Origin of the sequence: Phytohalomonas tamaricis (assembly GCF_003012345.1) — a bacterium.
Lineage (GTDB): Bacteria > Pseudomonadota > Gammaproteobacteria > Pseudomonadales > Halomonadaceae > Phytohalomonas > Phytohalomonas tamaricis.
Genome location: NZ_PVRV01000020.1, coordinates 631,259 through 688,929, shown reverse-complemented (window position 1 = coordinate 688,929; position 57,671 = coordinate 631,259). Strand labels below are relative to the sequence as shown.

At 54.9% G+C, this 57,671-nt stretch carries 44 protein-coding genes and 8 tRNA genes (2 of these 52 running past the window's edge); 38 read left to right on the top strand and 14 right to left on the bottom strand.

Features of this window, described 5'->3' with window-relative positions; translation table 11 throughout:
- The 6 genes from aceE to C3Z11_RS08570 form a co-directional block, all read left to right on the top strand.
- Positions 1–2,675 carry the 3' portion of a pyruvate dehydrogenase (acetyl-transferring), homodimeric type gene (gene aceE, locus C3Z11_RS08595; protein WP_106477506.1) on the top strand. 1 nt of this gene lie to the left of the window's left edge, so 2,675 of the gene's 2,676 nt are visible here — the last part of the coding sequence; only part of the start codon is in view: it crosses the left edge, with 2 bases visible at positions 1–2; it ends in the stop codon at positions 2,673–2,675.
- Positions 2,676–2,770: 95 nt separating this feature from the next.
- Positions 2,771–4,867 carry a pyruvate dehydrogenase complex dihydrolipoyllysine-residue acetyltransferase gene (gene aceF, locus C3Z11_RS08590; protein WP_106477505.1) on the top strand — a complete coding sequence of 699 codons (2,097 nt, stop codon included), beginning with the start codon at positions 2,771–2,773 and terminating at the stop codon, positions 4,865–4,867.
- Positions 4,868–5,165: 298 nt separating this feature from the next.
- Positions 5,166–5,822, top strand: coding sequence for an adenylate kinase (gene adk, locus C3Z11_RS08585; RefSeq protein WP_106477504.1), 657 nt, complete (start codon positions 5,166–5,168; stop codon positions 5,820–5,822).
- Between the two features lie 177 nt (positions 5,823–5,999).
- A complete protein-coding gene (gene tsaB, locus C3Z11_RS08580; protein ID WP_106477503.1) occupies positions 6,000–6,686 on the top strand; it encodes a tRNA (adenosine(37)-N6)-threonylcarbamoyltransferase complex dimerization subunit type 1 TsaB in 687 nt (228 codons plus the stop codon).
- Positions 6,687–6,703: 17 nt separating this feature from the next.
- Complete coding sequence (locus C3Z11_RS08575) at positions 6,704–7,501, top strand: undecaprenyl-diphosphate phosphatase (protein WP_106477502.1); 798 nt, start codon at positions 6,704–6,706, stop codon at positions 7,499–7,501.
- A 40-nt stretch (positions 7,502–7,541) separates the two neighbouring features.
- Entirely contained in the window at positions 7,542–8,321 is a 780-nt protein-coding gene (locus tag C3Z11_RS08570; protein WP_106477501.1) for a class I SAM-dependent methyltransferase, read from the top strand.
- A gap of 29 nt (positions 8,322–8,350) precedes the next feature.
- Here C3Z11_RS08570 and plsB read toward each other — a convergent pair whose 3' ends face one another.
- Together plsB and C3Z11_RS08560 are read right to left on the bottom strand one after the other, a co-directional pair.
- Entirely contained in the window at positions 8,351–10,846 is a 2,496-nt protein-coding gene (gene plsB, locus C3Z11_RS08565; protein ID WP_106477775.1) for a glycerol-3-phosphate 1-O-acyltransferase PlsB, read from the bottom strand.
- Positions 10,847–10,976: 130 nt separating this feature from the next.
- Entirely contained in the window at positions 10,977–11,948 is a 972-nt protein-coding gene (locus C3Z11_RS08560; protein WP_106477500.1) for a helix-turn-helix domain-containing protein, read from the bottom strand.
- A 279-nt stretch (positions 11,949–12,227) separates the two neighbouring features.
- Between C3Z11_RS08560 and C3Z11_RS08555 the strand changes: the two genes are divergently transcribed.
- From C3Z11_RS08555 to C3Z11_RS08545, 3 genes are all read left to right on the top strand, one after another.
- Positions 12,228–12,761, top strand: coding sequence for a 2,4'-dihydroxyacetophenone dioxygenase family protein (locus C3Z11_RS08555; RefSeq protein ID WP_106477499.1), 534 nt, complete (start codon positions 12,228–12,230; stop codon positions 12,759–12,761).
- A gap of 63 nt (positions 12,762–12,824) precedes the next feature.
- A complete protein-coding gene (locus tag C3Z11_RS08550) occupies positions 12,825–14,102 on the top strand; it encodes an MFS transporter (protein ID WP_106477498.1) in 1,278 nt (425 codons plus the stop codon).
- Between the two features lie 339 nt (positions 14,103–14,441).
- Positions 14,442–15,602, top strand: coding sequence for a phospholipase D-like domain-containing protein (locus C3Z11_RS08545; protein WP_106477497.1), 1,161 nt, complete (start codon positions 14,442–14,444; stop codon positions 15,600–15,602).
- Positions 15,603–15,668: 66 nt separating this feature from the next.
- Here the strand turns inward: C3Z11_RS08545 and C3Z11_RS08540 are convergent, their stop codons facing one another.
- Positions 15,669–16,328: a YecA/YgfB family protein gene (locus tag C3Z11_RS08540; protein ID WP_106477496.1), complete on the bottom strand. Its 660-nt coding sequence runs from the start codon at positions 16,326–16,328 to the stop codon at positions 15,669–15,671.
- A 64-nt stretch (positions 16,329–16,392) separates the two neighbouring features.
- Between C3Z11_RS08540 and C3Z11_RS08535 the strand changes: the two genes are divergently transcribed.
- The 3 genes from C3Z11_RS08535 to C3Z11_RS08525 all read left to right on the top strand — a co-directional run bounded on the left by C3Z11_RS08535 (position 16,393) and on the right by C3Z11_RS08525 (position 20,022).
- Complete coding sequence (locus C3Z11_RS08535; RefSeq protein ID WP_106477495.1) at positions 16,393–16,944, top strand: SprT family zinc-dependent metalloprotease; 552 nt, start codon at positions 16,393–16,395, stop codon at positions 16,942–16,944.
- Between the two features lie 137 nt (positions 16,945–17,081).
- Entirely contained in the window at positions 17,082–19,025 is a 1,944-nt protein-coding gene (gene acs / locus C3Z11_RS08530) for an acetate--CoA ligase (protein WP_106477494.1), read from the top strand.
- Positions 19,026–19,356: 331 nt separating this feature from the next.
- Positions 19,357–20,022, top strand: coding sequence for a response regulator (locus tag C3Z11_RS08525; protein ID WP_106477493.1), 666 nt, complete (start codon positions 19,357–19,359; stop codon positions 20,020–20,022).
- A gap of 176 nt (positions 20,023–20,198) precedes the next feature.
- Here C3Z11_RS08525 and C3Z11_RS08520 read toward each other — a convergent pair whose 3' ends face one another.
- Positions 20,199–24,143 (bottom strand): hybrid sensor histidine kinase/response regulator, encoded by a 3,945-nt coding sequence (locus C3Z11_RS08520; protein WP_106477492.1) that lies wholly within the window; start codon positions 24,141–24,143, stop codon positions 20,199–20,201.
- A 625-nt stretch (positions 24,144–24,768) separates the two neighbouring features.
- Here C3Z11_RS08520 and C3Z11_RS08515 point away from each other — a divergent pair.
- The 8 genes from C3Z11_RS08515 (at position 24,769) to C3Z11_RS08480 (ending at position 27,346) form a co-directional block, all read left to right on the top strand.
- Positions 24,769–24,984, top strand: a complete 216-nt coding sequence (locus tag C3Z11_RS08515) for a hypothetical protein (protein WP_106477491.1) — start codon at positions 24,769–24,771, stop codon at positions 24,982–24,984.
- Between the two features lie 108 nt (positions 24,985–25,092).
- Positions 25,093–25,974, top strand: coding sequence for a tRNA 2-thiocytidine(32) synthetase TtcA (gene ttcA, locus C3Z11_RS08510; protein WP_106477490.1), 882 nt, complete (start codon positions 25,093–25,095; stop codon positions 25,972–25,974).
- Between the two features lie 2 nt (positions 25,975–25,976).
- Positions 25,977–26,714 carry an alpha/beta family hydrolase gene (locus C3Z11_RS08505; protein WP_262927305.1) on the top strand — a complete coding sequence of 246 codons (738 nt, stop codon included), beginning with the start codon at positions 25,977–25,979 and terminating at the stop codon, positions 26,712–26,714.
- 59 nt (positions 26,715–26,773) lie between these two features.
- Positions 26,774–26,849 (top strand) — tRNA-Val (locus C3Z11_RS08500).
- Between the two features lie 70 nt (positions 26,850–26,919).
- Positions 26,920–26,996, top strand: a tRNA-Asp gene (locus C3Z11_RS08495).
- 60 nt (positions 26,997–27,056) lie between these two features.
- Positions 27,057–27,133: transfer RNA gene (locus C3Z11_RS08490), tRNA-Asp, on the top strand.
- 35 nt (positions 27,134–27,168) lie between these two features.
- Positions 27,169–27,244: transfer RNA gene (locus C3Z11_RS08485), tRNA-Val, on the top strand.
- Positions 27,245–27,269: 25 nt separating this feature from the next.
- Positions 27,270–27,346 (top strand) — tRNA-Asp (locus C3Z11_RS08480).
- A gap of 134 nt (positions 27,347–27,480) precedes the next feature.
- Here C3Z11_RS08480 and C3Z11_RS08475 read toward each other — a convergent pair.
- The gene (locus tag C3Z11_RS08475) at positions 27,481–28,419 is read right to left on the bottom strand and encodes an alpha/beta fold hydrolase (RefSeq protein ID WP_158700964.1); all 939 of its coding nucleotides are present in this window, start codon (positions 28,417–28,419) and stop codon (positions 27,481–27,483) included.
- A gap of 148 nt (positions 28,420–28,567) precedes the next feature.
- On the opposite strand from C3Z11_RS08475, the gene C3Z11_RS08470 reads away from it, so the two are divergent.
- The 6 genes from C3Z11_RS08470 (at position 28,568) to C3Z11_RS08445 (ending at position 36,077) form a co-directional block, all read left to right on the top strand.
- On the top strand, positions 28,568–29,662 hold the full coding sequence (locus tag C3Z11_RS08470) for a threonine aldolase family protein (RefSeq protein WP_106477772.1): 1,095 nt from the start codon (positions 28,568–28,570) through the stop codon (positions 29,660–29,662).
- A gap of 243 nt (positions 29,663–29,905) precedes the next feature.
- On the top strand, positions 29,906–31,828 hold the full coding sequence (locus C3Z11_RS08465) for a PrkA family serine protein kinase (RefSeq protein ID WP_106477489.1): 1,923 nt from the start codon (positions 29,906–29,908) through the stop codon (positions 31,826–31,828).
- 96 nt (positions 31,829–31,924) lie between these two features.
- On the top strand, positions 31,925–33,208 hold the full coding sequence (locus C3Z11_RS08460) for a YeaH/YhbH family protein (RefSeq protein ID WP_106477488.1): 1,284 nt from the start codon (positions 31,925–31,927) through the stop codon (positions 33,206–33,208).
- A gap of 9 nt (positions 33,209–33,217) precedes the next feature.
- Positions 33,218–34,771, top strand: coding sequence for a SpoVR family protein (locus C3Z11_RS08455; RefSeq protein WP_106477487.1), 1,554 nt, complete (start codon positions 33,218–33,220; stop codon positions 34,769–34,771).
- Positions 34,772–34,941: 170 nt separating this feature from the next.
- Positions 34,942–35,217 (top strand): Lrp/AsnC family transcriptional regulator, encoded by a 276-nt coding sequence (locus C3Z11_RS08450; RefSeq protein ID WP_106477486.1) that lies wholly within the window; start codon positions 34,942–34,944, stop codon positions 35,215–35,217.
- A gap of 11 nt (positions 35,218–35,228) precedes the next feature.
- A complete protein-coding gene (locus tag C3Z11_RS08445) occupies positions 35,229–36,077 on the top strand; it encodes a DNA/RNA non-specific endonuclease (protein WP_106477485.1) in 849 nt (282 codons plus the stop codon).
- A gap of 372 nt (positions 36,078–36,449) precedes the next feature.
- On the opposite strand, the gene C3Z11_RS08440 is transcribed toward C3Z11_RS08445, so the two are convergent.
- The 3 genes from C3Z11_RS08440 to C3Z11_RS08430 all read right to left on the bottom strand — a co-directional run bounded on the left by C3Z11_RS08440 (position 36,450) and on the right by C3Z11_RS08430 (position 36,861).
- Positions 36,450–36,536: transfer RNA gene (locus tag C3Z11_RS08440), tRNA-Leu, on the bottom strand.
- A 55-nt stretch (positions 36,537–36,591) separates the two neighbouring features.
- Positions 36,592–36,678, bottom strand: a tRNA-Leu gene (locus C3Z11_RS08435).
- Between the two features lie 96 nt (positions 36,679–36,774).
- Positions 36,775–36,861, bottom strand: a tRNA-Leu gene (locus tag C3Z11_RS08430).
- Between the two features lie 168 nt (positions 36,862–37,029).
- Here C3Z11_RS08430 and rnr point away from each other — a divergent pair.
- The 12 genes from rnr to hemH all read left to right on the top strand — a co-directional run bounded on the left by rnr (position 37,030) and on the right by hemH (position 51,823).
- Complete coding sequence (gene rnr, locus C3Z11_RS08425; protein ID WP_106477484.1) at positions 37,030–39,669, top strand: ribonuclease R; 2,640 nt, start codon at positions 37,030–37,032, stop codon at positions 39,667–39,669.
- A 34-nt stretch (positions 39,670–39,703) separates the two neighbouring features.
- A complete protein-coding gene (rlmB, locus tag C3Z11_RS08420; RefSeq protein WP_106477483.1) occupies positions 39,704–40,486 on the top strand; it encodes a 23S rRNA (guanosine(2251)-2'-O)-methyltransferase RlmB in 783 nt (260 codons plus the stop codon).
- A 198-nt stretch (positions 40,487–40,684) separates the two neighbouring features.
- Complete coding sequence (gene rpsF / locus C3Z11_RS08415) at positions 40,685–41,134, top strand: 30S ribosomal protein S6 (protein WP_106477482.1); 450 nt, start codon at positions 40,685–40,687, stop codon at positions 41,132–41,134.
- A gap of 30 nt (positions 41,135–41,164) precedes the next feature.
- Entirely contained in the window at positions 41,165–41,392 is a 228-nt protein-coding gene (gene rpsR, locus C3Z11_RS08410) for a 30S ribosomal protein S18 (RefSeq protein ID WP_106477481.1), read from the top strand.
- Positions 41,393–41,404: 12 nt separating this feature from the next.
- Positions 41,405–42,256, top strand: coding sequence for a hypothetical protein (locus C3Z11_RS08405; protein WP_106477480.1), 852 nt, complete (start codon positions 41,405–41,407; stop codon positions 42,254–42,256).
- Positions 42,257–42,268: 12 nt separating this feature from the next.
- The gene (rplI, locus tag C3Z11_RS08400) at positions 42,269–42,715 is read left to right on the top strand and encodes a 50S ribosomal protein L9 (RefSeq protein WP_106477479.1); all 447 of its coding nucleotides are present in this window, start codon (positions 42,269–42,271) and stop codon (positions 42,713–42,715) included.
- 282 nt (positions 42,716–42,997) lie between these two features.
- Positions 42,998–44,383 (top strand): replicative DNA helicase, encoded by a 1,386-nt coding sequence (dnaB, locus tag C3Z11_RS08395; protein ID WP_106477478.1) that lies wholly within the window; start codon positions 42,998–43,000, stop codon positions 44,381–44,383.
- 111 nt (positions 44,384–44,494) lie between these two features.
- Positions 44,495–44,794: a hypothetical protein gene (locus tag C3Z11_RS08390; RefSeq protein WP_106477477.1), complete on the top strand. Its 300-nt coding sequence runs from the start codon at positions 44,495–44,497 to the stop codon at positions 44,792–44,794.
- 305 nt (positions 44,795–45,099) lie between these two features.
- Positions 45,100–49,089 carry a non-ribosomal peptide synthetase gene (locus tag C3Z11_RS08385; protein ID WP_106477476.1) on the top strand — a complete coding sequence of 1,330 codons (3,990 nt, stop codon included), beginning with the start codon at positions 45,100–45,102 and terminating at the stop codon, positions 49,087–49,089.
- Positions 49,086–50,063: a hypothetical protein gene (locus tag C3Z11_RS08380; RefSeq protein ID WP_106477475.1), complete on the top strand. Its 978-nt coding sequence runs from the start codon at positions 49,086–49,088 to the stop codon at positions 50,061–50,063. The genes C3Z11_RS08385 and C3Z11_RS08380 overlap by 4 nt, the downstream gene beginning before the upstream one ends.
- A 218-nt stretch (positions 50,064–50,281) precedes the next feature.
- Positions 50,282–50,584 carry a DUF6482 family protein gene (locus C3Z11_RS08375; RefSeq protein WP_106477474.1) on the top strand — a complete coding sequence of 101 codons (303 nt, stop codon included), beginning with the start codon at positions 50,282–50,284 and terminating at the stop codon, positions 50,582–50,584.
- Positions 50,585–50,836: 252 nt separating this feature from the next.
- On the top strand, positions 50,837–51,823 hold the full coding sequence (gene hemH / locus C3Z11_RS08370) for a ferrochelatase (RefSeq protein ID WP_106477473.1): 987 nt from the start codon (positions 50,837–50,839) through the stop codon (positions 51,821–51,823).
- 82 nt (positions 51,824–51,905) lie between these two features.
- Here hemH and C3Z11_RS08365 read toward each other — a convergent pair whose 3' ends face one another.
- The 6 genes in view from C3Z11_RS08365 to C3Z11_RS08340 are tightly spaced (at most 48 nt apart) and all read right to left on the bottom strand, a layout consistent with a single transcriptional unit that may run on beyond the window.
- Entirely contained in the window at positions 51,906–52,283 is a 378-nt protein-coding gene (locus C3Z11_RS08365; protein WP_106477472.1) for a Na+/H+ antiporter subunit G, read from the bottom strand.
- Positions 52,284–52,331: 48 nt separating this feature from the next.
- On the bottom strand, positions 52,332–52,601 hold the full coding sequence (locus C3Z11_RS08360) for a K+/H+ antiporter subunit F (RefSeq protein ID WP_106477471.1): 270 nt from the start codon (positions 52,599–52,601) through the stop codon (positions 52,332–52,334).
- Entirely contained in the window at positions 52,595–53,089 is a 495-nt protein-coding gene (locus C3Z11_RS08355) for a Na+/H+ antiporter subunit E (protein WP_106477470.1), read from the bottom strand. Before C3Z11_RS08355 ends, C3Z11_RS08360 begins: the two co-directional genes overlap by 7 nt.
- The gene (locus C3Z11_RS08350; protein ID WP_106477469.1) at positions 53,086–54,603 is read right to left on the bottom strand and encodes a monovalent cation/H+ antiporter subunit D; all 1,518 of its coding nucleotides are present in this window, start codon (positions 54,601–54,603) and stop codon (positions 53,086–53,088) included. Before C3Z11_RS08350 ends, C3Z11_RS08355 begins: the two co-directional genes overlap by 4 nt.
- Positions 54,600–54,947, bottom strand: coding sequence for a Na+/H+ antiporter subunit C (locus tag C3Z11_RS08345; protein WP_106477468.1), 348 nt, complete (start codon positions 54,945–54,947; stop codon positions 54,600–54,602). Before C3Z11_RS08345 ends, C3Z11_RS08350 begins: the two co-directional genes overlap by 4 nt.
- Positions 54,947–57,671 carry the 3' portion of a monovalent cation/H+ antiporter subunit A gene (locus C3Z11_RS08340; protein WP_106477467.1) on the bottom strand. Its footprint extends 71 nt past the window's final position, so only the last 2,725 of its 2,796 coding nucleotides appear in the window; its start codon lies beyond the right edge, outside the window; its stop codon occupies positions 54,947–54,949. The genes C3Z11_RS08345 and C3Z11_RS08340 overlap by 1 nt, the downstream gene beginning before the upstream one ends.

The following is a 57,671-nucleotide window of genomic DNA, read 5'->3' as shown; positions in this document are numbered from 1 at the left end:
TGAGTCTGGAGGCAAGAGAAGATCTCGATCCGATCGAAACCCTGGAATGGTTAGATTCCCTGGAATCGGTCAAGGAACGAGAGGGCGAGGAGCGTGCCCAGTATATACTGAGCCGTCTTGCAGATCGTTTGCGCCGCGATGGCAGCATCCCGCCGTTCTCCGTCAATACGCCGCACCGTAATACAATCCCCGTGCATCGTGAAGCGCGCATGCCGGGCGATATGTTCATGGAACGCCGTATTCGCTCGCTGGTTCGCTGGAACATGGCCGCGCAGGTCGTGCGTGCGAACAAGAGCAACAAGGGCATTGGCGGTCACATTGCCAGCTACATGTCGAGTGCGACCCTTTATGAAGTAGGCTTTAACCACTTCTTCCGCGGTGCCAACGGCGATTTCAAGGGTGATCTGCTCTATATCCAGGGTCATGTGACGCCGGGTATCTATGCGCGTTCCTTCCTCGAAGGTCGTCTGACTGAGGAGCAGATGGACAACTTCCGTCAGGAAGTAGACGGTAACGGACTGTCCTCCTATCCGCACCCCTATCTGATGCCCGATTACTGGCAGTTCCCGACCGTCTCGATGGGGCTGGGGCCGATCCAGGCGATCTATCAGGCGCATGTCATGAAATATCTCGACTCACGGGGTATGGAAGATATGCAGGACCGCAAGGTCTGGGCTTTCCTCGGTGACGGTGAGTGTGACGAGCCTGAGTCCCTGGGTGCGCTTCACCTGGCGAGTCGTGAGAAGCTAGGTAATCTGATCTTCGTCATCAACTGCAACCTGCAGCGTCTCGATGGCCCGGTGCGCGGTAACAGCAGCGTCATCAGTGAATTGGAAGGCGTGTTCCGCGGCGCCGGCTGGAACGTTATCAAGGTCGTCTGGGGTGGACTGTGGGATTCGCTGTTCGAACAGGACAGCAAAGGCGTCATGCAAAAGCGCATGGACGAGACGGTCGACGGCGAGTATCAGAACTACAAGGCCCAAGGTGGCGCTTATACGCGCGAGCACTTCTTCGGCAAGTATCCTGAGACGGCGAAGATGGTCGAGGCGCTCTCCGATGAAGACATCTTCCGTTTGAACCGTGGCGGCCATGATCCCCAGAAGGTCTATGCGGCCTACCACGAGGCGGTCAATAACGCAGGTGATCGCCCTACCGTGATCCTCGCGCATACCGTCAAGGGCTACGGCATGGGTGGCGGTTCCGGCGAAGCCGACATGGAAGCGCACAACATCAAGTCGATGGAAACGGATGCGATCAAGATCTTCCGTGACCGTTTCGGCATTCCGGTTGGCGACGAGCAGCTCGAAAAAGGCATGCCGTATTACCATCCGGGTCAGGACAGCCCCGAGATCAAGTATCTTCAGTCGCGTCGCGAGGCTCTGGGTGGCTATCTACCCGCGCGCAAGAGCGACTTCGATGCGCTCGAAGTGCCTGGGCTTGATGATAAGTCGTTCTCCAGCCAGCTCAAGGGCTCAGGTGATCGTGAGATTTCGAGCACGATGTCGTTTGTGCGCATTCTCAACGGCTTGGCCAAGCATAAAGGCATTGGTTCGCAGGTCGTGCCGATCGTGCCCGACGAGGCGCGTACCTTCGGTATGGAGGGCATGTTCCGCCAGCTTGGGATCTATACTTCCGAAGGCCAGAAGTACGAGCCGATGGATGCCGGCCAGATCATGTTCTACCGCGAAGATCGCAAGGGACAGATCCTCGAGGAAGGCATCACTGAGGCCGGCGCGATGTCGGCCTGGATCGCTGCAGCGACGTCTTATGCCAACCATCATCTGCCGCTGATTCCGTTCTATGTCTACTACTCGATGTTCGGTTTCCAGCGCATCGGCGACCTGGCCTGGGCTGCCGGTGACCTGCAGGCACGTGGCTTCCTGATTGGTGGTACCGCTGGGCGTACCACGCTCAACGGTGAAGGCCTTCAGCACGAAGACGGTCACAGCCATATCCTCGCCTCAACCATTCCTAGCTGCCGCAGCTATGATCCGACCTACGCTCACGAGCTGGCGGTTATCATTCAGGATGGCATGAAGCGGATGTATCAGGATAAGGAAAACTGCTTCTATTACCTGACGGTGATGAACGAGAACTATGCCCATCCTGAAATGCCGGAAGGCTGCGAGGAAGGCATTATCAAGGGGATGTATCTGCTCAAGGAAGGCGAGGGCAAGAAGGCTCGCGTCCAGCTATTGGGTTCAGGCACCATCCTGCGTGAGGTTGAAGCCGCCGCCGAGCTGCTCAAGGATGACTTCGACGTCGCCGCCGACGTATGGAGCGTGACCAGCTTCAACGAACTGCGTCGCGAGGCGCTCGAGTATGACCGTCAGAGCTTCCTCAATCCTGACGAGTCGCGTGCCAAGCCGTGGGTAACGCAGTGTCTGGAAGGTCGCGAAGGGCCAGTCATCGCCTCAACCGATTACATGAAGCTGTTCTCTGATCAGGTGCGTGCCTGGGTGCCGAGTGACTATCATGTGCTGGGTACTGATGGCTATGGCCGCTCCGACACGCGTCAGCAGCTGCGTCGCTTCTTCGAAGTCGATCGCTACTACGTCGCCACGCTGGCGCTGAAGGCCCTGGCCGATCGCGGTGAGATCGACGTCAAGGTCGTCAAGCAGGCAATGGAGAAGTACGGCATCGATCCGAACAAGCCCAACCCGCTGACGTCCTGATCCGCCGCGCCGGGCAGGCGAATGCCTGCCCTGTTGCATGAACGGCTAGGCCAACAGATTGCTGGGCCTCAGATTGCTAGCAAAGGAGCGCGACCTTGAGTAGCGAAATCATCAAAGTCCCCGATATCGGGGGGAGCACCGACGTCGAGATCATCGAAATCGCGGTGTCCGAGGGCGATGTGATTGCCCCAGAAGATACCCTGATCACGCTTGAGTCCGACAAGGCCAGTATGGATGTGCCTTCGCCCAAGGCCGGTACCGTCAAACGCGTACTGGTCAAGGAAGGCGACAAGGTCTCCGAGGGCGACGATATCGTCGAACTCGAGATGGAAGGTGACGACAGCGGTGATGCGGCACAGGACGATACGCCTGCGCAGCGCGAAGAGCCCGCTGGTGAAGAAAAACTTGAGCAGCCGGCTCAGGAAGAGGAGAAGTCTGCAGCGCCCAAGTCGGGCGGCGGCAAGCGGACTGTCGAGATCAAGGTACCGGACCTTTCCGGTAGCGACGACGTGCCGATTATCGAGCTCGCGGTCAGTGAGGGCGACGAAGTCGATGTCGAGGATCCGCTGATCACGCTCGAATCCGATAAGGCATCGATGGACGTACCCAGCCCCCACAAGGGCAAGATCGTCTCGCTGACCGTCAAGGAAGGCGATCATGTCTCTACGGGTGACGTGATTGGCACGATGGAAATCGCTGATGAGAGTGACGCAGCGGATCAGGACGATGCTCAGGTGCCGAGCAACGCTGAGCAGAGTAGTGGTAGTGCCGACTACACCGAGCAGGCTGCTCCTGACGAAGCCGATAGCGGCGATGTCGAGAGCGAAGGCGAATCGCAGCGCAAGGAATTGCGTGTACCGGATCTCGGCGGTAGCGAGAACGTGCCGATTATCGAGATTGCCGTCAGTGAAGGCGATGAGGTCAACGAAGAAGATTCGTTGATCACGCTCGAATCCGATAAGGCATCGATGGACGTGCCGAGCCCGTTCAAGGGCACGCTGGTCGAGCTGTCTGTCAAGGAAGGCGATACCGTCTCCGAAGGCGACCTGATCGGTTACATCGAAGTGACAGGCAGCAAGCGAAAGCCCGCACCGGCGAAAAAAGATGCGCCCAAGGCTCAAGGCGGCCAGCAGGCGCCGGCCGGCCAGAAGGACGCTGGCAGCTATGGTGGCGAACCTGCTCCGAAAGGCAAGCAGGGTGCTGATCGCAGCACTCAGGGTGAACCGGGGCCAGAGGCACAGCACGCCAATGGTAAGCCGCGCAATGGCAAGCTGGTTCATGCTGGCCCGGCGGTGCGCATGCTGGCGCGCGAGCTTGGGGTGGAACTGTCTGAAGTGACGCCCAGCGGTCCGAAGGATCGCATTCTCAAGGAAGACGTCCACGCTTACGTCAAGAGCGTGATGAAACGTCAGAAGGATGCGCCGCAGGCTGCTGCCACCGCTACGCAGGGTGGGGCAGGTATTCCGCCGATTCCGGCAGTCGACTTCAGCCAGTTTGGCGAGGTCGAAGAGAAGCCGATGGGCCGCCTGACGAAGGCCGGTGCGCTTAACCTGCATCGCTCGTGGCTGAATGTGCCTCACGTCACTCAGTTCGACGAGGCGGACATCACTGAGCTGGAGAACTTCCGCAAGGCGATGAAGGAAGAGGTTCAGGCCCAGGGTGCGCGACTGACGCCGCTGCCGTTCTTGATCAAGGCTGCGGCCTATGCGCTCAAGAAGTATCCGCAGTTCAACGTCTCGCTGCATCCTGATGGCGACAAGGTGGTGTGGAAGAAGTACGTCCACATCGGCGTGGCGGTCGATACGCCCAATGGTCTGCTGGTGCCGGTCATTCGTGATGTCGATAAGAAGAGCATCACCGACATCGCCAAGGAGACCGTCGAACTCGCCAAGAAGGCGCAGGATGGCAAAATCCGCGGTGATGACATGAAGGGTGGCTGCTTCACCATCTCGAGCCTCGGCTCGATCGGTGGTACGGCTTTCACGCCGATCGTCAACGCGCCGGAAGTGGCCATCCTCGGCGTCTCCAAGGCGCAGATGAAGCCGGTGTGGAACGGTAAGGACTTCACCCCTAGGCTAATGATGCCGCTGTCGTTGTCTTACGATCACCGTGCAGTCAACGGTGCTGATGCGGCGCGTTTCACTGCCTTCCTGGCCCAGGTGCTGAGTGATATTCGTCGGCTCGTGCTGTAATTGAGCCCGGCGTAATGTAAGCGACCCCTCAAGAGGGGTCGCTTTTTTTTATGGAAGCGCCGCAGCACGGTACGACGATACACAGCAGTACCAACGTCGTGAATACGGTGCATGACGGTTATGCGACAGTATGATGCTTGTCCCCGGGCCAGGGGCTAGGTATCGTTTATCGAAAGATTGGCAGGTTCGACGGCTAACATGGCTGCTCGTGACCCATCATTGCGCGTGACAAGTAGGGCTCGTTCGGGGCCGGGCTTCAGTCGAGGCGTTCATAATAGCGATGCAAGGAGCGATATTAATGCGTTTGATCTTGTTGGGGGCCCCAGGCGCGGGTAAAGGAACACAGGCGCAATTCATTTGCGAGCATTTCAGCATTCCACAGATATCCACCGGTGACATGCTGCGCGCGGCGGTCAAGGAGGGCAGTGAGCTGGGACTCAAGGTCAAAGAGATCATGACAAGCGGTCAGCTGGTCTCCGATGACATTATCATCGCACTGATCAAGGAGCGTATTACTCAGCCTGATTGCGCCAATGGCTTTCTGTTCGACGGTTTCCCGCGCACCATTCCTCAAGCCGATGCGTTGAAGGATGCCAATATCAAGCTGGATCATGTCGTCGAGATTGCCGTGGCCGACCAGGAGATCATCAAGCGTCTTTCCGGACGCCGGGTACATCCCGATTCCGGGCGTATCTATCACGTCGAGTACAATCCGCCCCGGCAGGAAGGTAAGGATGATGTCACGGGTGAGCCGCTGATTCAGCGTGATGATGATAAGGAGTCAACGGTGCGTAACCGGCTCTCAGTCTACCATGAGCAAACAGCACCGCTGGTAGAGTACTATCAGCAGTGGGCGAAGGATGAGCCGGCGCAAGCACCCCAGTATCATCGTATCGAAGGGGTCGGCAGCGTTACTGATATTCAGGCCAAGCTAATGTCAGCGCTCGGGCAGTAATGGCCGGATATTAAGCGGATGCCGTGTGCTGACACTTCCCCGCCTAGACATGAACGGCGCTTATTGCGCCGTTTTATGTCGAAGTGCTGATCCGAAACCAGTGATGCATGTAATCCTTTTGCCTATCTATATACCTTCGTATAATACCTCCGCTTTTTTCCTACTATTGTGAAGCCCATGACTACGCTGTTGGCCCTTGATGCCTCATCCACTGCCTGCTCTGTTGCACTATGGCAGGATGGCAAGGTAACGGGCGCATTCGAGTATGCGCCTCGTGAACATACTCGCCGTTTGATGCCAATGATTGATGACGTATTGGCTGAGGCAGACGTGTCCTTGGCTGAGCTGGATGCGCTCGCTTACGGACGCGGCCCCGGCTCGTTCACGGGTATTCGTATCGCTGCGGGTACCGCGCAGGGATTGGCTTACGGCCTTGAGCGCCCATTGATTCCTGTTTCGACGTTACAGGCGATGGCGCTTGGCACTCACCGTCAGCATGGTGCGCAGCTTGTCATTCCCGCTTTCGATGCGCGCATGAGCGAGCTTTACATCTGTGCCTATCGCTGCGAGAACGATCAGGTTACGGCCTTGATGGATGAGCAGGTCATTGCGCCTGAGGCGTTCATATTGCCGTCTGCCTGTGAAGGTGAGCGTTTCATGGGGGTTGGCTCCGGCTGGATGCTGGCATCGTCACTGTCTCAGACTATTCGGGACGCTGTCAGCCGTTCTCTTCCCGAGCAGGAACCCGATGCGGCCGACATAGTGCGCCTGGCGGCCGCCATGTTTGCGGCAGGCGGCGGCCTCGCGCCGCATGAGGCCATTCCCGTCTATCTGCGTGACAAGGTAACGTCCCGCCCGAAGTGATGTTCAAGGAAACACCCATGGATTGGATACATATTGTTGTACTTTCCCTGTTACAGGGAATTACCGAGTTCCTGCCTGTTTCATCGTCGGCTCACTTGATTCTGCCTTCGCAACTGCTCGGCTGGCCGGACCAGGGGCTGGCCTTCGATGTGGCGGTCCATGTGGGCACGTTGCTTGCCGTTCTGATTGCCTTTCGACATGAGGTGGTGGCGACTGCAGGTGGCTGGTTCCGCCATGTCTTCAAGCGAGAGGCGAGTGCTGAGAGCCGTCTGGGCTGGGCCGTGATCATCGGTACATTGCCGGCGGCGCTGATCGGTTACGTGCTGGAAGACGCGATTGAGCTTTACACACGCTCGGCGCTGGTCATTGCGACATCGACGATTGTCTTCGGGCTGGTGCTGTGGTGGGCGGATGCTAAGGGCTCGCGAGTCTACGAGATGGGCCGCCTTGATTGGAAATCGGCGCTCTTCATTGGCTGTGCCCAGGCGCTGGCGCTAATTCCTGGTACATCACGTTCCGGTATTACCATTACCGCTGCGTTATTGCTGGGCTTTACACGGCAGTCTGCGGCCCGTTTTTCTTTCTTGCTCTCCATTCCATTGATTCTTGCGGCCGGCACGCTGAAAACCGTCGAGCTGGTGCAGACGGGGACCGATACCCAGTGGATTGATATCGCCTGGGGCATAGGGCTCTCTTTTGTCTCTGCGGTGTTGTGTATCAAGCTGTTTCTGGCCGCGCTTGACCGCATCGGTATGCTGCCCTTCGTGATTTACCGGTTGGTGCTGGGCGTTGTGCTGTTTGCACTGTTCCTATGAGCGTTTTCCATACGGGGGTTGGCTGGCTGGGGCGCGTTGAATGACGCATATCGTTATAGCAGGGACATCATCGCAGCTGATGAATCTCGCCGAGCAGTTGGGGCTCGAGACGGTTGCAAGTGAGGCGGCTATCGTTGAAAAGACGACCACGTTATGGCTGCGCGAAGGCGAACACGGACTGGAGCTTGGTGGCGACGCCAGGCTGTTCGGCAATCCGATTCGTGCCGATTTTGTGGCGGGACGTGCGGCGCATCGTCGGCAGTTCGGCGGTGGTCGTGGCCAATTGATTGCCAAGGCATGCGGCGTAAAAAATGGTTTGACGCCAAGTGTCGTAGACGCGACTGCCGGTCTGGGGCGTGACAGTTTTGTGCTGGCAGCATTAGGTTGCCCGGTGTTAATGGTCGAGCGTGTGGGTGCGATTGCTGCGCTACTTGACGATGCATTGCTGCGTGCCCGCGGCGATAGTGAGATTGCCGCTATTGCAGCACGCATGACGCTTGCATGGGGCGATAGCGCAACGCAGTTGGCGGCGTTGGTCGAGCAGTCAGGGCAGGCGCCCGAGGTGATCCATCTCGATCCTATGTTCCCTCATCGCGACAAGCATGCGCTGGTCAAAAAGGAGATGCGTCTGTTTCGAGAGCTGGCGGGTGACGACGATGATGCGCCGCGGCTGCTTGAAGCGGCTCTTGATGTCGCTTCTCACCGTGTTGTGGTCAAACGCCCTCGGCGTGCCCCACCTATCGAAGGCACCAAGCCAAACCATGTCATCGAGGGCAAGACCAGCCGCTACGACCTCTACGTACATCGCGCACTGCGTTAAAACCTTTCCTGTGATGCATTTTTGCGCGGCTACTGCGAGGCAGAATTGACCTCGGGTTGGGCCTTTACCGGTTCCCTGCCAGTGAGCTGAGAGAGGCGATGGCGCAGCGCTGGGTCAAACAGGATACGGCTTTTGCGCAGTGCATCGCTCAGGTGTGTATCGAAATGAAGCCGGTTGTCCTGAACCCATATCCACTTTTGTTCCTCAAGCATGTCGAGCAGGGCGCTAAATAAACGGCGGTCGAAATATTCCGGGGCGTTCAAGCCGCGCAGGAGGGTAAGCCGCTCGGCCAACAGACGGCTCTGCTCCTCAAGGGCTTCCCGAGTAAGCTGACCAGGGGGAAACCGCATCAGCGAGGAGAGCAGTAAAAAGCCCCGTTCGAGCGTAGGCTGGATGGGCATCGCCAGCAGATCGAGGCTCTCGTCCGCTTCCTGTGAACCGGCCACACGCCGCCAATAATTACCGTCATCTTCAAGCAGGCCTTGCTGGGTCAGGGCGTCAAGAATGGTCTTGATGCGCTCGCGTGGCGGGGTGTTTTCAGGCAGATAGAATTCTCGCGTCATGGCGGGCCAGGCCGGCGCAATGAGATTGGCAATAGTGTCGAGATCGAAGCGTGAGTTGTTACGAAAGGCAAAAGCCACGAGCGCATGCGGCGCGAATAGATGAAGGATGTTATTGCGGTACCAAGTCAGCGATGTCGTTTGCTTGTCGCTGGCGATGATCAGTTCGCCGAGCGGGTGTGCATGGCGCTCGATCATACCCAGCGCGGCGGCATGGTTGATCCACTGCTGTGGTTCTCCTTCCGGTAGCATCACCCGTTCGCCGCCGGGAGTAAGACGCTGCAGGGCAACCATTACATGAAGTTGACGTTTTAACACCTCCACCTCAATCGCCTGGTAAGGCGAGGCCAGCATAACCATGGCGACCAGCGCCACCGGATTGAGAGTGGCTGCTGCATTGATGCGGGTGACAATTTCATTGCCGATGCGTGGCACGGCCTGCTCAATCCAGTCAGCCTTGCCATCCTCTGCGCGAGCCTGCCGCCACTGCGGCGTATGTTCATCAAGAAAGGCGGCCAAATCGATCGGCTTGCCGATATTAACGTGCACTTGGCCGAAGGGTTGACGTAGATGCTTGATCACACGGATCAAGTCGAGCGGAGATTCCTTTTTTTTCCGCCCACTTTGCAACTCTTTCTGGTAGGTACCTGATTCAAGCACCTTCTCGTAGCCGATATAGACCGGAATAAAGGCAAGTTCACGATGAGTCTGGCGTGCAAACGAGCGCAGCGTCATCGCTAGCATGCCCGGGCGAGGCTGTAGCATGCGCCCGGTGCGTGAACGTCCCCCTTCGATGAAGTATTCCACCGGATGGCCGCGCGACAGCAGTTGGTGCAGGTATTCATTGAATACGGTCGCATAAAGGCGATTGCCATTGAAGCTGCGGCGCATGAAAAAGGCGCCGGCGCGGCGCAGCAGCGGACCGATTAGCGGCATGTTGAGGTTGCGCCCGGCAGCGATATGCGGCGGCATCAGTCCTTGATCGTAAAGCACATAGGACAGTAGCAGATAGTCGATGTGGCTACGGTGGCAGGGCACGTAAACAAGTTCATGATCACGAGCCAGGGCTTTGACCTCATCAAGACCGTTGACGCTCACGCCATCATAGAGACGATTCCAGAGCCGGCCGAGCAATTGGTACATGAACAGCATGACCGGGGCGGACATGTTGGAGGCGATTTCAAAGCCATAGCGCAGCGCGCGCTGTTCAGTATTTTGCTGAGTCTGATGACGTTCTGCCGCGCCCTCTTGGATGGCTTGAGTAACTGCCGGTCGTTTCATGATATCGGCAATCAGCGTGCGACGGTGGGAAAGGTCGGGACCGAGTACCTGGATGCGGGTACGGCGGAAATGCACACGTAGTAGACGGGCAATACGTCGACGTGCTCGCTCGTGATCGCTCGGGCCAGCATTAAGCAGCGGACGCAGACGCAGTGGGGCGCCAAAGCGGACATCAAGATGTTTGACGTTGACAAATATTGCCAGCAGGCGTTTCAGGCGCCCTGTGATAGGCCAGCTATCAGCGGCGAGCAATTTCCAGAAGCCCAGTGGCTGCTTGTTGGGCAAGCGCCGCCAGAACACGGTCACCGGGACAAGCTGTACATCGCTGTCTTCATGTTGTTGAACAATATCAATGAGCGTATCCCACTGATGGGATAGCACGCTTTGCGGCGCTGCACGTCTGGAGTACTTTGGCCGCATCAAGGCGATATAGCCATGAGGAAAAACCTTGTCGCCTAGCTGGCGAGAGGTGTTTGGACAAGGCAGATCAAACTCGCGACACAGTTTTTCCAGCACTAGTGCATCGGAGAATGCGACATAGGGCAGCACATAAATGACCGGAATGTCAGGCGTAAGGGCCAGAGATTCGGGAGCCGGTTCGACGCTACGGATAGAAGCCTGGGACGCAAACCAGCGGCGCGCGAGCGCATCCAGGGGGTATCGTAGCGATGACAGAAGAGACATGCGGTACATAGGCTCCGAGCAATAAGCGTTCAGTATAGCGATGGGGCCGAGAGGAGCGAAACGAAAGTCGGTAGAGATTACGGGTGAGCTAACAATGAACGCTGGCCTGACATTGGCTGGCGAGGAGGATTCACTGGTGATCAAGCCTTGTGAGTCCTTGAACGTGGCTAGGGGATATGTTGAAACGTTGTTTGAACGAGCGGGAAAAATGCGCCTGGCTGTTGAAGCCATAACGGTAGGCAATTTCGCCGATACTGTAGTGCTGTAGACAAGGGTTGCGCAGGTCTTGATAAGCTCGCTCCAGACGCTGCCGAATAATGAACTGCGCAGTGGAGGTTTCTTCGCTTGCGAAAAGGCGGTTAAGGTGCCGCTCTGAGATGCCCACCGCTTGGGCAATAGTGGCGCACGTCAGGCCGGGATTGTCGATATTTTCACGGATAAAATGCTTTGCCGCGATAAGATAGGAAATCATCAATGCCGTACTTTTTGGGTTACTCGTTTGTCGTCTGATAAGACTGCCAAGCAGGGCGTGAATCGTTCCCTGCGCGGCCGCATACGCTTCTTCGTGTGGGTAAACAAATAGGGTATGCAGATAATCGTGCAGCGCCGAGATAAAGAGCCGGTTTGCGCGGTCATGGGCAGTGATTGCGGTGGGCTTGTCCGGAGTGCCACCGAAATAGCGACCGAATACCGCACGAGGAATGTCGATAATGATCTGCTCCATTGCGCAGGTGAAGCCGTACATGTAGGCCTTGTCGGTGGGATAGACAACCATGTCTCCTGGGTTCAGTAACAGGCACTCTTTACCCTGATAGAAAAAAGCGTTGCCCTTTTGGATTAGACAGACAAATACGGAGTCCTTAGGCATTAGACGAATGGCTTCCTGGCCCCGTTCGATAACATGCTCATTGCCGACAATCATGGCGAGCCGGAGCTGTTCCAGGGCAATGTTCTTCTGTCGAACTGCCAACCCTTCGGCGGCGAACGACGAACATTTCAGGCTGACCAGTCGGGAGGCATTGTACTCCTCCCAATAGGCGAGTCGCTGCTCGATGGGAAGGTGCTCCGTCGATGCCTCTCTTATCTCCGGCCAAGCTGTCATGACGTGGCGCCTCCTGGCTTGCAATGATCCGGCGGTAGATACGTATTCAAGCTAACGGGAATGGTTGGTAGTTCCTATTGGGCTTTCGATGCAGTTAACCCAGACAGGGCGCTGGATAACCGTGCGGCAGAGCATGCTGCCGATGAAGCAGTTTCACGACGCAAGCCTATCGACTAAAGATGTGCTGACCGGAAAAGTCAAAATTCATGGCCGGAATCATCAATAGCGCTAGAGGGCAATTGGCTAGAGTCGGAGTTGACCACGACGGAGAGCAACCACATGCCCGAGCTTGCCAAGAACGAATTCTGGAAAGACCTGAGTCCTATCCCCAACTGCTTCATGCCGGATGCCAAGCCCGAAGTCTATATCCATGATGCAGCCACCGCCGACGAGAAACTCTACGTTCCCTTCACCGAGACAGTGGCATCGCGACCGCTATGGATATCGCCGAGCGAGAACAAATGGTGCGATATCTTGATGGCCAAGCGTGCCGGGCTGGTGAACCGTCATTACCATCCCAATGAAGTATTCGCTTACACCATTTCGGGCAAGTGGGGCTATCTCGAGCATGAGTGGACCGCTACGGCGGGCGACTTTGTCTACGAAACGCCGGGCGAGGGCCATACGCTGGTGGCCTATGAGCACGAGGAACCGATGAAAACCTTCTTTATCGTCAAGGGCCCATTGATCTGGTTGAACGAGGAGGGTAACGCCGACGGTTATTTCGACGTGCATTCCTATATTGCCATGTGCCGCGATCACTACGAGAAAATCGGTCTCGGTGCCAGCTACGTCGATACGCTCTTCCGCTAGGATTCCCACCAACTATTGAGGCACGGGCCTCGGCCAGCGCTAGGCTCGTGACCGGGTGCCCCTATGTCCACAAAGAATAGCATTAAGACGTATGAGAACGTTTTGCTTGCAGTATTGTTTGTAGCATTTGGCTTCGTCTTCTTTGACCGTCTTGCCCTGTCGTTCCTGTTTCCCTTTATCGCCGAGGAGCTTCATCTCAGCAATACGCAGTTGGGCATGCTGTCATCGACGCTAGCGCTGGCCTGGGCCGTTTCGGGTGCGCTGGTCGGCGCCTATTCGGACAGGACTGGCGTGCGCAAGCCGCTGCTGGTCTGTGCAGTCATCCTATTCTCGGTCTGCTCGGCGTTGTCAGGACTAGTGACGGGCTTTCTTAGCCTGCTACTGTTTCGCGCCATCATGGGTTTAGCCGAAGGGCCGATTCTGCCGCTGTCTCAGTCATTGATGGCGGAAGCCTCCTCGCCCCACCGGCGCGGCTTCAACATGGGACTGTTGCAGGGTTCATCCGCCGGCCTGTTTGGTGCGATTATCGCACCACCCGTCCTGATTGGCCTAGCCCAGATGCTGGGCTGGCGCTATGCCTTCTACGCTACGCTGATTCCTGGTCTGATCATTGCCTTCCTGGTTTGGCATTATGTCAAGGAGCGCCCGCCTCAGGAGGTAGTGTCGGCACTACCGCAGGAGAAAGAATGCATCGAGCCGCACGACAAGACTACGAGCCGGCTGCAATTGCTTAAAGATCGCAACATTCTGCTTTGCACTTTGATCAGCTGCGCCTTCCTGACCTGGTTTGTGATCTTGATATCTTTCACGCCCACCTATCTGATGGCGGAGGGGCACTATTCGGCGGATGCCATGGGCAGCATCATGAGCTGTATTGGTGTCGGATGGGTGCTCTGGGGCTTCGGCGTGCCGGCGATATCGGATCGCATCGGCCGCCGCCCCGCGCTAGTAACCTTCGCTCTGGTTGCCGCCTGCTGTCCCCTGGCGCTGCTTTTCGTCTCATCGCCCTTTGTACTAGGTTTCTTTGTCATGACCACTTTCACCGGATTGGGATGCTTTTCGCTATTCATGGCGGTCATTCCGACTGAGACAGTGCCGCGCCAGGCGACGGTAACCGCGCTGGGATTGATCATGGGTGTTGGCGAGCTGATGGGTGGCTTCGTCGCTCCATCTATCGCCGGCTACGCCGCTGATCAGTACAGTCTGGCGATAGTAATGTGGATATCAGCAGGAGGGGCGGTTGTCTCGGCACTGTTGGCCCTGTTGCTGAAGGAGACGGCACCGAACAGACGGCCAGCAGTGCAGCAAGTAGATTCCTACCCGGCTAAATCGACCGTCTGACAAGGCATGCCAGTCTTGGGCTGGCATGTTTCAACATCTGTATCCTATGTTCGACAGCAGGTCGTAGGCCGCCTGATGCCCTTCCATTCCTTCTGATACTTGCCCATACACCTTCGTAAGTAATTGTGCGTCACCGCATGGTAATCTGCTTATGGCGAAAGGGGTAAAGCCAGGTGAACACGAAATATTTTCAGCGTTTTAGGCTGTTGCGGCGTGAACAGTTGCGGATTAATGATCACTATGGCGTATAAAATGGTGAGCAGCACGAGGAAAGTGACCTAACAACACGTGACTGGAAGCGAGTTGCAGGCGCTAGATTGGAAATGACAAGGAGTAGTCATGCAGGCGCACTGGCGCGAGGGCAATCGTTTCGTTCTGCTTCCCGAAGGGCAGCGTTATCTGCCGGTGCTTTTCGAGGCGATAGATCAGGCTAACCACTCTATATTGCTTGAACTTTATGCCTTCGATGAAGGTGAACTGGCTGAGCGTTTCATCACCGCGCTGACCCGTGCTGCTGAGCGGGGCGTTATAGTGCTTTTACTGCTCGACGGTGCAGGTGCCTGGGGAATGTCGAGCCAGAGTCAGCAGCGTCTGCTCAATGCGGGCGTGGCACTACGCTATTTTAATCCGCTCACGGCCAAGCGACTGCTTTCCGTCAAGCGGCTGACATCGCTTAAACGCTTGCGTACCAGCATTTCACGTGATCATCGCAAAATATTGATTATCGATGGACAGGTGGCGTTTACCGGTGGCTTCGGGGCGATGGATTACTTCTTAAACGGCTGGTTTGAGGTGGCGGTACGTATCGAGGGGCCGTGTGTTAATGATTGGATTGCCTTATTTCATAGCGTTTGGGCATCCCGATTGAGCCAGGGAAGCGGGGATCCGGCACTGATGCAGCGTGTGATCAATCACATGCGCGACACTGCTGTTGAAAGCCACATGAATGGCCGTGTGATCTGGGGCGGTGGCTATCGTTATCAGGCCATCCGTCGCTCGCTGCATCATCGTATCAATACCGCACAGCGAAGGGTTTGGCTGTGTACGCCCTATTTCGCACCTACACTTAGTTTAAGGCGGTTGCTGGTGCGCGCTGCACGACGCGGGGTTGATGTGCGTCTGCTGCTGCCGAGTGACGTCCATCACGATCATCCCACCGTACGCTATGCGGGGCAGCGCTTTTATGCGCGGCTGTTGAGAGGCGGCGTGCGCATTTATGAATATCAACCCGACTTCATCCATGCCAAATTCGCTATCTGCGATGATTGGAGCACCGTGGGGTCTTGCAATTTCGACCACTGGAGCTTGCAGTGGAACCTGGAGGCCAATCAGGAAGTTGAGAATGCTGAGTTTTCCCATGAGCTCGCCATGATCTTTGAGCGCAATTTTGCCAAGAGCTATGAAATCAGCTCGTTGGTATGGGAGCAACGGCCTTACTGGCAGCGTATTCGCGAATGGTGTTTTGGGACGCTCGATGCGCTGATTACACGGCTGCGGTAAGTTTTGCTCGAGGACAAGACGGGAAGCCGGCTGACCGGCATCCCGTCGTGCATACTTAAGTTGGTATTAACGTTTATTGCCGCGGCGTCCCCTGGCGGATTTCTTGGCAGGGGGCGGCCCTTTTGTTTCCGGCGGGGTGCGATAAAGCAGATAGAGATCGAGGGTGAGTTCAGGCAGCTGTTGGGCGAGACGGCTTGCCTCTTGGGAGCTCTGAATCAGTTCGGCAAGATCTGGGTCTTCTTCTTCAAAAAGCCCTGATAGCGCCATGAAGGGCAACAGCAACTGAGCGGCGTGCTCCTCGTAGGTGCCAAACCAGCTTGATTCGTTCAGAAATACCCCTTCCATGAAGCCAGCGCACCAGATGGCGATGGGCGTTTCTTCAAGCGCTTCTTCGTCATCGGCGGTGAACTCCAGCGTGAAGGGGAGTTCGGGTAGATGTCCCTGTTCGAATGCCTCCACCGCACTGCTTCTGATCGTTTCAAGCGTCCCGAGAATATAATCGCGCTCGGCATCGTCGTTGAATTCAGGCTCGCCATTGAACAGCACGGGAATCCAGACGGCAGAGTCGACCGTTTCGGGCGCAATGGCTAAGGCGACGAGAAATCCATGTGCGCCAAAAATGTCGAGTGCTTCGCCATCGACACGGTCGGAGTCGAGGAACTCATCAAGCGCCTCAAGCGCCTCGTCATCAAGCAGGGGGTGAGTGAGGGGAGCGGTATCGGCCATGGTATGTCGCTATCTCTGATGAACGGGCTTTACGAGTCGTTTGTCCTACATCATTCTAGCATCCATGACTGCATTTATTTCCTCTCTTCCTTCAGCGGCTGAGCTCGATACGCTCGATGACAAGGCGCTCGCTGAGCTACTGTGCGTTCAGGTCGAACATTGCTGGCGCCATGCCTACCGGTTTCATCCCGATATGCCTATGCCACCGGTCTGGCTTGATCTGCGTGGCAAGAGCGCGGGGCAGGCTCATTTCGGGCGCGGTGGTCTGCGTTTTAATCCCATCCTTTATCGCGACCATCGCCATGCGTTTCTAGCTGAGGTCGTGCCGCATGAGTTCGCGCATTGGGTCGTTCATCATGTTTACGGCTCACGTGTTCGTCCCCATGGCTGGCAGTGGCAGGTCACCATGCGTGAGATGTTTGGACTTGAGCCCAGGGTAACGCATCGTTTTGATACCCGAAAAGCCAGTCCGGCGCCTTTTGTATACCGCTGCGAATGCCGCGAGCACCATTTCAGTTCGCGCCGTCATCATCACGCGCTGCGGGGTACGCCTTATCGTTGCCGCAGCTGCAAAGTATGGCTTGAATTCGTAGGTAAGACGGATGAGTTGACATAACTTTTTGTTTGATAAGGGAAAATTTTCGACCAAGGTCTAATGGGGCGTAACGGCTATGCTCGGTATAAGCTAAAAGTAGTGTGAGTGTCGTGCAGCACGATGACACCGCGTCGAATCTTTCCAGGAGGAGATAGACCGTGGAAAAGCAGAATGTTCATCCTGTCAACGAACAGCTAGCCGCTGACGCCTGGATAGACAACGAGCGTTATTTGGAAATGTATCAACGCTCAGTCGATGACCCTGAAGCCTTCTGGAAAGATGAGGCACAGCGTCTTCATTGGTTCACGTCTCCAACCAAGATCAAGAATACGTCGTTTTTGCCGAGCAATGTCGATATTCGCTGGTTCGAGGATGGCCAGCTTAACGCCGCATACAACTGTCTTGACCGGCATCTGGAGACGCGTGGCGACAAGGCGGCCATCATTTGGGAGGGTGATGACCCGAATGAGTCGAAGACCATTACCTATCGCGAACTTCATGCACGCGTAAATCAGTTCGCTAATGGCCTTAAAGAACTCGGCGTAGGCAAAGGCGATACGGTTACGCTTTACATGCCGATGATTCCTGAAGCGGCGATGGCGATGTTGGCATGTGCACGAATTGGTGCCATTCATTCTGTAGTGTTCGGCGGCTTCTCGCCGGATGCCCTGGCTGGGCGGATTGTCGATTCCCAGTCGCGCGTGGTAATCACCGCCGATGAATCGGTCCGCGGCGGTAAGCGTGTGCCGCTAAAACAGAATGTCGATGATGCCTTGACGCGCCAAGGTACCGATTGTGTCGATCATGTCCTGGTCGTCAGGCGCACTGGCGGCGAGATCACCTGGAATGAGCGCGATAAATGGTGTCATGACCTCGTCGATGGGCAGTCCAGCGACTGTGATGCTGAGGTCATGAATGCCGAGGATCCGCTGTTTATCCTCTATACCTCAGGCTCGACCGGTACACCCAAGGGGCTCAAGCACACTACCGGTGGCTATCTGGTCTATGCCTCGATGACTCACCAGTATGTCTTTGACTACCACGAGGATGATATTTACTGGTGTGCGGCGGATGTGGGCTGGATTACGGGCCATTCCTACATTCTTTATGGGCCGCTCGCCAACGGGGCGACAACGTTGATGTTCGAGGGCGTGCCGAGCTATCCCTCTCATGGGCGCGTCGGCGAAATCGTCGACAAGTATCGCGTCAATATCCTGTATACCTCGCCGACCGCTGTGCGCGCATTGATGGCGCATGGTGACCATGTCATGGATTCAAGCTCACGCGATAGTCTGCGTGTGCTGGGCTCGGTTGGCGAGCCGATCAACCCCGAGGCGTGGGAGTGGTTTCATCGCGTGATTGGTAAAGGACGCTGCCCACTGATGGATACATGGTGGCAGACCGAGACCGGTGGCATCATGATCACGCCGTTGCCCGGCGCGACGGCATTGAAGCCCGGTTCAGCGACACGTCCTTTCTTTGGCATACGCCCGGCGCTCTACGATAACGAGGGTCGCAAGCTGGACGGTACCACCGAAGGCAATCTGATTATTGAAGATAGCTGGCCGGGGCAAGCACGTTCGATATGGAACGATCACGACCGCTTTGTAAAGACGTATTTCTCAGCCTACGAAGGGGTCTATTTCACCGGTGACGGTTGCCGCCGTGATGAGGATGGCTATTACTGGATCACCGGGCGTATCGATGACGTCTTAAACGTGTCAGGCCATCGTATGGGTACTGCCGAAATAGAATCCTCGCTGGTGGCTCACGAGGCGGTCGCCGAAGCTGCCGTGGTCGGTTTTCCTCACAGCGTGAAGGGGCAGGGCATCTATATCTATGTGACCTTGAATGATGAGGCCGAGCCGACCGAAGAGCTGCGCAAGGAACTGGTGGCTTGGGTACGCAAGGATATTGGGCCCATCGCAACGCCTGATATTATCCAGTGGGCCCCCGGGTTGCCCAAGACGCGCTCGGGCAAGATCATGCGACGCATCCTGCGCAAGATCGCTGCCAATGAACTTGATGGGCTGGGTGACATCAGTACTCTGGCTGATCCTGGCGTTGTCGATGAGTTGATTGAAAATCGCGGTAACCGTTGAACAATGATGCAGTATCGATCATTTTGATAGAAATAGTATGTTTTGATGCTCTCCACCGGCCTTCGGGCCGGTCTTTTTATGTACTATTCAACATTAGTAGATGTTGATGTTTTGACGCTGTATTAGAAGTCGGCAGGTTATGCTTTGGTATTGGAAAATGCTTGAAGTAACATGAGACCAAAGTGTGCGGCGTTATGACGCACGTGTATGCCGCCCTGGCCATGTCTGCATGTAGGACTGGCGAGCAATAGATCACGCACACTCTCGCTGTACAACAACGATGCTCCCCTGTGGAGATCTGGTTCGCAAGAGGGTTTGAAGGAGAGACCGCATGGCCTTAGCTCAGAAGTTTATTGTCGCTGACGACCACCCTTTATTCCGGGCGGCGTTGACCCAAGCCTTGCGTCAAGTGGCAGCGCAGGCTGAAATTATCGAGGCAGACAGTATGGAGGCGACACTTGATGCCGTGACACGTCATCCTGATGTCGATCTGATCTTGCTCGATTTGCATATGCCCGGTGCACATGGTTTCTCCGGTTTGATTCAGCTGCGTGGGCAAATGCCTGATATTCCGGTTGCCGTAGTGTCAGGGAGTGAGGAATTTCATGTTGTGCGCCGTGCAATCGATTATGGCGCTTCCGGTTTCATCCCCAAGTCATCGTCTCTGGACAAGATATCTCAAGCAATTGGGGAGATTCTTGAAGGTGAAGTCTGGCTGCCTCCGCATATGGCGGATGTGCTGGGGGACGGTAACGAGGAAGAGACCAAATTCGCTGAAGCAATCGCATCACTGACGCCTCAGCAGTTCCGAGTGCTTAATATGCTGACGGAAGGACTTCTCAACAAGCAGATTGCCTATGATCTGAATGTGTCGGAAGCGACCATCAAGGCGCATGTGACGGCGATCCTGCGCAAGCTTGGGGTGCATTCACGTACACAGGCGGTTATTGCGGCGCAGAAGCTCGAGGTTGATCCGCCAAAAGTTGAAAACGGCTAATGACGTCGAGCAAAAAGCGGACATGTTTATAAGCGTGTTCATAGTTTAGGGAAACACCGTATTTTTATAATCACAACGATTATCATGCAATGAAATGATGTTGCAAAACGCCCGCTCTGTATCTTCTTAAAGATATGCAAGGCGGGCGTTTTGTATGGCAAGCGCGATCCGGTAGGTTATCGTAGCGTTCCTTGATAGGCCTGGAGCGTACGGGTCAGTAAAGCCCTGAGTGCAGCAGGACGCACAGGCTTCATCAACAAATGATAGCCGGCGCGGCGTACCAGCTCGGCAACTTCATCGGTACGGTCAGCCGTGATCACGATGCCTGGCACGTCATTGACAAGACGTTCACCAAGCGCCTCCAGTGCCATCAGTCCGGTGACTTCGTTATCAAGATGATAGTCGGCAAGAATGGCATCGGGGTCACCTTCCATGTTGCGCAGAACCGATTTACCCCCACCAATGGTTGTTGCGGTAAATACTTCACACCCCCAGCCCGACAGCATCGCTTTCATCCCTTCAAGCGTCAGTGTCTCATTATCAATGCAGAGAATACGCACACCATGGAGGCGATTGCCTGCGCGTGGTTTAGTCACGTCAGGCGTCTTTTCAACAGCGCGCTGGCCGCGCTTCCAAGGGACAGACAGGGAAAATACCGTACCCTTGCCTTCCCATGAACGTACGGTGATCGGGTGATCGAGCACGCGAGACATACGGTCTGCAATCGATAGCCCCAGTCCCAACCCTTTCTCACTTTCGCGATGACGCGATTTCTGGTCGAGCCTGCGGAATTCCTGAAAGATTTCAGCCTGCTTGGACTCGGGAATCCCGGGACCGGTATCCCACACTTCGATGGATAGTCGCTCGCCTTTGTGACGACAGCCGAGCAGTACGCGGCCATGCTGGGTATAGCGCAGTGCATTGGACAGGAAATTCTGAATGATGCGCCTGAGCATCTGGCTGTCACTATCGACCATGGCCTGGGTAGCCACCACATCAAAATCAAGCCCGCGCTCCTCTGCCATCACTTCGAACTCGGCCCGTAGCGGCCGGAAAATATCTTGCAAAGCGAAGACGTTGCGCTTGGGCGTCAGCGCGCCAGCATCGAGCTTGGAAATATCGAGCAGGGTGCCCAGCAGCTCTTCGGCCGCTTGTAAGGAATTGTCGATATGCTCAAGGGTGCCCTTGTATTCGCTCTCCCCCAAGCGCTGTGTCAACGCTGACGTGAACAGTCTCGCGGCGTTAAGTGGCTGCAGCAAGTCGTGGCTTGCCGCGGCAAGAAAACGCGTTTTGGAAGCGTTAGCGGTTTCCGCAACCTGCTTGGCCTGGCGCAGCGCCAGCTCAGCTTCAGCGCGCACCTGGTTTTCCTGACGCAGCGCCTCGTTGACTTCCGAAAGCGCCTGGGTACGCTCACGTACGCGCTCCTCAAGGTGCTCGTTAGTCTCTTTCAGCGCGATCTCGGCCAAGCGACGCTCAGTGATGTCCTGATAAAGCGCAAAGAAGCCGAGAATGCGCTCCCCTTCGACGAAGTGGGGCGTATATGTGGCCAGCATATAGCGGACGCCTCCTTCGCTATCGGGTAGCGACAGTTCATAGGAGACGCGTTCACCGGCCAGGGCGCGACGCATCCAGGGGGCACGTTCGCGCCATACCGATGCAGACATGACCTCTGCGGCGCGTTTTCCGATGACGACATTGCGGTCGATATCCATTACCGCTTCGTAGGCACGGTTGGTGAAGAGGTAATGGCATTCTTTATCGAAATAGGCGATCAACGCAGGCACGTTATCGGTGTAGATGCGAATGTTGTTTTCTGAACGGATCAAGGCCTCTTCGGTACGCTTTTGTCCGGTAATGTCCTGATAGGTGAATACAAACCCACCGCCGGCCATTGGGTTGCCCTGTACGTCGAGTACGCTGTCATCCTGACGATAACGTTGGTAATGGTGCGGCCGACCGGCACGGATGTTATCCATCAGCAGCTGAACATGCTCTTCAGGATCACCGGGGCCATATTCGCCGTGCTGGGCGTTGTAGCGGAAAATACGATCGATCGGCACACCGACACGAATCAACTGATCAGGAAAGCGGAACAGCTCAAGGTAGCGCTGATTCCAAACGACCAGGCACATGTTGTGATTGACTACCATTACCCCTTGGCTGATGTTTTCGATCGTGGCCTGAAGCAGCGAACGATTGAACTCAAGCACCTGGGAGGCCTCGTCTACGATCGAGACGACATCGGAAATCGCCACATCACGCCCAGACAGTGCCGAATTGATGACAATACGTGCTGAAGAGGCGCCAATTGCAGAAGACAGCAGCCGTTCGCTGAACTGGATATGATCTATCGAGGCGCGTGCGTTGGGCTCGAAAGGGCGCTGGTTACGATAGCCGTACTCCTCAAAAGCGCGTTCGACCTGATCATTACTCAGAAAGCGTTTGCACAGTGCCTTTAGCTCACCCACCGATGTTGACCCTGACCAAGGGCGATGGATTGTCTGCTGATTACCGACGCTATCGACGAACAAGGAGGCCTGAATGCGCTCGACAACGCGCGGAGTCGTTACCTGCGAAATGAAGATATAGCAGAATAGATTAACGCCCAGTGACAACAGTACACCTTGGGTAAGCGGCTCGCCCAGCGATAGGCCGAACGGGGCAGCAGGGCTTAGCAAATGAATACCAAAGGGGCCCTGAGTTACCAATGAGCTTGGAATCAGATGAGCACGCTCCAAGGCAGGGATCAACAGGGTATACGCCCAGATGACGAAGCCGGCCGTCATCCCCGTGCTGACACCCAAGCGGTTGCCGCGTTTCCAGTACAAGCCGCCAATCAGGGCGGGAGCGAGCTGCGCCAATGCGGCGAGCGAAAGCATGCCCAGACTGGCCAGGGAGCCGTAGTTGGCCACCAGTTTATAAAAGCCATAGGCCAGCATCAGAATGATGACGATGACCAGACGCCGCGTGCGTAGGACCCATTTGGCATAATCGCCACGTCGTGCATCAAACCACTTAAGCCGTAGCAACAGCGGGATGATGAGCTCATTGGAAATCATGATGGCGATCGTCACGCTCGCCATGATGACCATGCCACTGGCGGCGGAGAAGCCACCAATGAACGTCAGCAGGGTCAGCCATTCACTGCCGAGCGCCATGGGCAGATGTAAAACAAAAGTATCGGGATCAATAGAGGTGCCGCCGAACATTGTCAGTCCGGCAGCCGCAAGAGGCAGGACAAAGAAACCGGCTGCTAACAGATAGAGCGGAAATAGCCAGCGTGCCCGTGCGGTATCGACGGCATTGGTGTTTTCAACCACCGTGACATGAAACTGGCGTGGTACGCAGAACACAGCAAGCATGGCGAGCAGTGTCTGGGTCCAAAAGCCCTGACCGAAATTCTGGCTGCTGAACTGGCTCTCGATATGCAGATAGGCATCGGCGCGTGACGTGAGATCGCTAAGACCATCAAAGGCACCCCAAGTCACGACAGCCCCCAATACGACGAAGGCCAGCAGTTTGATGACCGATTCGAACGCAATCGCCTGGATAAGGCCTTCATGGTGTTCGGTGGCATCGGTATGGCGGGTGCCGAACAGGATGGCAAATAACGCCATCAAGGCAGCGACATAAAAGGCGGTATCGCCAAACAGGGGAGTCCGCACGATGTCGGCGTTATCGGTAAGGACCTGGAAGCTTGACGACATCGCCTTCAATTGCAGTGAGATATAGGGCAGGGTTCCAATCAGCGCAACAAGGCTTGTAAAGGCGGCCAGCGCTTGATTCTTGCCGTAGCGGGCGGCGATGAAGTCGGCAATTGACGTGACATTTTGACGCTTCGCGACGCGAATCATCTTGGTTAGAATCGGCCAGAAGAGCAAAAAGGTCAGGATTGGGCCGATGAACATGCTGATATAGGGCCAGCCGGATGTCGAGGCTTGACCAACACTGCCATAGAACGTCCATGACGTGCAGTACACCGCAAGTGCCAGGCTATAGACAATCGGACGGCGCTTGGCCGGCCCCAGACGATAGGCGCGACGGTCACCGCGCCAGGCAATGCCAAAGAGCAGCGCAATATAACAAAGCGATACTGCAATCAATAACCAGCCCTGAAACATGAAATTCTCCTAAGCTCCTGCGGGCCATTCTAGGGTGTTATGTACGCGACGGCGTGCTTGGTGTCCTAGCATGACGCTATCTATTAGCCTTGAGTCGATAGACGAACGTTTAGTTCTCAATAATTGGAAGTAAATGATTGTTTTTTAAATGCTTTATGTTTATGTCAGTGGAATGGCTACATCGCTGATACTAAAGTCGTCGTGTCATGCCGCCTCAGCTTACATACAGTGCTTGTCAGGTGAACATGCAAGGTTGCACGCCAGCTCCTTTCATGCGAGGTAAGAATATTTGCCAGCCCTGAGAATACGGATGGATAACAACAATATCCGTGGTGGCACTGGCATACGAATATAACACTCACCATCACCTACCGTGCGGTCATTGCTGTCTGGTTTAGCGCCTCTTGTAATCCGGATGAACAATTTGGAGACGTTAAACCAGACCCAGCTTTTCGGTTCCAGCTCATCCTGTGCTTCGGGATGTTACTGTGGCTGGCGTTACGTTAATCACAGGCAATCTAACCCTTTCTCACTGATACATAGTCTCTATTGCATCACTTACGTAGGGGTAGGCATTTACTGGATCAGTAGTTTTCTCTCTAACTGACATATCGTGGTAGCTTCGATGGCACTGGTATGGGTACTTCCGATTTTTGGCCTTATTTTCATAGTTATCGCTTGCGTACGCTATGTCTATCGTACTCATGATGTTGGCGGTGTCCTGTTTTTTTGGTCGCACCGCTTGATGTTCAATCCGCTTGAGTCAGCATTTCAACGCTTTGGAATTGTATTGATGTTTCTCGGCGTGGCATGGCGCTATCTTTCCCTGTTCGTCCGGTAATGAGGGATATTGATCCCGCTCGAAAGTCTGCTCATTTACTGGGGCTTCGCGCTGTACAGCAAGCAATGATAGAATGGCAGTCCTTTCAGCTTTCCTACGTTACCTCTCATGCACCAGTTCACTGAAGCCCCTATTGGCGAAGGTCTTAGCGGTAAAGACAAGCGCGAGTTCAATAAACTGCAAAAGCGCCTGCGTCGCCTCGTAGGTAATGCCATCATCGATTACAACATGATTGGTGAAGGCGATCGGGTGATGGTTTGCCTGTCGGGTGGAAAGGACTCCTACGCCATGTTGGAAATCCTTATGAACCTGCAGCGCAGCGCGCCGGTCAATTTTGAACTGGTGGCGGTCAATCTTGACCAGAAACAGCCCGGTTTCCCCGAGCATGTGCTGCCAGAATATCTCGACCGGGTAGGTGTGCCTTACCATATTGTTGAACGTGATACCTACTCAATCGTCAAGGAGAAGGTACCTGAGGGCAAGACAACCTGCGGGCTCTGTTCACGGCTGCGGCGCGGTACGCTCTATGGCTTTGCCGAGGAAATCGGTGCAACCAAGATCGCATTGGGGCATCACCGTGACGACATTCTTGAGACATTGTTTCTCAATATGTTCTTCGGTGGCAGCCTAAAGGCAATGCCGCCAAAGCTGCTTTCCGACGATGGTAAAAATATCGTTATTCGGCCAATGGCGTATGTGAGCGAAGCCGATATTATCGACTTTGCCCAGGCGATGGCGTTTCCGATCATTCCGTGCAATCTGTGCGGCTCTCAGGAAAACCTGCAGCGCCAGGTGGTCAAAGAAATGCTGGCGGAGTGGGACAAGAAGCATCCTGGCCGCATCGAGACCATGTTCAAGGCCATCACCAACGTAGCGCCATCACAGCTTGCCGATCGCAATCTGTTTGATTTTGAACATCTTGAAACCAAGCGCGAGGAGATGCAGCGCAACCGCATCGATGCCCTTGACCTGCTTTCACGCGAGGCGTGAGAGTGCCTCTGGTTGCGTCTACGCTTTCCAGCCAGACCTTTGCCTCGCTGATAGACTCCTCTTCGCACGACGAAGGTGGCCAGGCCTCGCTTGCGCTTTATGATGTCGAGGCGCTGGGGCGTGTGTACGTCTGTGGCTCTCCTCTCCGTGGTCGCCTGCTGCTGGCTCATGGTGCGGGTGCTGGACCGGAGAGTGCCTTCATACAGGGCCTGCTGAAGGCAATAGCTTCAGAGGGTGTGCAGACGCTGGCCATTGAATTTGCTTACTGGGCCCGGGCAAGACATGAAGGAAGGCGACGTCCACCGCCGAAAATCGCCACACTGTGCGATGAAATACGCGCCTGGCGTAACGTATTGCCGTCATCAGTATGGTTAGGCGGCAAGTCAATGGGTGGCCGTGCCGCAAGCATGGTGGCGGCCGAAGAAGGCGCGCCAGGGCTCGCATTGTGCGGCTATCCTTTTCATCCGCCGGGCAAGCCTGACCGATTACGCCTTGATCACTGGCCACAGCTGACATGCCCGACGCTGGTGTTGCAAGGTACGCGTGATCCGTTCGGACGCCGTGATGAGATCGAAGATTACAAATTGCCGACCTGCGTGCGGGTACACTTTCTGGAAGACGGTGATCATGATTTCAAGCCGCGTCGCTCCAGCGGCCGCTCACAGCATGATCTAATTTGTGAGGCTGCGGGGCAGATTCGCCATATATTTGAATCATCATCGAATTCGTCAAAACGATAGAACGATCAAGGTGTTGACTTTTACGTCACTGTCGGTAGAATGCCTCGCCACGTGACCAGGGGTGGTTAGCTCAGTTGGGAGAGCACCAGCCTTACAAGCTGGGGGTCACAGGTTCGAACCCTGTACCACCCACCATCACTTTTTCGAAGCGGCTGGTTTGGTTATCGAAATAGTTATCGGGTGTCACGTTAAAGAAGCGATATGCGGACCGGTAGTTCAGCTGGTTAGAATGCCGGCCTGTCACGCCGGAGGTCGCGGGTTCAAGTCCCGTCCGGTCCGCCACTTCGCCTTCTAGCAAGTTGTTTGATCATGTCGTCATTGACGATATGCTGCATACGATGCGGACCGGTAGTTCAGCTGGTTAGAATGCCGGCCTGTCACGCCGGAGGTCGCGGGTTCAAGTCCCGTCCGGTCCGCCACTTGCAGCAGTATGATTGATATGTTGGTTGTATCCGGGTGGTTAGCTCAGTTGGGAGAGCACCAGCCTTACAAGCTGGGGGTCACAGGTTCGAACCCTGTACCACCCACCATTGCTTAAAGCATCAAGCGATATGCGGACCGGTAGTTCAGCTGGTTAGAATGCCGGCCTGTCACGCCGGAGGTCGCGGGTTCAAGTCCCGTCCGGTCCGCCATTTTAAGCTTGATGTTATTTGCTTCCTTCCTAGAGCTTACCTTCTCGCCTTGCCTCACCTGCTGTTTGCTTTTATTACTTTATGGCCTGCTTGGCGCGTCAATTTTTTAATATGTGACGTACATGCATGTCCCGCTAGTACTCGTATTCCTGAAGCCAGTCTTCAATTAATGGATAGACTTCATGCTGGCAGCGCTCATGATTCAGCAGATCGTCATGTCCATAATCATGGCTGAGGCCACCGGGCGTACCAAGCAGTCTGAACTCGCCCTGATGGGGACCACATTCGTCGCGAAAACGTGCAACATCAGCGGAATGGCCAAAAGCTTCGTCGCCATTACCTGCCATGTGCAGCGTAGGCGGTAACCCGCCGCGAATCAGCGCTCGTCCGTAATCGAATCCATCTCTTTCATCCTGCCATTTATCATCCTTCAGCCAGCGCACATGTTGGCGATGATTACCGGCATATTCATTATCGGTTCCCCATCGCAGCTGCCGTGCTGGCATGTAGCCATATATACCGCGTATTAACGACCCGTACTGTATCCAGCGTCGAACAATCATTTGCTTTTGCACTGCATTGGCCGCATTGGCTTGGCGTCGCGTGCCCAGATAGACCTGACTGGCTATTTTGCGACGATTTTCGCGTGTGCGTGCTAGATGTGCCGCGATCAGGACGCCGCCCCAGCCATGAGCGATAACATGAGTACGTGAAGCACCGGTATCCTGCAGCCAGGCAGAAAGGGCGGTTGGGATCTCCTCGACGATAACATCGCTCTGATCGAAGCGTATGCCGCGTGATGGTTTCGGCGTGGCTAAGCCATGGCCGCGCTGATCAATGATGGCGACCTCGTGACCGCGCAAAGCGAGCCAAGGCGCCAGGCTATGGATATCAGCTTCTGACTGGGCAGTGCCTCTGACGTGTTCTTTCCAGAATATAGCCCCCGAAGCGGCAATATCATGCCAGCATAATACCGGCAGACGTGTTGCGCCCTGGCTGGGGCCTAGCCGGGTGAGGTGAAGCGAGCCACCCTTTGGCAGGGGAATGTGGCGAAAACTTGTATCAAACGCCATATCTGTTTTTCCTTGTAAACCCTTGCTGGAAGCGTGCGTGTATCGATGCACATACAATTTCATTGAGATTGACTCTTGCACTGACGCGCTAAATAACGCCATTCTTGAGACAAATAACAACCTCATTGAAGGACAGCATGTCATGTCTATGGCGCCATCGACCTCGCCAACCGGGTCGCTTGAAGTGTTGGCACAATCTCTTCCTACCCAGCCGCGCTTTCTGGCCAGTGATAATACTTCGGGCATTTGTCCCGAGGCGCTCGAGTACATGCTGATAGCCAACCGTGAGGATGATCTTGCTTACGGCAATGATGCCTGGACAGAACGCGCAACCAACCAGTTTCGCGAGCTATTCGAGACCGATTGTGATGTCTTCTTCGTATTCAACGGTACGGCAGCCAATTCGCTGGCTCTCGCGTCACTGTGCCAGTCCTATCACAGCGTGATTTGTCATGAACTAGCGCACATCGAAACCGATGAATGCGGCGGACCGGAGTTTTTTTCAAACGGTTCGAAGTTGCTCAACGTCTCGGGGCCACACGGCAAGGTTACCCCTGAAAGCATTGAGCGAATGGTGACACGCCGTCACGATATTCACTATCCGCAGCCCAGGGTGGTTTCTATCACGCAAGCCACCGAGCTGGGTACGCTTTATAGTCTTGATGAATTAAGCGCGATTCAGGATACCGCACGAGCTCATGACTTGAAGATTCATATGGATGGTGCGCGCTTCGCCAACGCCTGCGCCGCGCTCGATGTTGCTCCGGCGGAAATGACCTGGAAGCGTGGCGTGGACGTGCTGTGTTTCTCGGGTACTAAAAACGGCACTGCCTTCGGGGAGGCGATCCTGTTCTTTGATCGTGCCCTGGCGAGAGATTTTGAGTACCGCTGCAAGCAGGCTGGGCAACTCGCTTCCAAGATGCGATTCATTGCTGCGCCGTGGCTAGGGCTGCTGGAAAGCGGTGCCTGGCGTACCAATGCGTTGCATGCCAACGCTATGGCCAAGCGCCTCGTTGAAGGCGTGGCGCGCCTTGGCGTCAATACCATGTTTCCCGCCGAGGCCAATGCGGTATTCCTAGAGTTGCCGGTCAGGGCGCAGCAGAGACTGCGCGACAAGGGCTGGACGTTTTATACCTTCATCGGTGAGGGCGGGGTGCGTTTCGTTTGCTCCTGGAATACTACCGTTGAGCTGATCGACAGCCTGGTCGATGATATTAATTCAGTGCTGGCGGTTGCCGACTGATAGTGATATGGCTAATAGGGCAGGTGAGCTAAAAGTATGGCTTGCCTTATTTCTTTCCAATAAGTTCACTTCAATGAGCGAACCACGCTATTGAGAGGTAATACGTGTCAAGGAATCTGTGTGATTTTGCAGGGATGCGGGAGATTTTTTATCGGTTTTAGCTAATGTGAATTCTGGTCAACCCTGAGCGTAGCCGACCATCGTTGTCGGTCAGGGCGGCCCTCTTGGCCTAAGGAGGCTTCCATGAGCATCTTCGATCATGTACAGAATCGCTTCGAGCGAACGCAGCAGGAGGAGATGAGCCTCCAGGAGTATCTGGAGCTATGTCGAGAAGACCCTTCCATGTATGCCAGCGCTTCCGAACGCATGCTCAAGGCGATTGGCGAGCCTGAAGTCATCGATACCGCAAAGGACCCAAGGCTTTCACGCATTTTTTCCAACAAGCTGATCCGTCGCTATCCCGCTTTCGCCGAGTTCTACGGCATGGAAGAGGCTATTGAACAGATCGTTGCCTACTTCCGTCATGCGGCGCAGGGGCTTGAAGAACGCAAGCAGATTCTTTATTTGCTTGGTCCGGTGGGGGGCGGTAAATCTTCGCTGGCCGAGCGGCTGAAGGCGCTTATAGAGCACGTACCGTTCTATGCCATCAAGGATTCACCCGTCCATGAATCGCCTCTTGGTTTGTTCAGCCCGGAAGAGGATGGCGAAACGCTTGAGAAAGAATACCGCATTCCGCGTCGCTATCTGCGCTCGTTGATGTCGCCTTGGGCGGCTAAACGGCTCAAGGAATATGGCGGCGATATTTCAAGGTTCCGCGTCGTCAAGCTCTATCCCTCGCGTCTTAACCAGATTGCCGTATCCAAGACGGAGCCGGGCGATGAGAACAACCAGGATATCTCATCGCTGGTCGGTAAGGTCGATATTCGCAAGCTTGAACTTTTCTCCCAGGATGATCCTGACGCTTACAGTTTCTCCGGCGGGTTGTGCAAGGCCAACCAGGGCCTGATGGAGTTTGTCGAGATGTTCAAGGCGCCGATCAAGGTGCTACATCCTCTGCTGACCGCGACCCAGGAAGGCAACTACAACCCAACTGAAGGCATGGGCGCGATTCCTTTCGATGGCGTGGTGCTTGCCCACTCCAACGAATCTGAATGGCAACAGTTTCGTAATAACCGCAACAACGAAGCGTTCCTGGACCGTGTCTATATCGTCAAGGTGCCATATACGCTGCGGGTGTCCGAAGAGAGAAAAATTTACGAGAAGTTGCTCGAGCACTCCTCGCTCAACCATGCGCCATGTGCACCGGATACGCTACGAATGCTCGCCCAGTTCTCGGTACTCTCTCGTTTGAAGGAGCCCGAGAACTCGAGCATCTACTCGAAAATGCGGGTCTATGATGGCCAGAATCTCAAGGATACTGACCCGCGTGCCAAGTCGATCCAGGAGTATCGTGACGCAGCCGGCGTCGATGAAGGCATGGATGGGCTGTCGACGCGCTTTGCCTTCAAGATTCTCTCCAAGGTATTTAACTTTGATACCCACGAGATTGCTGCTAACCCTGTGCATCTGCTTTATGTGCTGGAGCAGCGTCTTGAGCAGGAGCAGCTGCCCAAGGAAACGCATGAGCGCTACCTGCGCTTCATCAAGGAATATCTGGCGCCGCGCTACGTCGACTTTATCGGCAAGGAAATTCAGACCGCCTATCTCGAATCCTATAGCGAGTACGGTCAGAATATCTTTGATCGCTACGTCACCTATGCTGATTTCTGGATTCAGGATCAGGAGTATCGGGACCCGGAAACTGGCGAACTATTCGATCGGCAGTCATTGAATGAGGAACTTGAGAAAATAGAGAAGCCAGCAGGGATTTCCAATCCCAAGGATTTCCGTCATGAGGTAGTCAACTTCGTACTGCGTGCCCGCGCACAGAACAACGGCAAGAATCCGAGCTGGCAGTCCTATGAGAAACTCAAGGGCGTAATCGAACACAAGATGTTTGCCAATACTGAGGAACTGTTGCCGGTCATCTCGTTCAACGCCAAGGCTTCAACTTCTGATAAGAAAAAACACGAGGACTTTATCAGTCGCATGGTCGCGCGTGGCTATACCGAAAAGCAGGTACGCCTGCTTTCAGAATGGTATTTGCGCGTGCGGAAATCTCAATGAGATCACAAGCACAAGTACGCAAGTCGCAGTAACGATGCCCGTCATGCCATGAGGCGAGCAGGATAATTCTCCGCTCGCCTCGCCAGGAGGTGGCACATGAGTTACTTCATTGATCGCCGGGCCAACGCCCGGCACAAGAGCGCCGTCAATCGCCAGCGTTTTCTGCAGCGTTATCGTAGCCACATCAAGCGGGCAGTGGAGGATTCGGTCAACCGTCGCTCGATTACTGATATGGAGCGCGGTGAAAAGATAAGCATTCCTAGCCGTGATATTTCTGAACCCGTTTTTCGCCATGGCCAAGGTGGCAAGCGCACTATCGTCAGCCCGGGCAACAAGGAATTTGTCGAGGGAGATCGTCTGCGCCGTCCTGGTGGCAGCGGGGGAGGCGGAGGCGCCGGTGAAGGCTCTGCATCCAACCAGGGTGAAGGGGTTGATGAGTTTGCCTTCAGCCTGACCCGTGATGAGTTTCTCGAATTCGTCTTCGATGGTCTTGAATTACCCCATCTTGAGCGCAAGCAGCTGGCCGACGTGGAGGAGGTGCGTCCGGTACGTGCCGGTATTTCGCGTGAAGGGGTGCCATCGCGCATGAATATCGTGCGCTCGATGCGCGAGGCTCAGGCGCGTCGTATCGCCATGCGGGCGCCGATCAAGCGTGCCTTGCAGGAGGCTCGTGAGGCGTTGGAGCTTGAGGAACACAAGGACCCGGTACTGCGCAACCCTTCTCGCGTCAAGGAATTAAGAGACGAGGTCGAACGGCTTGAAAAGCGGCTGGAAACGGTGCCGTTCATCGATACTTACGATCTACGTTACAACAATCTGGTCGATCAGCCCCAGCCATCAAACAAGGCGGTGATGTTCTGTGTGATGGATGTTTCGGGGTCGATGACACAAACGCACAAGGATATCGCCAAGCGTTTTTTCCTGCTGCTTTATCTCTTTCTTGAACGCAACTATGAAAAGGTCGAGCTGGTGTTTATCCGTCACCACACTGCGGCCAAGGAAGTCGATGAAGAGGAGTTTTTCTACTCACGTGAAACGGGCGGCACGATCGTCTCCAGCGCACTTAATCTGTTGAACGAGGTTATCCATGATCGTTATCCGCCGGGGCAGTGGAATCTCTATGTCGCTCAGGCCTCAGACGGTGACAATTGGGATGATGATTCAACCAACTGCCGGCATATCCTGTCCGACAAGCTGATGCCGCTTTTGCAGTACTACGCCTACGTCGAGATCACGCCTCACGCTCACCAGGCACTGTGGGAAGAATATGAGCGCGTAGCCGCGCATCATCCCGAGCGTTTTGCCATGCAGCAGATCGTCGAGGCGGGGGATATCTATTCTGTTTTCCGTGAACTGTTCCGCCGCCGCGTCGTGGCATGAGGAGGCATCATGGCTGAAATAGGCACCATAACGCGTGATGAGGAGTTCCTCGGCAAGGGCTCGGACTGGAATTTCGAGGACCTTGAGCACTACCAGCGTGAGATCGATCGGATTGCCAAGGATTACCGGCTCGATACCTATCCCAACCAGATTGAAATCATCACTTCCGAGCAGATGATGGATGCCTACGCCAGTGTAGGCATGCCGGTGGGCTATCATCACTGGTCATTCGGAAAACAGTTTCTCTCCGTCGAGCAGGCTTACCGGCGTGGTCAGATGGGGCTAGCTTATGAGCTGGTAATCAACTCAGATCCCTGCATTGCCTACCTGATGGAAGAAAACACCCTGATGATGCAGATTCTGGTCATGGCCCATGCCTGTTATGGCCATAATTCGTTCTTCAAGGGCAATTATCTGTTCCGCACCTGGACCGATGCCTCGGCCATCGTCGACTATCTGGTCTTCGCGCGCCGTTACATCAGCGAGTGTGAGGAGCGTCACGGTGTCGAGGCGGTCGAGCGTTTGCTTGATGCCTGCCACGCGCTGCAAAGTTACGGTGTTGACCGTTACAAGCGCCCATCACCGATTTCCGCCGAGGAGGAGGCCAAGCGTCAGCAGGAGCGTGAGGCGTACCTGCAGACGCAGGTTAACGCCTTGTGGAGTACTATTCCTCAGCCGCCCCGAGAAGAGCTGTTGCAGGATGATGATGATCCGCTTGGCTTGCATCAGCGTGGGCGCTACCCCTCGGAGCCGCAGGAAAATCTGCTCTATTTCATTGAGAAAAATGCGCCATTATTAGCGCCTTGGCAGCGTGAGGTTGTCCGTATCGTGCGCAAGCTGGCGCAGTATTTCTATCCACAGCGTCAGACCCAGGTGATGAACGAAGGGTGGGCAACATTCTGGCACTACACCATCATGCACCGTCTTTATGACGAGAAGCTGATCGGTGAAGGAATCATGCTTGAGTTTCTTCAATCCCATACGGCCGTGGTAGCGCAGCCAGGCTTTGATAGCCCTTATTACAACGGCATCAATCCCTATGCGCTGGGGTTTGCAATGTTCACTGATATCAAGCGTATCTGTGAGCATCCCACCGAAGAGGATCGGCGCTGGTTCCCTGATATGGTCGGCAGCGACTGGCTTGAAACGCTGCACTTCGCGATGAATAACTTCAAGGATGAATCCTTCATTCAGCAGTTTTTATCGCCCAAGGTGATGCGAGATTTGAAATTGTTCGCATTGCTGGATGACGATCGCGATGAAATGCTTGAAATCGCTGCGATTCATGATGACCAGGGCTATAAACAGGTGCGTGAAGCACTTTCTATTCAATATGCTCTAGGACACCGTGAACCTAACATACAGGTATGGGAGGCTGATGTACGGGGTGATCGGTCATTGACCCTGCGTCATGTGAGTAACGACCGCCGGCCGCTCGACAAGTCCGTTTATCCTGTGTTGCGCCATTTGCACCAGCTGTGGGGATTTGCGATCAAGCTTGAAAGCGTAAACGATCATGAGGTCACTCAGCGGTATCAGTGGCCGCTGCCGGAAGGAGAGTGATATACAGTAGTGGTGCCGCATGCTCGGCAAAAGACAACGCATACCGAAAGGCGGATATTCATCCGCCTTTTTTCATAATCTGCTTATCAACGCTGTACTAAGCGGGACGTGGTCTCTCACTGCCTTGTATACTCAGCCTTTTCTGAAGACTTGGTGAGGAGAGAAGGATCATGATCAATGCCGTTATTTTGATTAATGCCCAGACAGGGTTGGTACAGCCTGTGGCTGAACGCCTGGCAGAAATCGAAGGGATCAGTGAAGTCTATTCAACCTGTGGCCGTTACGATCTTGTCGCGATCGCTCGAGTGCGTGACTTTGAAGCGCTTTCGGATTTGGTTACTGCCCGGCTGACGGGGGTCGAAGGTATCCGTGATACTGAAACACTGTCGGCGCTGCAGGTCCATTCTCGACACGACCTTGAATCGATGTTTTCCGTTGGGCTGTAAGTGAACCGGATATGCCTGCTGTCTTTGTATTAATTCGACGTTTGAGCCGCCTCGGCGGCATAGGGTTTGTCTTTGCTGCCGTTATTGGCGGGCTGTGGTACTGGCAGGAACGCGATTATCGTGAACATATGGCCTGGATGGGCGTGCCCGAGGCCCAGGAGGCGTTCGATTGGCACACCTTCAACCGCGTGCTGCGTAACGATGGCTTTCTGGTGGGCTGGTCCGATCTACGCGCCAATCCACTTTGGGTCACGTACAAACTCACCCGTGTTAACCAATCGCGCCATCTGCCGCGGCCAAGCAGTTTTCGCGAGGACTGGCGTTCTCTGTGGCCAGTGGAATCAAGTAGTTACACCAGAAGCGGTTACGATCGCGGCCATATGGCGCCCAACTATGCGATTTCGCAGGTTTATGGGCGCACCGCACAGCTCGATACGTTCAAGATGACCAACGTCTCGCCGCAGCGTCCAGACCTGAATCGCAAAGTCTGGCAGCGTCTAGAGGAAGTCGTCATTGATCAGTTTGCGGCGCGCTTCGGCACCGTCTGGGTGGTGACCGGACCAATCTTTGACAATGATATCCGCCGTATGCGTTCTCTGATCGAGATCCCGGATGCCTTTTTCAAAATCATTGTTGTACCGGGCAAACATCCCAAGGCGCTAGCCTTCATCATTCCGCAGGATGTAACTGGTAACGAGCCGCTTGACCGTTTTCTGGTGAGCATTGATGAAGTTGAGATACGAACCGGCCTGAATTTTTTCCACGAGCTGCCAGAAGATACTGCTCACTCATTGGAAAGTCGGGTTGACTCTAAAGGATGGAATCTGGATAAAGTCGCCCGCCTGCCGTCACGCTATTGAGGGAAATGCAGATTTCATTTTAAAAACTATCTCCCTTATGGTGCTCAATGCCTCGGTGGAGCCGCACGTGCCGGTGAATACGGCAGAGACTTTGTCATGTCGCCAATACCGGCAGTGTGGCAGCAGAGCTTAATTGCTACGTTACCGAGCCTCACAGGCAGCGGCCTATTTCCACCTTACAGTACAGGTAAGGGGCACGGAGCAGGAGCGAAATGAGAGTTCAAGCCGGGCAATAATGGGATGAGAAACGATCACTGCATTGTTTGGTCGTGAGCAAGAGTTACTTAGTGCAAAGCACGGAGAAAGATGGGAAATAAGGTGGGAAACAGGAGATCAGCAATTAAGGGATGATAATGATAAAACTATCGAAAATGGTGCCCAGGAAAGGACTTGAACCTTCACGTCCGTAAGGACACTAGCACCTGAAGCTAGCGCGTCTACCAATTCCGCCACCTGGGCCTTGCTTGATCACCGCTGCTTGGTAGTGCAGAAGTAAAATGCTGCTGTTCAAACTTGGTGCCCGGAAGAGGACTTGAACCTCCACGTCCGTAAGGACACTAGCACCTGAAGCTAGCGCGTCTACCAATTCCGCCATCCGGGCAACGTTTCGCGTACTACTACTTTTCAGTTATACTTGCCGGGCCCGCAAATCACCCTGTCAAGTTAACCCTCTCAAGATATATTCATCTAAAGAAGGTGGTGCCCAGGAAAGGACTTGAACCTTCACGTCCGTAAGGACACTAGCACCTGAAGCTAGCGCGTCTACCAATTCCGCCACCTGGGCAGGTGGGCCGAAATAATACCTAATTTTTTCAGCGATGCAAGTGTGGATGAAACATAAAAGCGCCTTGGGTCAAGCCCAAGCCACGGCTATACTTTTCGTTATGTTTAAACGACACCTTAAAAAGCCGCACCCGCTGCTCGCCGTAGATTTTCAATCAAGGAAGTTGTTATGAATCATTGGACGTTGAGCGACGACCCGCAAGCGGAACGAGAAGCCAACAATTACGACAAGCCTGTCCCCAGCCGTGAATATCTGCTTGAGCGGCTCGAGGCGCATGGTAAACCTCTTACCCACGAAAATATGAGCCGTCTGCTCGGCCTTGAGGATGAAGACCAGCAGGAAGCTGTTCGTCGGCGCCTCAACGCTATGGAGCGTGACGGACAGCTTGATCGCAACAAGAGCGGTGGCTTTACGCTGATCGATAAGAGCAATCTGATCGAGGGGCGTGTTGTCGGTCATCGTGACGGTATCGGTTTTCTGGTACGCAAGGATCGGGTCAAGCCTGATCTGGTCATTCCACCGCGTCAGATGCGCCGCGTCTTCGATGGTGATGAAGTGCTGGCGCGTGTCAGTGGACGCGACCGGCGCGGACGCGACGAAGCCACCATCGTTGAAGTGCTGGCAAGAAATACCCAGACAATGGTGGGTATCTATCGCCAATCCGACCCGACCCAGGGGGTGCTGGTCCCCGAGAACTCGCGCATCATTCAGGAAATTCTGATTCCTGCCGGGGCCGAGAATGGCGCCAAGGATGGTCAGGTCGTTGCGGTGCGCATCACGCAGCAGCCAGCAACGCGTATTCAGCCTTCGGGTGAAGTGGTCGAAGTGCTCGGTGAGCGCATGGACCCCGGCATGGAAATCGATATTGCCATCCGGGAGCACGATATCCCCGCCGATTTCCCACCCGAGGTCGATGCCCAGATTGCCGGCATGTCCGCTGAAGTGTTGGAAGAAGATAAAGCGGCCCGCGTTGATTTGCGCAACCAACCGCTGGTCACCATCGATGGTGAGGACGCCAAGGATTTCGACGATGCCGTCTATGCTTGGAAAACCAAGTCCGGTGGCTGGAAGCTGATTGTCGCCATTGCTGACGTATCACATTATGTTCGGGTCGGAGCGCCGCTCGATCAGGAAGCGCATCAGCGTGGTAACTCGGTCTATTTCCCGGGCCAAGTAGTCCCGATGTTGCCTGAGCTGCTCTCCAATGGACTCTGCTCGCTCAACCCTGATGTTGATCGTCTATGCATGGTGTGTGAGATGAATATCTCGCAAAAGGGCGAGATCAGCCGCTACAAATTCTACGAAGCGGTGATGCGTTCTCATGCGCGGCTGACCTATACCAAGGTCGGTGCGATGCTGCAGGAGGCCGATAGCGAAGAAGGGCAGGCGCTACGTGAGCAGTACCGCGATGTCCTGCCGGCACTGGAAAATCTGCATGGGCTTTACAAGGTGCTGCGGAGTGCGCGGAGCGCACGTGGTGCGATCGATTTCGAAACCACCGAAACGCAGATTGTCTTCAATGAGCAGCGCAAGATCGAGAAGATCGTGCCACGCACGCGCAACGATGCTCACAAGCTGATTGAAGAGTGCATGTTGGCAGCCAACGTCGCGACCGCACGTTTCCTCAGCAAGCATGAGCTGCCGTCACTTTATCGCGTTCACCAGCAGCCGAGCCCTGAGCGGCTTGAGAACCTGCGCATCTTCCTTGGCGAGCTGGGGCTGACGCTAGGAGGCGGAGAGAAACCGCAGCCGAGTGATTTCCAAGCGTTACGTGATGCGATAAAGGACCGTCCTGACGCTGATATCATTCAGACGGTGATGCTGCGCACCATGAGTCAAGCGGTTTATTCACCACATAACGAAGGGCACTTCGGCCTGGCCTACACTGCTTATGCACACTTTACCTCGCCGATTCGCCGTTATCCCGATCTGCTGGTACATCGGGCGATTCGTTCGGTGATTCGTAGTGGCCAAGCAACAAACAGTGTTGAGCGGCTGGATGACACACCGGTCGAACCGGCCACCACCTGGTGTCCATACAGTTTCGAACAGATGGTCGAACTGGGTGAGCATTGCTCAATGACTGAGCGTCGTGCCGACGATGCGACGCGTGATGTCGAAGACTGGCTCAAGTGTGAGTTCATGTCCGACAAGGTGGGTGAGGTATTCGACGGTACTATCGCCTCGGTGACTCAGTTCGGCATCTTTGTACGTCTTGATGACTACTATGTCGAAGGATTAGTACATATCACTGCGTTACCTTCGGATTACTATCATTTCGAGCCGGAGCGTCACCAGCTCAAAGGTGAGCGGGGAGGATTGACCTATCGCCTCGGTGATGGCGTGACGGTGCGTGTGGCACGCGTTGATCTTGATGAACGCAAGATTGATTTTGAGCTCGCTGTCGCTGAACCGCTCTCACGGCGTAAAGTGCGGCGCAAGAAACCTGGCGGTGAGCTGCCAAGCCCGGCCCCTTCCGAGCAAGAGCCGCGTGGGGCAAAAAAACGCAAGTCACGCCCTGGCCGCAAGGAGCGTGAGCGTCTGCGCCAGGCACGTGCTACCGGTGATGCCAATGTCATGTCCGATGCTGCTGTATCTATATCGGACACGCCGGTGGCTCAGCCACGTCGCCGTTCAAAAGCGGGCGACGTTGGGGTGGGGCGTGATGATAGCCCGGGAGGCAAGGGCGATGCCAAGGCGAAAAAGGCCGGTAAGCCCTCGAAAGGTAAGAAGGTGCGCAAGGCCAAGAGTGCAAAGTCGGCCAGTGCAGCTAAGTCGACCAGCAAATCAAGCAAGCCCAAGAAATAATCAATAACGTTGTTATGTAAGGATATTGTCGTCAATGAAACATCGCCAAGCCCACCGGGGGCCACGGCCTCCGCGCGGGCTCGATGCCGTGTTCGGTGTTCACGCCGTGCAGGCGCTGCTGAAGCAGGGAAATGCAGCGAAAATGCTGTGGGTTCAAGAAGGGCATGCCGAAAAGCGTTTGCAGGAGCTGATTGACGATGCCATCCGACAGGGGATGTCAGTCGAGCATTTTCCTCGGGATGTTCTGGACGTCCAGGCCAATGGTGGTTCTCATCAGGGGGTAGTCGCTTTCTGCGCGCCGCTGATCGCTGAGAGCGAAGAGACCCTGATGTGGCGATTGGAAAGCTGGCAGGCTGCGGTACCGCCCTTGTTACTGGTACTTGATAGCGTCACTGATCCACATAATTTTGGCGCTTGCCTGCGCAGTGCAGATGCTGCAGGTGTGCATGGCGTGATTGTTGCCAAGGATAAATCCGCGCCGTTAAACGCTACCGTGCGCAAGGTAGCCTGTGGCGCGGCCGAAACCGTGCCGGTTTATCAAGTGACCAACCTGGCACGCACACTGGCACGGTTAAAAGAGATGGGCGTATGGATTGCTGGCGCCGCCGGTGAGGCTGATCAGTCAATCTATGATATTGATCTGCGCGTCGCGAGTGCTCTGGTCATGGGTGCCGAAGGCAAGGGACTACGCCGTCTGACGCGTGAGGCATGCGATATGCTGGTCAAGTTGCCGATGGCGGGCAGCGTGTCGAGTCTCAATGTCTCGGTAGCCACCGGGATATGTCTGTTTGAAGCAGTACGTCAGCGGCAGTCTTGATCTGAGGCATTGTCCATCCTTGACTTGCAACTCTTACTGACCCTCTCTACAATTGTGCGGTTTCGCGGCCGGCATATATGTTGAACGAATATTCAACGTTGAGCCGCCGTGGATACCTTCCTATCAACTCCTTGCTTTTCCTGGTGCTTGAGTTTTTCAAAGGCCCGAGGGGAAGCTGTTAAACCGAAAGGAGAAGTCATGCGTCATTACGAAATCGTATTCATGGTCCATCCGGACCAGAGCGAGCAGGTTCCGGCGATGATCGAGCGCTATACCAGCCTCGTCACCGACAATGGCGGTATCGTGCATCGCCTCGAAGATTGGGGACGCCGTCATCTGGCTTACCCGATCAACAAGATTCACAAGGCTCACTATGTTCTGATGAACGTTGAGTGTGCTGGCGAAACGGTCGCAGAACTGGAAAATATCTTCCGTTTCAACGACGCCGTCATTCGCAACCTGGTCGTACGTGCTAAGGAAGCCGTCACTGAAGCTTCGCCGATCATGAAGGCTTCTGATGACAAGGGTGCCCGCCGTCGTGACGACAGGCCGCGCGGAGATCGCGATGACCGTAGCGATCGTGATGATCGTGATGATCGTGATGATGCCGATCGTGATGAGCGCGAAGCTCAGACCGAAGAAGCTTAACCAAGCCCGTCGTTTCCGGAGGATTATCCCATGGCACGTTTTTTCCGTCGCCGTAAGTTTTGCCGCTTCACCGCCGAAGGCGTGAAGTACATCGATTACAAAGACATCGAAACACTCAAGTCTTACATCACTGAGACTGGCAAGATCGTCCCGAGCCGTATTACGGGAACGCGTGCGCGCTATCAGCGTCAGCTCGCGACTGCGATCAAGCGTGCGCGTTATCTGGCGCTGCTGCCGTATACCGATAGTCACCTGTAAGTTCTAGCATCAATGCTGGCTTTTGCTCGCTGGGTCATGCGCGGCCTGCCACAGGCATGTGGTGCTGCGCTGTTGGCATCACTCATTCCATGGCTCTTCTGGGTGGGTGCTGCGGTTAGCGCATTAGTCACGTTACGCCGTGGTTTCAGCGCTGCTGTTCCGGTTCTGATCGCCGCTGCTATCCCTGCCGGCTGGTGGTGGATGCAAGGCGATACGGTTCCGTTGGCGGCAGTGTTGATGGTCACACTGATGGCGACTGTGCTGCGCGCGCGAGTGAGTTGGGGTCAAGCACTTATTGCTGCGGCTCTGGCGACCACTGTGCTGATCCAGTTAGGTATTTTTCTGCCGAAGGATACCAGCCAGTTATTGATGCAAATTCGTGACAGTTCCCCGGAACTCGATGAAATGTTGGCGAACTACGCCCAGCAGGGCGTGGCTGTTGATCGCCTGACCGAACTGGTCATCAGTGCCGTAACCGGTCTGGTTGTGCTGTTCGCGTCAATTATTTGTCTGGCGCTTGCACGTTCGTGGCAGGCCGGGCTGTATAATCCAGGCGGATTTCGCAGTGAATTTCATCAGCTGCGCCTATCACGCGGTGAGTTGGCTGTCGTGGTGGCTTTCGGCATCATTGGTGTAGTGTTGGGATTACCTTCTGCCGCGCTAGTGGCCTGGGTACCGCTGTTGGTTGCCGGTATCGCGCTGGTGCACGGTTTCATCGGGATGAAAGGGATGAACGGGCTTTGGCTGGTGGGCTTTTATGTCCTGCTGTTGACCACCTGGCCCACTATAGTGATTGTGCTGCTACTGGCGTTGGCGGATACCTTTGCGAATTTCCGCATCCGCATCACCAGTAGTCAACGTTAAGAGGTTAACGAGATGGAAGTCATTCTGCTCGACAAACTCGGCAAGCTGGGCGATTTGGGTGACAAGGTCGCTGTCAAGTCCGGTTACGGTCGTAACTATCTGGTGCCTTACGGTCTAGCCGTACCGGCGACCAAGGAAAATGTTGAAGCGTTCGAAGTACGTCGTGCTGAGCTTGAACGTCAGGCGGCAGGTCGTCAGGCTGAAGCAGAAGCCCGTGCAGCCCAGCTTGGTGACATCGAACTGTCATTGGTCGCCAAAGCCGGTGACGAAGGCAAGCTTTTCGGTTCTATCGGTCCTCGCGATCTGGCTGATGCCATCGCACAGGCAGGCATCAGCGTCGCCAAGAGCGAAGTGCGTATGCCGGAAGGTCCGATTCGCCAGACGGGTGAATACGACATCGACTTGCAGCTGCACGCTGAAGTGAAAGCGAGCGTCCGCGTTGTGGTGGTTGCCGAATAAGCGAATTGTTGCCGCTACGCGGTAAACGATACGTTGGAAAGGCACGGGGCCTCCCGTGCCTTTTTTTATGTCTGTTTGATCATGATCATGCGCTGATTAACCAGGTGACAAGAGCACTACTTGGGCGCTCAGTCGCATGTGTGTCATGCACCAATCGATGCGATCAGATGTGTGACAATGACATGATCGAGAGGTAATCTTGGCGCACTTACCCTCCGATGCAAGTATATGCATCCTTGTTATTCCTATCGTTTGTAACAGGTGTCTGTCGAGGACGCATCAATGAGTGAAGTAGTCGAGCACGATCGGGAAACCGCGGCGCTCAAGCTCCCGCCGCATTCGCTGGAGGCCGAGCAGTCTGTGCTTGGCGGCCTTATGCTCGATAATGAAGCTTGGGACGTAGTATCAGAACGGTTGGTCAGCGATGATTTCTATCGCTTTGAGCATCGCCACATATTTAATGGCATTACCCAGTTGGCTGAAGAAAGCCGACCGCTTGATGTTGTCACCTTGTCAGAGGTGCTTGAATCCCGCGATCAGCTTGATGCCATCGGTGGCCTTGCGTATCTGGCGGAACTGGCACGCAATACGCCTTCGGCCAGTAATATTCGCGCTTACGCTGATATCGTGCGTGAGCGGGCAACGTTGCGTAAATTGATACAGGTTGCCCATCAGATTGCCGAGGGCGCTTTCAATCCGCAGGGCCGACCCGCAGATGAGCTGGTCAATGAGGCCGAGCGACTGGTATTTCAGATATCAGAGTCGCGTCCCAAGTTTGGCGGCCCGGTCGGCATGAGTCAGTTGTTGACCAAGGCGGTTGATCGCATCGATCAACTGTTTAATTTAAAAGGACAGATGACCGGCGTATCGACCGGCTTTCGCGACCTCGATGATATGACTTCGGGACTGCAGCCCTCCGATCTGGTCATTATTGCCGGGCGACCCTCGATGGGTAAGACCACCTTCGCCATGAATCTGGTCGAACATGCAGTGGTGAGTGGCGAAAAATCGGTGGTGGTGTTTTCGATGGAGATGCCGGCTGAGTCGCTAATGCTGCGTATGGTGTCATCGCTGGGGCGTATCGATCAGACACGCGTGCGTACTGGCCAGCTTGAGGATGAGGACTGGCCACGCCTGACCTCGGCGGTCAACCTGCTTAAGGACAAGAAGCTGTTTGTAGACGATACACCGGCGTTGTCTCCTAACGAAATGCGCTCACGCGTGCGCCGTCTCGCTCGTGAGAATGGCGATGTGGGGCTAATCATGATCGACTATCTGCAATTGATGCAGGTGCCGGGAATGTCGGAAAATCGTACCGCCGAAATTTCCGAAATCTCGCGTTCGCTGAAAGGTATCGCCAAGGAATTTAACTGTCCTGTTGTCGCGCTTTCGCAGCTTAACCGCTCGCTTGAACAGCGTCCTAACAAGCGCCCCGTCATGTCGGACCTGCGTGAGTCCGGCGCTATCGAGCAGGATGCCGATGTTATTGCCTTCGTTTATCGCGACGAGGTCTATAATAAGGATAATCCCGACAACAAGGGGCTTGCCGAGTTAATCATCGGTAAGCAGCGTAATGGCCCTATCGGGACGGTGCACATGGCGTTTATAGGTAAGTATACGCGCTTTGAAGACCTCGCCCCGGATAGCTATAGCCAGTACGAAGAATAGATATGGTTTCAGGGTGAAATGGCAGGTGTGATAGGCGCTGGAGCCTTCTGGCGTGTTACGTATAATGCCGCATCCCTGAAGACTCTGATTTGCCACTAGACAGGAGAGGACATGGCAGCAGGATTTCGTCGTAGCGGGCGTCGCCGCCAGCCTAAGCTTGAGGCACGCGGTCGGCTCGATAGTATCGAGCGTGAAGGCCCATTCAAGGAATGGCTTGGAATGCCTGACTTGTATCGCCACAACCTGGTTGTCGATGGAGAGCCCTACAGCTATCAGGTTGAAGATGCAGAGTTGCCGGTCAGCGTAGGGGACTATGTTGTGTTTCGTTACAAGGAAACCAAAGCTGGCAACTGGATAGACCGGAGGTCGCTAGGTATTGCGATTGACCCGGCTACCTACCAAAAAGACTAAGCATTAATTACCGCCGCCGCAGTGCAGTTGGCTTGCGGCGGTTGTCTTGCTCGTTCCTATCCTTTTTTCGTCTCCTTTCAGTTTTCAAACTCGCCTTTGCCATCCACGTGCCTGTTCATCGTGCTTGGTAGGTCTGCATATCCATGCTGCGCGTTGACATTGATAACTATTATCATTTAAGTTCTTGTTGCTTCGCGCTTCAGCCAAGCGTGATGTGTGAGCACAACAGCTTTACCGCAGTGCGGTAGAAATGTCTCGACTTAGCCGTTACCGCTTCGGCCGCGACCACGCCAGGGAGAAATGACATGGAAATAGGCAAGACGCTGCCGTTGACGGGTGGCCAGGCGGGGATCTGGTACGCTCAGCAGCTCGATGTAGCACATGCTGCGTACAACACAGGACAATGCCTCGAAATTCATGGCCATGTAGCGCTTGATCTGTTGGCCGCCGCTATTCGTCAGGCAGTCAATGAGAGCGAGTCGTTACATGTACGTATTCATGACGGCGAAGAGGGGCCTTGCCAATATCCGCATGCGCCTCAAGAGTGGACGCTTGGTCAGCTTGATTTCAGTACTGTAGTAGAGCCACGGGCCGAGGCTTGGCGCTGGATGAACGAGACGCTGAAGCGCTCTGTCAACTTCACTGAAGGACCGTTGTTCAAGCAGGCCTTGCTTGTACTTGGCGATGGGCATGTTCTCTGGTTCTCGAGTATCCATCACATTGCCGCTGATGCTTACAGTTATGGTCTGTTGCAGCAGCGTGTGGCAGAAATTTACGCCGCTCTGTCCCAGCAGCGAATGCCTAAACCGGCCTGGTTCGGTAGTCTTGAACAGCTTGTTGTAGAAACGACGACCTATCTTGAAAGCGAACAGCTCGGCAAGGATCAGTGCTTTTGGCGTGAACGTTTCTCAAGCGACCCTGAACCTGTCAGCCTGGCAGGACGCTTTGCGATGGCCAGTGCCTTCGCTCACAAGCGGCAAGAGACGCTGCCGAGTGCGCAGGTCATTGCGCTCACACGTGCTGCTCAAGCCTGCAAGGCGAGTCTGCCCGAGTTATTGCTGGCCGCTATCGGTGCTTATTTATGCCGTATGACCGGCAAGGATAACGTTACCCTGGGGCTGCCGATGATGGGACGCATGCTGCCAGTGGCGCTACGTACACCCGCGACCCAGGTCAATGTTCTGCCCTTTCGCCTGCCGCTGACGCATGAACATGGTGCTGGCGAGTGGGTTGAGGCAACCAAACGCGAAATGCGTGACGTCCGCCGCCATCAACGCTACCGTTACGAATGGCTGCAGCGTGATCTGCAACGCCGTCTTCCCAATCGGCCGCTGTTTGGTCCCCATGTTAATATTCTGCCCTATACACAGCCGCACCTGTGGGAGGGCTGTGAAACGCATACGCACCATCTCGCCACCGGTCCGGTGGACGACATGACGTTTAGTCTCTATCTCGGCAGTGACAGTGGTGAGCTGCATATCGCGCTGGAATCCAATCCGTCTCTTTATAGCCTTGAACGTACCCAATGGCATCTGGAACGTCTCATCCACTGGCTAGGGCTATTCAGTTCAAGTACCTGCAACGTTACTGATGGTAGAAGTGCTGCGGAAAACGGCACGGATACAGCGCCTGGTATCGGTACGCTTGATGTGCTCATGCCGAAAGAGAAACAGCTTCTTGAAGACTGGAACGCGACGGCTCAGAAGGTTGAAGATACCGACCTAGCTACGCTTTTTGAGCGTCAAGTGGCACACACACCCAAGCAGTGCGCGCTTGTATTTGCTAACACCTCGCTTGACTACGCTGAGCTTAACGCGCAGGCCAATCGCCTCGCCAGGCTTCTGATGGCGGCCGGTGTCGAGCATGGTGATATTGTGGGCATTGCCGTGCCACGCTCCTTGGCGCTTGAGATCGCATTACTGGCAGTGCACAAGGCCGGCGGTGCCTACATGCCGCTTGCCAGTGATTATCCCAAGGAGCGGCTCGCTTACATGATTGAGCAGGCTCGTCCCGCCGTAATTGTCGCACATTCGTCCCAGCTTGAGATGCTGCCGACCGATGACAATACGGCTACGGTAAAGGTGATAATCGATAGTGAAGAGACGGCAACGACACTTGAGACGCTTTCTGGCGACAATCTGGACGGCTCTGGACGCAACGCTGGTGATCCGGCCTACTTGATTTTTACCTCCGGTTCGACCGGCAAACCCAAGGGGGTATTGGTCGAGCATCGTGCAATCGTCAATCGCCTGCTGTGGATGCAGGGTGAATACGGACTGCAGGCTGGCGACCGTGTCCTTCAGAAAACGCCTGCCGGTTTTGATGTTTCGGTATGGGAATTCTTCTGGCCGTTGATCAGCGGCGCCACGCTGGTCATGGCACGGCCAGAAGGGCACAAGGATCCTCGTTATCTTAGTGAACTCATCATTCGTGAGGGCATTACCACGCTGCATTTTGTCCCATCGATGCTGCGCGCTTTTCTTGATGAGATTGATGACGTTACCGCGGCTGCCATGGGAGGGCTCCGGCGTGTATTTGTCAGTGGAGAGGCACTGAGCAAGGAGCTGCAGGAGCGCTTTTTTGCCAAGCTGAATGCTGAACTGCATAACTTGTATGGCCCTACGGAGGCGGCAGTTGACGTAACCTATTGGCCTTGTACGCAGAATGAGACACGGACAACGGTGCCTATTGGCCGTCCCATCTGGAACACGCAGATTCATATTCTCGACGACACGCTACGCCCTATGCCGGTCGGTAGTATCGGTGAGCTTTATATCGCAGGCCGCAATCTGGCGCGTGAATATATCGGTCGCCCCGATTTGACCGCTGAGCGTTTCGTCGCCAATCCTTTTGCTGCGGGTGAACGCATGTACCGCAGCGGTGACCTGGCGTGCTGGAATGAAGATGGCACCATCGACTATGTTGGTCGCATCGACCATCAAGTCAAGCTGCGCGGCTTGCGCATCGAACTTGACGAGATCGAAGCGGTGCTTGTCGAATATCCCGCGATCGCCAAGGGCGTTGTCAGTGTCTACAGCAGCGATCAGGTTGATGCGACGCTTGTCGCTTATGCCGTGGTGAATGATAAGGTCGATAAAGAAGCGCTCAGACAACATCTGGCACGTCAGTTGCCAACCTATATGGTGCCGAGCCATATCGTGTTCCTTGACGCGCTGCCATTGACGGCCAATGGCAAACTTGATCGCAAGGCTCTCCCTGCGCCTATGCTTGCCGCTACAGGTGAGGACCGCCCACAAACACCGCAAGAGCAGATCTTATGCGAGCTTTTCAGCGCGGCGCTGGGCCTTGAGCGTGTGGGTATCCACGATAATTTCTTTGACCTGGGTGGCCATTCATTGTTGGCCGTGCAACTGGCTCGGCAGATACGTGATCGGCTAGGCTGGGAAGTGTCGATCGCCACGCTATTTGAGGCACCCAGTGTTGCGCAGCTTGCCGCAGTAGGCGATACGGCTCAGATTGATGATGCGCTCGATGTGCTGCTGCCTTTACGCACCGCGGCGTCGCACAATCCCTATATCTTTTGCATCCATCCTGCTGGTGGGCTGAGCTGGTGTTACAGCGGGCTGACGCGTTTTATTCCTGTCGAATACGGCATCTACGGCGTACAGGCGCGAGGTTTGAAAACGACCCAGCAGAGCGGTGCAGCGCTTCCTCAGACAATGGATGATATGGCGCGCGATTACCTTGAGCAGATACGCTGCGTACAGCCGCAAGGCCCGTATTATCTACTGGGCTGGTCGGTGGGCGGGATGATTGCGCATACTGTCGCTGCACTGCTGCAGGAATCAGGTGAAAAGGTCGGCATGCTTGCCTTACTGGATGCGTATCCGAGCGATTTATGGCGGGATATGGCGCCACCGGGTGAAGCACAAGCGCTTACCGCACTGCTGCGCATTGCCGGTTTCGGTCAGCATGAAGATGCCGGCCTGACACGGCAGGAGGTGATTGAGCTGCTGAAAAATGAAGCGCATGCGATGGCGAGTCTGCCACAACAGACGCTTGATGCATTAGTTGATGTGGTGATCAACAATAGCCGCTTGGTGCGTGACTCTCATCATCGATTGTTTGAAGGTGATGTGCTGTTTTTCAGCGCGGCGAGACCACGAGCGGAAACTTGGTTGACACGTGATGCCTGGCATCCCTATATCAATGGGCGCCTTATCAATGTCGATATCGACTGCGATCATCCCACCATGCTGCAACCGGAAAATGTTAAGCCTATTGGGACATATTTGGAAAAAGCACTTAAAACGCATGAGCCAGTCACGATATGACGCGCCCGCTTTCACCCCAGCCGCCTGTAGAGGGTATTAGGTACGCATTTACACAAGTGCCACTGGTAGGCGTGGGAGAAATACATTGGTGCGCGCGTTCGCTGGATTTCATCATCGAGATGATTGCCTCGCCGGGGTTTGAAACGTGCTGCAACGATATCGTTGTTGAGTTCGGCAATGCCCGTCATCAGGCGCTCGTCGACCGTTACGTGGCGGGAGAGGATGTCGATATAGATATTCTCTGCCGTGTGTGGCGCGACACACTACATTTCATGCTCTGGAGCCCTGAGGTTTATGCCCGCTTCTTTCAGCGCATAAGGGAGATCAATGCTCACCTTCCACCATCTCGGCGTCTGCGCGTCATTCTTGGTGAGGAGGCGTGTGATTGGCGTAGCCTGACATTTACAGAGTGGAAGCGTCTGCATCAGCGCCGCGATGAGCATTATCGAATCGTCGTTGAAAAGGAAGTGCTGGCTCGTAAGCGACGAGCCCTGCTTGTTTTCGGTGTAACGCACCTGCTCAAACACGGGAATCCGGCGATGATGTCAGCCAACGGACCGGCCGCTCCACTCGGTGCGCAGCTCATTGAGCATCATGGCGATATCCTCAGGGTCATCTGGCCTTATTTCATGGCAAAGGCTGACTTCCTGACTTCAACTGAACAAGCTGCTTGGCCTATACCTTCCATAACATGGCTTGATAGTACAGAGCTTGCCGATCGCGAATTTATCCCCCCGTTTGCAACGCAGCCGGAAGCGCGGATAAAGGCAGGTGATGCTTTTGATGCCTGCCTTTATCTCGGTAATCTGGAACGTAACCTCAATGTGCCAGCGTCGGTTTATGAGGACCAGGAATGGCTTGATGAAATCGGCAGAAGAGCGGCTATCTTGGGAGCGACACAGCGTAAGCGGATTGAAAGCTTGCTGCCGGAGGCAGCAAGGAAAAGAATTCGTGCCTGCGCTGCTTTAGAGTAAATATTATTGGACGTCCGTGACGTCATATACATGGTTGGCTGAACATCCTTCGCAAAAGAAAGGTGCTGACCATAGCGTACCCATCGCCAGGAGGGCGAGGGCGCGTGTGGCCTGGATCGATAAGTGGCGAGTGAAACCAAATGGTCACGATGTTGAGGCAAGCTAGGCGACACATCAAAAAATCAGACAATATCGAATCACATCCCCAAGGAGGGTCAGTGAATTTACAACAGTTACAACAGGCTGCCAGTCAAAAGAAAGACGCCGAGGTGCGTGTCATTCGTCACAATGACAGTCAGCTTTATCAGGTTGAGTATCAGCAAGGCGAAGGTGAGCGCTGGTTGCTTAAGCGCTGTGGCAAGCCCCAGCTTTTTCGGTCGTTGGATGCTGTCTACGATGAACTGCGTCACATTGGCATCCGCCAGGCTTTTCTAGTTCAGCGTGGCGGTAAGGATTATGTTCATGGCTATGACGCGCATTACCATGGTGCAATGACTGCCACCGTCCCGCTTGCTTTCTGAACAAGTATTCATGAGGGGCATTTTCACGCCCCTCACGTGGTTTCGGTTTAATCACAATAATCTTGTTTATCCTCCCTTCCTGTTATCTATTTATAATCTCTGCTTAACACCTCGCGTCAGTTTTTAGCCTCACCATATTCTTATTCGCAACTTGTACAAAGTTTGTGCAAATCTTGAGGATAGGATATTTTCATGACCCATATTTCACGGCGCTCTGATAGACTTTAATTATCAGAAGTAAGGAGTCTTATCATGTCCTCGCCCCGTTTCGGTGTAATGCTTGTCAATCTGGGTACGCCAGAATCTCCCACACCCGCTGCGGTTAGGCGTTATCTCGCCGAATTTCTATGGGATAGGCGTGTTATTGATGTTTCCCGTCCGCTCTGGTGGTTGATTCTTAACGGTATCGTATTGCGTACCCGGCCTAAACGCGTGGCACATGCCTATGCATCCGTTTGGCAGGATGAGGGATCGCCACTATTAGCAATCGGGCGCCGTCAGCAAAGAGCGTTAAAAGCACGTCTCGATGAACGCTTTGGTACCGATGTACCTGTCGAACTGGCGATGACCTACGGAAAGCCCACCATGGAGGAGGCGGGGATGGCATTTCGCCGTGCCGGGGTAGAACGTATTCTTGTCTTCCCGCTTTATCCGCAATACTCCCGCTCGACCACGGCATCGGTCTTTGATCGTCTTGCCAAGGCGCTCAAGGACTGTCCGCATCTTCCTGAGATGCGTTTCATCCGCGATTACCATGATCATCCGGGATATATTGCCGCACTGGCTTCAAGTGTTGAGGAACACTGGGAACGCGAAGGTAAGCGCGGCCATCTATTGATGTCTTACCATGGTATTCCCAAGCGCTATGCCGAAGAGGGTGATCCGTATCCCAAACATTGCGAAAGAACCAGTCGCCTGGTGGCTGAAAAGCTGGGGCTTGCCGATGATGAATGGACGATGAGCTACCAGTCGCGCTTCGGTCGTGAGGAGTGGTTAAAGCCTTACACGGATGAAACCCTGATGGCCTGGGGTAAGCAAGGCCGTGAGCGTGTTGACGTGATGAGCCCCGCATTCTCGGCTGACTGCCTTGAGACGCTGGAGGAGATTGCCGTCGAGAACCGCGACAATTTCATCAATGCCGGCGGTAAGGAGTACAGCTTTATTGAGTCGCTCAATGATCGTGACGATCATATTGCTCTCTTTGAGTCGCTTATTGTTCACCATACCGAAGGGTGGTAAACAGCGGTCAAGCCATAAAAGAAAGGGGCCTGAACAGTAATGTTCGAGCCCCTTTCTTTCTAGACAGTGAATGTAATGTGGATCACGTTCGTTCGCTATCCTGCGGTTTCTCTTTTGTTTTAAGTTCTACTGGCTCACCTTGAGTCCGTTCATAAAGTGGCAGCTTATGATGTAGCGCACTCATGGCTAACAAGTGAGCACTGACCGGAGCGGTGATAATTAGAAACAGCGTGATCAGCATCTCTTGAGCACTTGGTGTACCTTCCTGCAGCCAGAAATAAGCGACCGAGGCAATCAACGTACAGCCGACGCCTAGCGTCGAGCTTTTAGTTGGCCCATGAAGACGCATGTAAAAATCCTTGAAACGCAATAGGCCCAAGGCACCGATCAGGGAAAGAACTCCTGCTGTGATCAAAAGCAACGAGATCACTGCCTCCCATATCACATGTAATTCCGGCATGAAGGCCTCCTAGGCAACGGCGCTTATGCATGATGTGTTCATTGGTGGTTACTCGATGATATCGCCGCGCAGCAGATACTTGCATACCGCGACGGTACTGATAAATCCCAGCATGGCAATAAGCAGGGCGGCTTCGAAATAAAGCTTCGAATTCAGCCAGATGCCGAAGATGATAATCAACCCGATACTGTTGACATACATGGTATCTAGGGCGGCGATACGGTCCGGCATTGATGGGCCTGCCAGGACGCGATAGAGATTGAAAATCAGCGCCAGCATGAAAAGTCCGGTGCTGATCCGGATAGCGACGTCTAGCATCCGAATATCTCCTTTAACGGGAGTTCATAGCGTTCATGAATATGGCGGATCATGCCGTCGATATCGTCGACGTCGAGTGCATGGATCAACAGGGTACCGTCATGCAAACGCAGATGTGCCGAAAGAGTGCCCGGCGTCAACGAGATAGTATTGGCCAGGACAGTGATCGGAAACGTCTCTGACATCGATAACGGATAAACGATAAATGCCGGCTGAGGTTTACGACGTATCGCCAGGATAACTCTCGATACCTCAAAGTTGGCCACGATGATATCGATGAACAGGACGAATATGTACTTTATGGCGAGCCATGGCCGTTTGACATCCGGCTGTTTATCCCAGAATTGCTGTGTCAGCTTGGGAATGATGAGGCCGAGCACAACGCCAAGCAGGATATTGCCCGGGCTCAGGGAGGTCACCAGAATCCATATCGCTGCCAAAAGCAGGGAGAGCAGCGGCGTGGGTACCCATCGGGTCGCTGGGATCATAGGGCGTCTCCCTCGGTATCACGTATAAGGATCGACTGGATATAGCGCTCAGGAGAGAGCAGCTGCTCCGCTGCCGCCTGGGTATAGGCTGTCAACGGGCCTGCAAACACGGTCAGTACGATAGAGCTGCCGATCAGGCTGTATACGCCGATGCTGCGCAACTTGCCCATCGGTGTACCGCTCGGCTCGCCTGCACTGGTGTGCCAGAATACAGTCGAGCCGGCGCGTGCCGCGGCCACGATCCCGCATAGGCTGGATATGAGCAGCGTCGGCCACAGCCAGGCCCGTTCGCTGGCTTCGGCAGATAGCAAGATAAGCGCCTTGCCAATAGCCCCGGAGAGAGGGGGAAGGCCAATCACACTGATCATGCCGATGAAATACAAAAGCCCGAGGCGGGTCGGCTGCAATACTGGGCGGCTCTTGACGATGCGTGCACCGGCCTTGCCACGCTGATCATCGATCACATCGGCCAGCAGAAACAGCCCGCCGGTGATGAGCGTGGTATGAATGGTGTAGTAGAGCAGGGCGGCGATACTGCTTTCATGATGCATGCCTAGCGCAATCAGTAGGGTGCCTACCGAAATCAGGATCATGTAGCAGACCTGTGTACGTAGATCGCGCGCTGAGAGAACACCAATGCCGGCCAGAACCAGAGTGGCCAACCCGCCCCACCACAGCCAAGGTAGCGAGATATTAGCTAGATGGTTGGCCTTTTCGCCAAAAATGAGGGTGAAGACACGCAGGATCGCGTAGATGCCGACCTTGGTCATCACCGTAAACAGAGCGGCCACGGCAGCAGGCGCGGCAGCATAGGCACGAGGTAGCCAGAAATACATCGGCAGCATCGCCGCCTTGAGCATAAACACGGTCAACAGCAAAAGCGCGCCGGCCAGGGTCAGCCCGGCTTGAGTGGCATCCAGATATTGAACGCGTACTGCCATATCCGCCATGTTGAGCGAGCCAAGCGTGCCGTAAAGCACGCCCAGACCGAACAGGAACAAGGACGAGCCGGCGACATTAAGCACGACATAATGTACGCCCGCTTGTGTCCGACCCTTGCCGCCACCATGCATGAGCAATGCATAAGAGGCGATCAACAGGACTTCGAAGAAAACGAACAGGTTGAACAAGTCACCCGTCATGAAGGCGCCGTTTATGCCCATCAGCTGAAGCTGGAACAGACCGTGAAAGTTCGAGCCTTCCTCATCCTGGCCGGCGCTGGCATAGATGACCGAGGCCAGGGCAAGCAAGGCCGTAGTCAGCACCATGATGGCCGAGAGACGATCAAGCACAAGAATGATGCCAAACGGTGGCTGCCAATTACCCAGCGCATAGTAGCGAATAGTGTCATCGTCGGCAGTGATGACCATCGCAATACCCACAATAACCAGTAAGGTCGTAGCGCTGATACCGACAACACGCTTGACTAGTACGGCGCCTTGGCGTTGCCACAGTAACAGCAGGCCGGCGACCAAGGGCAGGATGATCGGGAAGATGAGCAGATGTTGACTCACTGCTTTTCCTCCCTGGGTTCATCGCTGCGCTGTCCATCGGCATGGTCGCTGCCTAGATCACCGCGTGCCCGCATGGCGAGAATGACCACGAAGGCGGTCATCGCAAATCCAATGACAATAGCCGTTAACACCAATGCCTGCGGCAGGGGATCGGCATAAGGCATGTTGGCCCCGATTATCGTGGTATACGCTGTTCTCAAGCCACCCATGGAAAACAGGAACAGGTTGGCTGCATAAGAAAGCATGGTCAGCCCGACGACGATAGGGAAAGTCCGACCTCGTAGAATCAGATAGACGCCGCAGGCCGTCAAAATACCGGTAGTAGCCGCATAGAGCGCTTCCATCAGCGTTTCTCCTTGGACGGACGGTGGGGCGTAGTAACCTTGCCCAAGTTGGCAAGGATCATCAGCGTGGCGCCGACAACGGTCAAATATACGCCCAGATCAAACAGCAAGGCTGTGGCCAGCTCCACGTCGCCAATCAACGGGATATGGAAGTGCCCGAAGGCAGACGTCAGGAAAGGGTAACCAAACACCCAACTGCCTAGCCCGGTCAATGTCGCGATCAGTACGCCTGCTACAGCAATCGGCTGGAACTGGAAATCCAGACGCTGTTGCGCCCATTCCACGCCGCGCGCCATGTATAAAAGGATCAACGTTGCCGCAGCCACGAGTCCGGCAATAAAACCGCCGCCCGGCAGGTTGTGACCCCGTAGGAAGATAAATACCGACACGAGCAATGCCAATGGCAACAGGGATTGCGCCATTGAGGCCAGAATGGCCGGGAAACGCTCAGGTGACCAGGGCCGGCCTTCCATATCGCTGGAGGGCATGAACAGCTTCAAGCGGTTAAGCAGCTTGAATATCGCAAGGCCCGCGATTCCAAGCACGGTAATTTCACCGAGGGTATCGAAGCCACGAAAGTCGACAAGAATGACGTTGACCACATTATGACCACCGCCACCGGGCACGCTGTTTTCGAGAAAAAACGATGAGATGCTCTGGAGTGGGCGTGTCAGCACCGCATAGTTGAGGCTGGCCACGACACCGCCAAAGGCGCCGGCTAGTAGAACATCACGCATGATGCGTCTGCCGCTCGATTCCTTGGGTGTTTTCTGCGGTAGAAAGAACAGCGCCAGCATCAGCAGGATCATGGTGACGACTTCAACGGCCAGTTGCGTAAGCGCCAGATCAGGTGCCGAGAAACGGGCAAAGGCGAGTGATACCAGCATACCGACCACCGAGAGCATGATCAGCGAAATCAGACGGCGGCGATGGAAAAATACCGTTGCCAGACCTGAAAGGCACAGCATTCCAGCGCCGACAGCAACCGCCCAGTCAATTGATTGAGCGGGCAGGTTACCGCTCAGGCGTGGCGATTCAATCAGCCCATAGGCGGAGAATCCCAGCGCGGTGAGCAGTAGCCAGAACATGTAGCGTTGTAGTGAGCCATTCTCGAATCGATCGATTGCCTGTTGCGCCACGCGAACGATTGCCTGTGTGGACGCTTCGAAGATGACGTTGGGATCTTGTGAACGAAACTGGCGATGAAAGTTATAAATATAGTGACGCAGCGCATAGACCAATATTCCACCACCTAAGGCGATGGCGCTCATCAATAGCGGTAGGTTAAAGCCATGCCAGATGGCCAAATCGATTTCTGGCTCATATCCAGCAGGCACAACCGCAGTAACTGCCGCATTCAACAACCCGCTTACGGTGCTCGAGGGAAAGAGTCCAACGACAATGCATAACAGAATCAATATCTCTATGGGCAGACGCATGTAGCGCGGCGGTTCATGTGGCTTCTTCGGCAGGTTTTTGGGTTCGCCATTGAAGAATACGTCGTGAATGAAGCGCAGCGAGTAGGCTGCTGAAAGCACGCTTCCCAGAGTGGCCAGCGCTGGGATCAGCCACGATAGCCCACCGAGCATATGGGCATCGAGACTTTCGGACAGGAACATTTCCTTGGACAAAAAGCCGTTGAGCAACGGCACCCCGGCCATTGATGCCGCCGCGATGGTAGCCAGCGCCGTAGTGTAGGGCATGTAACGCCAAAGACCGTTCAACTTGCGGATGTCACGTGTGCCACATTCATGGTCAACGATGCCCGCTGCCATGAACAACGATGCCTTAAAGGTTGCATGGTTGATGATATGAAACACGCCGGCAACGGCCGCCATGGGTGAGTTCAGGCCGAACAGCATGGTGATCAGGCCTAGGTGACTGATCGTCGAAAATGCCAGCACACCCTTCAGATCCTGCTTGAGCAGCGCGAAGTAGGCGCCGTAGAGCAGCGTTACCAGTCCGGTAAGCGCCACAAAATAGAACCAGAGATCGGTGCCAGCGAGTACCGGAAACATGCGCGCCAGCAGAAAGACGCCTGCCTTCACCATGGTGGCAGAGTGCAGATAGGCCGACACAGGCGTTGGCGCAGCCATGGCTTTGGGTAGCCAGAACTGAAATGGGAACTGCGCGGATTTAGTGAAGGCGCCGAGCAGAATAAGTACTAGGGCATAGAGATAGTACGGGCTGCTTCGGACCTGATCCCCGCTTTGCAGAACAACCGAAAGATCCATGGTGCCGACAATCTGGCCGAGCAGCAGGAACCCTGCCAGCAGCGAAAGCCCGCCTGCACCGGTGACAGTCAACGCCATACGCGCACCCTTGCGCGCATCGCTCTGATGAGACCAGAAACCGATCAGCAGAAAGGAAGAAAGACTCGTCAATTCCCAGAAGAACCACAGTAGCAATAGATTGTTCGAGGTGACGATGCCGAGCATTGAGGTCATGAAAAGCATCAGATAGGCATAAAAACGGCCCATCGAATCTTGCTCGGAAAGGTAGTAGCGAGCGTAGAGAATGATCAGCAGCCCGATACCGAGGATCAGCAGCACAAATAACAGCGATAGTCCATCAAGACGCAAGGCCAGGTGGAGATCGAGCTGAGGAATCCATGGCAAAAAGAATTGCGGAACGTTCCCCGAAAATACCAGCGGGGCCAGATACAGCGTAATGCCAAGGGCAACGGCCGGCAGTAAAGCCGTTAACCATGCGCAATAAGTGCGT

Bases quoted from the DNA above. Each gene is read 5' to 3' on its own strand.
- C3Z11_RS08520 (WP_106477492.1), bottom strand. From the start codon at position 24,143: ATGTTTCAGGGCTGGTTATTGATTGCAGTATCGCTTTGTTATATTGCG.
- C3Z11_RS08405 (WP_106477480.1), top strand. From the start codon at position 41,405: ATGCTGGCTTTTGCTCGCTGGGTCATGCGCGGCCTGCCACAGGCATGT.
- C3Z11_RS08540 (WP_106477496.1), bottom strand. From the start codon at position 16,328: ATGGCCGATACCGCTCCCCTCACTCACCCCCTGCTTGATGACGAGGCG.
- C3Z11_RS08450 (WP_106477486.1), top strand. From the start codon at position 34,942: ATGATCAATGCCGTTATTTTGATTAATGCCCAGACAGGGTTGGTACAG.
- C3Z11_RS08445 (WP_106477485.1), top strand. From the start codon at position 35,229: ATGCCTGCTGTCTTTGTATTAATTCGACGTTTGAGCCGCCTCGGCGGC.
- C3Z11_RS08525 (WP_106477493.1), top strand. From the start codon at position 19,357: ATGGCCTTAGCTCAGAAGTTTATTGTCGCTGACGACCACCCTTTATTC.
- dnaB (WP_106477478.1), top strand. From the start codon at position 42,998: ATGAGTGAAGTAGTCGAGCACGATCGGGAAACCGCGGCGCTCAAGCTC.
- rpsR (WP_106477481.1), top strand. From the start codon at position 41,165: ATGGCACGTTTTTTCCGTCGCCGTAAGTTTTGCCGCTTCACCGCCGAA.
- plsB (WP_106477775.1), bottom strand. From the start codon at position 10,846: ATGTCTCTTCTGTCATCGCTACGATACCCCCTGGATGCGCTCGCGCGC.
- C3Z11_RS08345 (WP_106477468.1), bottom strand. From the start codon at position 54,947: ATGGAAGCGCTCTATGCGGCTACTACCGGTATTTTGACGGCCTGCGGC.
- C3Z11_RS08385 (WP_106477476.1), top strand. From the start codon at position 45,100: ATGGAAATAGGCAAGACGCTGCCGTTGACGGGTGGCCAGGCGGGGATC.
- ttcA (WP_106477490.1), top strand. From the start codon at position 25,093: ATGCACCAGTTCACTGAAGCCCCTATTGGCGAAGGTCTTAGCGGTAAA.
- C3Z11_RS08575 (WP_106477502.1), top strand. From the start codon at position 6,704: ATGGATTGGATACATATTGTTGTACTTTCCCTGTTACAGGGAATTACC.
- C3Z11_RS08550 (WP_106477498.1), top strand. From the start codon at position 12,825: ATGTCCACAAAGAATAGCATTAAGACGTATGAGAACGTTTTGCTTGCA.
- C3Z11_RS08465 (WP_106477489.1), top strand. From the start codon at position 29,906: ATGAGCATCTTCGATCATGTACAGAATCGCTTCGAGCGAACGCAGCAG.
- rpsF (WP_106477482.1), top strand. From the start codon at position 40,685: ATGCGTCATTACGAAATCGTATTCATGGTCCATCCGGACCAGAGCGAG.
- C3Z11_RS08360 (WP_106477471.1), bottom strand. From the start codon at position 52,601: ATGCTAGACGTCGCTATCCGGATCAGCACCGGACTTTTCATGCTGGCG.
- rplI (WP_106477479.1), top strand. From the start codon at position 42,269: ATGGAAGTCATTCTGCTCGACAAACTCGGCAAGCTGGGCGATTTGGGT.
- C3Z11_RS08365 (WP_106477472.1), bottom strand. From the start codon at position 52,283: ATGCCGGAATTACATGTGATATGGGAGGCAGTGATCTCGTTGCTTTTG.
- C3Z11_RS08355 (WP_106477470.1), bottom strand. From the start codon at position 53,089: ATGATCCCAGCGACCCGATGGGTACCCACGCCGCTGCTCTCCCTGCTT.
- tsaB (WP_106477503.1), top strand. From the start codon at position 6,000: ATGACTACGCTGTTGGCCCTTGATGCCTCATCCACTGCCTGCTCTGTT.
- rlmB (WP_106477483.1), top strand. From the start codon at position 39,704: ATGAAACATCGCCAAGCCCACCGGGGGCCACGGCCTCCGCGCGGGCTC.
- adk (WP_106477504.1), top strand. From the start codon at position 5,166: ATGCGTTTGATCTTGTTGGGGGCCCCAGGCGCGGGTAAAGGAACACAG.
- C3Z11_RS08515 (WP_106477491.1), top strand. From the start codon at position 24,769: ATGGCACTGGTATGGGTACTTCCGATTTTTGGCCTTATTTTCATAGTT.
- C3Z11_RS08380 (WP_106477475.1), top strand. From the start codon at position 49,086: ATGACGCGCCCGCTTTCACCCCAGCCGCCTGTAGAGGGTATTAGGTAC.
- C3Z11_RS08545 (WP_106477497.1), top strand. From the start codon at position 14,442: ATGCAGGCGCACTGGCGCGAGGGCAATCGTTTCGTTCTGCTTCCCGAA.
- C3Z11_RS08455 (WP_106477487.1), top strand. From the start codon at position 33,218: ATGGCTGAAATAGGCACCATAACGCGTGATGAGGAGTTCCTCGGCAAG.
- C3Z11_RS08470 (WP_106477772.1), top strand. From the start codon at position 28,568: ATGGCGCCATCGACCTCGCCAACCGGGTCGCTTGAAGTGTTGGCACAA.
- C3Z11_RS08560 (WP_106477500.1), bottom strand. From the start codon at position 11,948: ATGACAGCTTGGCCGGAGATAAGAGAGGCATCGACGGAGCACCTTCCC.
- C3Z11_RS08475 (WP_158700964.1), bottom strand. From the start codon at position 28,419: ATGGCGTTTGATACAAGTTTTCGCCACATTCCCCTGCCAAAGGGTGGC.
- C3Z11_RS08535 (WP_106477495.1), top strand. From the start codon at position 16,393: ATGACTGCATTTATTTCCTCTCTTCCTTCAGCGGCTGAGCTCGATACG.
- C3Z11_RS08555 (WP_106477499.1), top strand. From the start codon at position 12,228: ATGCCCGAGCTTGCCAAGAACGAATTCTGGAAAGACCTGAGTCCTATC.
- C3Z11_RS08460 (WP_106477488.1), top strand. From the start codon at position 31,925: ATGAGTTACTTCATTGATCGCCGGGCCAACGCCCGGCACAAGAGCGCC.
- C3Z11_RS08570 (WP_106477501.1), top strand. From the start codon at position 7,542: ATGACGCATATCGTTATAGCAGGGACATCATCGCAGCTGATGAATCTC.
- hemH (WP_106477473.1), top strand. From the start codon at position 50,837: ATGTCCTCGCCCCGTTTCGGTGTAATGCTTGTCAATCTGGGTACGCCA.
- rnr (WP_106477484.1), top strand. From the start codon at position 37,030: ATGAATCATTGGACGTTGAGCGACGACCCGCAAGCGGAACGAGAAGCC.
- C3Z11_RS08390 (WP_106477477.1), top strand. From the start codon at position 44,495: ATGGCAGCAGGATTTCGTCGTAGCGGGCGTCGCCGCCAGCCTAAGCTT.